63 protein-coding genes and 1 other RNA gene (1 of these 64 only partly in view) are annotated in these 57671 nt (G+C 27.3%); 54 read left to right on the forward strand and 10 right to left on the reverse strand.

Going from position 1 to position 57671, the window contains the following annotated elements:
• The 4 genes from IMK15_RS00320 to IMK15_RS00335 all read right to left on the reverse strand — a co-directional run.
• Positions 1-581: MFS transporter (locus tag IMK15_RS00320; RefSeq protein WP_192941473.1), on the reverse strand; the 581-nt coding region annotated here is incomplete at its 3' end.
• Between the two features lie 11 nt (positions 582-592).
• Entirely contained in the window at positions 593-1846 is a 1254-nt protein-coding gene (gene rho, locus IMK15_RS00325) for a transcription termination factor Rho (protein WP_192941474.1), read from the reverse strand.
• The gene (locus IMK15_RS00330) at positions 1843-2448 is read right to left on the reverse strand and encodes a ribonuclease H family protein (RefSeq protein ID WP_192941475.1); all 606 of its coding nucleotides are present in this window, start codon (positions 2446-2448) and stop codon (positions 1843-1845) included. The genes rho and IMK15_RS00330 overlap by 4 nt, the downstream gene beginning before the upstream one ends.
• Before the next feature lie 9 nt (positions 2449-2457).
• Complete coding sequence (locus IMK15_RS00335) at positions 2458-2670, reverse strand: heavy-metal-associated domain-containing protein (protein WP_192941476.1); 213 nt, start codon at positions 2668-2670, stop codon at positions 2458-2460.
• Positions 2671-2806: 136 nt separating this feature from the next.
• Between IMK15_RS00335 and IMK15_RS00340 the strand changes: the two genes are divergently transcribed.
• From IMK15_RS00340 to IMK15_RS00520, 37 genes are all read left to right on the forward strand, one after another.
• Positions 2807-3454, forward strand: coding sequence for a JAB domain-containing protein (locus IMK15_RS00340; protein WP_192941477.1), 648 nt, complete (start codon positions 2807-2809; stop codon positions 3452-3454).
• Positions 3451-3963, forward strand: coding sequence for a PSP1 family protein (ricT, locus tag IMK15_RS00345; RefSeq protein ID WP_046328734.1), 513 nt, complete (start codon positions 3451-3453; stop codon positions 3961-3963). The genes IMK15_RS00340 and ricT overlap by 4 nt, the downstream gene beginning before the upstream one ends.
• A complete protein-coding gene (locus IMK15_RS00350; RefSeq protein WP_192941478.1) occupies positions 3964-4542 on the forward strand; it encodes a methyltransferase in 579 nt (192 codons plus the stop codon).
• Between the two features lie 181 nt (positions 4543-4723).
• On the forward strand, positions 4724-6847 hold the full coding sequence (locus IMK15_RS00355) for a transcriptional regulator (RefSeq protein ID WP_192941479.1): 2124 nt from the start codon (positions 4724-4726) through the stop codon (positions 6845-6847).
• A gap of 20 nt (positions 6848-6867) precedes the next feature.
• The gene (locus IMK15_RS00360; protein WP_046328732.1) at positions 6868-7287 is read left to right on the forward strand and encodes a hypothetical protein; all 420 of its coding nucleotides are present in this window, start codon (positions 6868-6870) and stop codon (positions 7285-7287) included.
• Positions 7277-8065 (forward strand): hypothetical protein, encoded by a 789-nt coding sequence (locus IMK15_RS00365; RefSeq protein WP_192941480.1) that lies wholly within the window; start codon positions 7277-7279, stop codon positions 8063-8065. The genes IMK15_RS00360 and IMK15_RS00365 overlap by 11 nt, the downstream gene beginning before the upstream one ends.
• Positions 8066-8297: 232 nt before the next feature.
• The gene (locus tag IMK15_RS00370; RefSeq protein WP_192941481.1) at positions 8298-8702 is read left to right on the forward strand and encodes an FHA domain-containing protein; all 405 of its coding nucleotides are present in this window, start codon (positions 8298-8300) and stop codon (positions 8700-8702) included.
• A 12-nt stretch (positions 8703-8714) separates the two neighbouring features.
• On the forward strand, positions 8715-9200 hold the full coding sequence (locus IMK15_RS00375) for an FHA domain-containing protein (protein ID WP_052727692.1): 486 nt from the start codon (positions 8715-8717) through the stop codon (positions 9198-9200).
• A complete protein-coding gene (locus IMK15_RS00380; RefSeq protein WP_192941482.1) occupies positions 9188-10966 on the forward strand; it encodes a hypothetical protein in 1779 nt (592 codons plus the stop codon). Before IMK15_RS00375 ends, IMK15_RS00380 begins: the two co-directional genes overlap by 13 nt.
• Positions 10957-11550: an RIO1 family regulatory kinase/ATPase gene (locus tag IMK15_RS00385; RefSeq protein ID WP_192941483.1), complete on the forward strand. Its 594-nt coding sequence runs from the start codon at positions 10957-10959 to the stop codon at positions 11548-11550. Before IMK15_RS00380 ends, IMK15_RS00385 begins: the two co-directional genes overlap by 10 nt.
• On the forward strand, positions 11507-13696 hold the full coding sequence (locus tag IMK15_RS00390) for a hypothetical protein (protein WP_192941484.1): 2190 nt from the start codon (positions 11507-11509) through the stop codon (positions 13694-13696). The genes IMK15_RS00385 and IMK15_RS00390 overlap by 44 nt, the downstream gene beginning before the upstream one ends.
• A 29-nt stretch (positions 13697-13725) precedes the next feature.
• On the forward strand, positions 13726-14253 hold the full coding sequence (locus tag IMK15_RS00395; RefSeq protein ID WP_052727691.1) for a septal ring lytic transglycosylase RlpA family protein: 528 nt from the start codon (positions 13726-13728) through the stop codon (positions 14251-14253).
• 183 nt (positions 14254-14436) lie between these two features.
• A complete protein-coding gene (locus tag IMK15_RS00400; protein WP_192941485.1) occupies positions 14437-16896 on the forward strand; it encodes an AMP-binding protein in 2460 nt (819 codons plus the stop codon).
• Positions 16896-17066 (forward strand): hypothetical protein, encoded by a 171-nt coding sequence (locus tag IMK15_RS00405; protein ID WP_158500360.1) that lies wholly within the window; start codon positions 16896-16898, stop codon positions 17064-17066. The genes IMK15_RS00400 and IMK15_RS00405 overlap by 1 nt, the downstream gene beginning before the upstream one ends.
• Positions 17053-17202: a hypothetical protein gene (locus IMK15_RS00410; protein ID WP_158500359.1), complete on the forward strand. Its 150-nt coding sequence runs from the start codon at positions 17053-17055 to the stop codon at positions 17200-17202. Before IMK15_RS00405 ends, IMK15_RS00410 begins: the two co-directional genes overlap by 14 nt.
• Before the next feature lie 78 nt (positions 17203-17280).
• Entirely contained in the window at positions 17281-17721 is a 441-nt protein-coding gene (gene rimP, locus IMK15_RS00415; protein WP_226869142.1) for a ribosome maturation factor RimP, read from the forward strand.
• Positions 17722-17724: 3 nt separating this feature from the next.
• Entirely contained in the window at positions 17725-18810 is a 1086-nt protein-coding gene (gene nusA / locus IMK15_RS00420; RefSeq protein ID WP_192941486.1) for a transcription termination factor NusA, read from the forward strand.
• Position 18811: 1 nt separating this feature from the next.
• Positions 18812-19060, forward strand: coding sequence for a DUF448 domain-containing protein (locus tag IMK15_RS00425; RefSeq protein ID WP_046328723.1), 249 nt, complete (start codon positions 18812-18814; stop codon positions 19058-19060).
• The gene (infB, locus tag IMK15_RS00430) at positions 19053-21515 is read left to right on the forward strand and encodes a translation initiation factor IF-2 (protein WP_192941487.1); all 2463 of its coding nucleotides are present in this window, start codon (positions 19053-19055) and stop codon (positions 21513-21515) included. Before IMK15_RS00425 ends, infB begins: the two co-directional genes overlap by 8 nt.
• 1 nt (position 21516) lies before the next feature.
• On the forward strand, positions 21517-21870 hold the full coding sequence (rbfA, locus tag IMK15_RS00435) for a 30S ribosome-binding factor RbfA (protein WP_046329286.1): 354 nt from the start codon (positions 21517-21519) through the stop codon (positions 21868-21870).
• Positions 21871-21906: 36 nt separating this feature from the next.
• Positions 21907-23184 (forward strand): trigger factor, encoded by a 1278-nt coding sequence (gene tig, locus IMK15_RS00440; RefSeq protein WP_192941488.1) that lies wholly within the window; start codon positions 21907-21909, stop codon positions 23182-23184.
• 13 nt (positions 23185-23197) lie between these two features.
• Positions 23198-23770, forward strand: coding sequence for an ATP-dependent Clp protease proteolytic subunit (locus tag IMK15_RS00445; protein ID WP_046328720.1), 573 nt, complete (start codon positions 23198-23200; stop codon positions 23768-23770).
• Between the two features lie 13 nt (positions 23771-23783).
• Positions 23784-25025: an ATP-dependent Clp protease ATP-binding subunit ClpX gene (clpX, locus tag IMK15_RS00450; protein ID WP_046328719.1), complete on the forward strand. Its 1242-nt coding sequence runs from the start codon at positions 23784-23786 to the stop codon at positions 25023-25025.
• On the forward strand, positions 25022-27349 hold the full coding sequence (gene lon, locus IMK15_RS00455; protein ID WP_046328718.1) for an endopeptidase La: 2328 nt from the start codon (positions 25022-25024) through the stop codon (positions 27347-27349). Before clpX ends, lon begins: the two co-directional genes overlap by 4 nt.
• A complete protein-coding gene (yajC, locus tag IMK15_RS00460; RefSeq protein ID WP_046328717.1) occupies positions 27346-27603 on the forward strand; it encodes a preprotein translocase subunit YajC in 258 nt (85 codons plus the stop codon). Before lon ends, yajC begins: the two co-directional genes overlap by 4 nt.
• 4 nt (positions 27604-27607) lie before the next feature.
• Complete coding sequence (locus tag IMK15_RS00465) at positions 27608-28633, forward strand: N-acetylmuramoyl-L-alanine amidase family protein (protein WP_192941489.1); 1026 nt, start codon at positions 27608-27610, stop codon at positions 28631-28633.
• Between the two features lie 8 nt (positions 28634-28641).
• Entirely contained in the window at positions 28642-29094 is a 453-nt protein-coding gene (locus tag IMK15_RS00470) for a hypothetical protein (protein ID WP_046328716.1), read from the forward strand.
• A 44-nt stretch (positions 29095-29138) separates the two neighbouring features.
• The gene (gene yqeK / locus IMK15_RS00475) at positions 29139-29684 is read left to right on the forward strand and encodes a bis(5'-nucleosyl)-tetraphosphatase (symmetrical) YqeK (protein ID WP_192941490.1); all 546 of its coding nucleotides are present in this window, start codon (positions 29139-29141) and stop codon (positions 29682-29684) included.
• Positions 29681-31480, forward strand: a complete 1800-nt coding sequence (locus IMK15_RS00480; protein ID WP_192941491.1) for a ribonuclease R family protein — start codon at positions 29681-29683, stop codon at positions 31478-31480. Before yqeK ends, IMK15_RS00480 begins: the two co-directional genes overlap by 4 nt.
• Positions 31461-31895: an SsrA-binding protein SmpB gene (gene smpB / locus IMK15_RS00485; protein ID WP_046328714.1), complete on the forward strand. Its 435-nt coding sequence runs from the start codon at positions 31461-31463 to the stop codon at positions 31893-31895. Before IMK15_RS00480 ends, smpB begins: the two co-directional genes overlap by 20 nt.
• 16 nt (positions 31896-31911) lie before the next feature.
• Positions 31912-32240: a transfer-messenger RNA gene (gene ssrA / locus IMK15_RS00490) on the forward strand.
• Between the two features lie 67 nt (positions 32241-32307).
• Positions 32308-33735 carry a nicotinate phosphoribosyltransferase gene (locus tag IMK15_RS00495; protein ID WP_192941492.1) on the forward strand — a complete coding sequence of 476 codons (1428 nt, stop codon included), beginning with the start codon at positions 32308-32310 and terminating at the stop codon, positions 33733-33735.
• Positions 33736-33748: 13 nt separating this feature from the next.
• Complete coding sequence (gene trpS / locus IMK15_RS00500; RefSeq protein ID WP_192941493.1) at positions 33749-34714, forward strand: tryptophan--tRNA ligase; 966 nt, start codon at positions 33749-33751, stop codon at positions 34712-34714.
• Positions 34711-35601, forward strand: a complete 891-nt coding sequence (locus IMK15_RS00505) for a hypothetical protein (RefSeq protein ID WP_192941494.1) — start codon at positions 34711-34713, stop codon at positions 35599-35601. Before trpS ends, IMK15_RS00505 begins: the two co-directional genes overlap by 4 nt.
• Positions 35598-35858, forward strand: coding sequence for a cupin domain-containing protein (locus IMK15_RS00510; RefSeq protein ID WP_052727688.1), 261 nt, complete (start codon positions 35598-35600; stop codon positions 35856-35858). The genes IMK15_RS00505 and IMK15_RS00510 overlap by 4 nt, the downstream gene beginning before the upstream one ends.
• Positions 35852-36670, forward strand: coding sequence for a pseudouridylate synthase (locus tag IMK15_RS00515; RefSeq protein ID WP_192941495.1), 819 nt, complete (start codon positions 35852-35854; stop codon positions 36668-36670). Before IMK15_RS00510 ends, IMK15_RS00515 begins: the two co-directional genes overlap by 7 nt.
• The gene (locus IMK15_RS00520) at positions 36660-37337 is read left to right on the forward strand and encodes a putative ABC transporter permease (protein WP_226869143.1); all 678 of its coding nucleotides are present in this window, start codon (positions 36660-36662) and stop codon (positions 37335-37337) included. The genes IMK15_RS00515 and IMK15_RS00520 overlap by 11 nt, the downstream gene beginning before the upstream one ends.
• A 12-nt stretch (positions 37338-37349) precedes the next feature.
• Here the strand turns inward: IMK15_RS00520 and IMK15_RS00525 are convergent, their stop codons facing one another.
• The gene (locus IMK15_RS00525; protein ID WP_046328710.1) at positions 37350-37811 is read right to left on the reverse strand and encodes a C40 family peptidase; all 462 of its coding nucleotides are present in this window, start codon (positions 37809-37811) and stop codon (positions 37350-37352) included.
• A gap of 142 nt (positions 37812-37953) precedes the next feature.
• On the opposite strand from IMK15_RS00525, the gene rph reads away from it, so the two are divergent.
• The 9 genes from rph (at position 37954) to thyA (ending at position 45672) form a co-directional block, all read left to right on the forward strand.
• Entirely contained in the window at positions 37954-38649 is a 696-nt protein-coding gene (gene rph, locus IMK15_RS00530) for a ribonuclease PH (protein WP_046328709.1), read from the forward strand.
• A 13-nt stretch (positions 38650-38662) separates the two neighbouring features.
• On the forward strand, positions 38663-39724 hold the full coding sequence (gene rlmN / locus IMK15_RS00535) for a 23S rRNA (adenine(2503)-C(2))-methyltransferase RlmN (RefSeq protein ID WP_192941497.1): 1062 nt from the start codon (positions 38663-38665) through the stop codon (positions 39722-39724).
• Positions 39708-41696 carry a transglycosylase domain-containing protein gene (locus IMK15_RS00540; protein ID WP_192941498.1) on the forward strand — a complete coding sequence of 663 codons (1989 nt, stop codon included), beginning with the start codon at positions 39708-39710 and terminating at the stop codon, positions 41694-41696. Before rlmN ends, IMK15_RS00540 begins: the two co-directional genes overlap by 17 nt.
• Before the next feature lie 9 nt (positions 41697-41705).
• A complete protein-coding gene (gene era / locus IMK15_RS00545) occupies positions 41706-42590 on the forward strand; it encodes a GTPase Era (RefSeq protein WP_046328706.1) in 885 nt (294 codons plus the stop codon).
• Positions 42591-42785: 195 nt separating this feature from the next.
• Positions 42786-43319, forward strand: a complete 534-nt coding sequence (gene infC / locus IMK15_RS00550; protein WP_046328705.1) for a translation initiation factor IF-3 — start codon at positions 42786-42788, stop codon at positions 43317-43319.
• A 13-nt stretch (positions 43320-43332) separates the two neighbouring features.
• Entirely contained in the window at positions 43333-43539 is a 207-nt protein-coding gene (gene rpmI, locus IMK15_RS00555; RefSeq protein ID WP_046328704.1) for a 50S ribosomal protein L35, read from the forward strand.
• A gap of 14 nt (positions 43540-43553) precedes the next feature.
• Positions 43554-43904 carry a 50S ribosomal protein L20 gene (gene rplT / locus IMK15_RS00560; RefSeq protein ID WP_046328703.1) on the forward strand — a complete coding sequence of 117 codons (351 nt, stop codon included), beginning with the start codon at positions 43554-43556 and terminating at the stop codon, positions 43902-43904.
• A gap of 50 nt (positions 43905-43954) precedes the next feature.
• Positions 43955-44806, forward strand: coding sequence for a bifunctional 5,10-methylenetetrahydrofolate dehydrogenase/5,10-methenyltetrahydrofolate cyclohydrolase (locus tag IMK15_RS00565; protein ID WP_192941499.1), 852 nt, complete (start codon positions 43955-43957; stop codon positions 44804-44806).
• Positions 44803-45672 (forward strand): thymidylate synthase, encoded by an 870-nt coding sequence (gene thyA, locus IMK15_RS00570; protein WP_046328701.1) that lies wholly within the window; start codon positions 44803-44805, stop codon positions 45670-45672. The genes IMK15_RS00565 and thyA overlap by 4 nt, the downstream gene beginning before the upstream one ends.
• A gap of 19 nt (positions 45673-45691) precedes the next feature.
• Here thyA and IMK15_RS00575 read toward each other — a convergent pair whose 3' ends face one another.
• The 4 genes from IMK15_RS00575 to rplU are packed head-to-tail and all read right to left on the reverse strand — an operon-like array spanning position 45692 to position 47247.
• Positions 45692-46300, reverse strand: a complete 609-nt coding sequence (locus IMK15_RS00575; protein WP_192941500.1) for an endonuclease III domain-containing protein — start codon at positions 46298-46300, stop codon at positions 45692-45694.
• 39 nt (positions 46301-46339) lie between these two features.
• Positions 46340-46624 carry a 50S ribosomal protein L27 gene (rpmA, locus tag IMK15_RS00580; protein WP_046328699.1) on the reverse strand — a complete coding sequence of 95 codons (285 nt, stop codon included), beginning with the start codon at positions 46622-46624 and terminating at the stop codon, positions 46340-46342.
• A 3-nt stretch (positions 46625-46627) separates the two neighbouring features.
• A complete protein-coding gene (locus IMK15_RS00585) occupies positions 46628-46945 on the reverse strand; it encodes a ribosomal-processing cysteine protease Prp (RefSeq protein WP_192941501.1) in 318 nt (105 codons plus the stop codon).
• Positions 46946-46950: 5 nt separating this feature from the next.
• Positions 46951-47247 (reverse strand): 50S ribosomal protein L21, encoded by a 297-nt coding sequence (gene rplU / locus IMK15_RS00590; protein WP_046329280.1) that lies wholly within the window; start codon positions 47245-47247, stop codon positions 46951-46953.
• 166 nt (positions 47248-47413) lie between these two features.
• Here rplU and IMK15_RS00595 point away from each other — a divergent pair, with 166 nt between their 5' ends.
• From IMK15_RS00595 to ruvA, 8 genes are read left to right on the forward strand one after another with little or no spacing between them, the layout of a single operon-like run.
• On the forward strand, positions 47414-48508 hold the full coding sequence (locus tag IMK15_RS00595; protein ID WP_192941502.1) for a D-alanyl-D-alanine carboxypeptidase family protein: 1095 nt from the start codon (positions 47414-47416) through the stop codon (positions 48506-48508).
• Positions 48505-50841 carry an endonuclease MutS2 gene (locus IMK15_RS00600; protein ID WP_192941503.1) on the forward strand — a complete coding sequence of 779 codons (2337 nt, stop codon included), beginning with the start codon at positions 48505-48507 and terminating at the stop codon, positions 50839-50841. Before IMK15_RS00595 ends, IMK15_RS00600 begins: the two co-directional genes overlap by 4 nt.
• Before the next feature lie 12 nt (positions 50842-50853).
• Positions 50854-52212, forward strand: a complete 1359-nt coding sequence (gene cysS / locus IMK15_RS00605; protein WP_192941504.1) for a cysteine--tRNA ligase — start codon at positions 50854-50856, stop codon at positions 52210-52212.
• Complete coding sequence (locus tag IMK15_RS00610; RefSeq protein ID WP_192941505.1) at positions 52212-53243, forward strand: rod shape-determining protein; 1032 nt, start codon at positions 52212-52214, stop codon at positions 53241-53243. Before cysS ends, IMK15_RS00610 begins: the two co-directional genes overlap by 1 nt.
• A gap of 3 nt (positions 53244-53246) precedes the next feature.
• The gene (locus IMK15_RS00615) at positions 53247-54059 is read left to right on the forward strand and encodes a hypothetical protein (RefSeq protein ID WP_192941506.1); all 813 of its coding nucleotides are present in this window, start codon (positions 53247-53249) and stop codon (positions 54057-54059) included.
• Positions 54060-54869: a Cof-type HAD-IIB family hydrolase gene (locus tag IMK15_RS00620; protein WP_192941507.1), complete on the forward strand. Its 810-nt coding sequence runs from the start codon at positions 54060-54062 to the stop codon at positions 54867-54869.
• A complete protein-coding gene (murI, locus tag IMK15_RS00625; protein ID WP_192941508.1) occupies positions 54869-55594 on the forward strand; it encodes a glutamate racemase in 726 nt (241 codons plus the stop codon). The genes IMK15_RS00620 and murI overlap by 1 nt, the downstream gene beginning before the upstream one ends.
• Positions 55572-56162, forward strand: a complete 591-nt coding sequence (gene ruvA / locus IMK15_RS00630) for a Holliday junction branch migration protein RuvA (RefSeq protein WP_046328693.1) — start codon at positions 55572-55574, stop codon at positions 56160-56162. The genes murI and ruvA overlap by 23 nt, the downstream gene beginning before the upstream one ends.
• 15 nt (positions 56163-56177) lie before the next feature.
• On the opposite strand, the gene IMK15_RS00635 is transcribed toward ruvA, so the two are convergent.
• A protein-coding gene (locus IMK15_RS00635; protein WP_192941509.1) for a S49 family peptidase crosses the window boundary here: on the reverse strand, positions 56178-57671 show its 3' portion. The gene runs 96 nt beyond the window's last position; 1494 of the gene's 1590 nt are visible here — the last part of the coding sequence; its start codon lies beyond the right edge, outside the window; the stop codon is at positions 56178-56180.

Below are 57671 nucleotides of genomic sequence, written 5' to 3' on the forward strand. Positions count from 1 at the left end.
CTTACATCAGGCAGATGTTCTTCATGCTTTTTAATTTTACCAAGTGGTTCAAATGTTAGTATCATAAGGATAACTAGAATTGTTAACACTAGAAAATACATGGGTAAAAAGTTAAGTGAGTATTTTGCACTTAATGTTCCTAGTGTATATGAGGCTATGGCGTATGATATTGAGCCCATACCTCTAGCGAAACCAAAATTAACTTTGTAGCCTCTATTCATATATTCAAATATGAAGGGATACATAAAAGTTTGTACATTTAAAAAACCACATAAAGCTATTGTATAGCTAGTGTATAGTATTAGTGGATTATCACTTATTATCATTAAAATTATTGCAAATACTGGAACAATTAGTGATAGCAAAATTGAACTTCTAACTGTAAAGAATTCATACGTGTCTATCAGTTTAGCTAAGTAAGGTTGTATTATTACTGATAGTATAGAAGCTATTGCTAAAATCGTTCCTATTGTTGAAACTGGGACGCCCTTAGAGCTAAGGTACGGATTTGCAAATGAGAATATTGCACAAAAACATGCCCAATAGAACATTTGCATTAATAAATATTTAAAAGTTTTCATTTATTACCTCTTTACATTAAATCGTATTTAATATTATCTATTAATTCTTTATTTGTAGGATATTTCTTGATTAAATCAAGCATGTATTTAAGGGCTTCAGCTTCATTACACTTCATTAATTTTTTTCTTAAAGACCATATAGCTTCAAGTTCTGATTTAGAGTATAGTAATTCCTCTTTTCTTGTTCCACTTTTTAAGATGTCTATTGCAGGGAATAGTCTTAGTTGTTGTAGGGTTCTATCTAAGATTATTTCCATATTTCCTGTACCTTTAAATTCTTCAAAGATAACTTCATCCATACGGCTACCAGTTTCTATTAGAGCGGTTGCAATTATTGTTAAACTACCACCATTTCTAATATTTCTTGCAGCACCAAGGAATTTTTTAGGCATGTATAGGGCTTTTGGATCTATACCACCACTAATTATTTTCCCGCTAGAAGGGATTACTACATTGTATGATCTTGCAAGTCTTGTTAAGCTATCCATTAGTATTAGGATATTTTTACCTTTTTCAACTTCAATCTTGGCAGCTTCTAAAACTTTTTCCGTAACTTTTATATGTATACTAGGGTCTTCATCAAAAGTTGCAGAATAAACTTCAGCTTCTTTAACAGTTTCTTTAATGTCTGTAACTTCTTCTGGACGTTCGTCTATAAGGAGTATCCAAACATCTATATCTTTATTGTATTTAATAATATCGTTTGCAAGGGTTGTAAGTAGGACAGTTTTACCACCTTTTGGTGGAGCAACAATTAGACCTCTTTGTCCCTTACCTATTGGAGAAATTAAATCTATTAGTCTAGAAGAAACTTCACCTTCACCAAGATTAATACGTTCATTAGGATATGATGGAATTAATTCATCAAATATTGGTCTATTTAAAGCTTTATCTATTGTATCACTATTTATGAATTCAATTTTAATAAGACCATAATTTTTTTCTGTACCTATAGGTACTCTAATTTCACCACAGATAATATCACCTTGTCTTAGGGCAATTTTTCTAATTTGTGAAATAGAGACATAAACATCTGCATCAAGTCCAGTATTTCTTAAAAATCCGTAACCGTCATTTAATATATCTAAGGTACCAAAGGCATAAAGTTTACCTTGTTCTTCAGCAAGTTTAACACAAAGGTTATTTATTAAATCTTCCCTAATCATCGATTTATAGTTTGGGATATTATGTTTTTTAGCTAATTCTCTTAATTTTGTTGTTTTATAGCTCAATAGTTCATTCAAAATTTTTACCTCGACTTTCATTTATGAAATCCCAAATCAGCTGGATTAATATCACCAGAAATTCTTTTTAAAACACCATTTCTGCTTACAAATTCATTATACAGCTTATTGGTACGTTGTATTAAATTGATGGTATCACCATCAATATTGTTTTTGTTATATATACAATGGACCCAGTAGTCTATAACAAGTTTACTATCGCCTAAAATATTTTTAATATCATATTTTAAGGCATATTTTAAGGCAAAAAAAAGACCAGTTAGCTCACCAAAATTATTTGTTCTTGTAGGGCCAACTTGATAATTTCCAAATTTGTTTATTAAATTATCAGGTAACACATAATGGAGTAGAGAATTTTTGTTTACATCAGTAACTCTAACTTCAACTCCTATACCACGTCCAGTTCCTGCATCGAAATAGATAGCATCTTTATTTAGACTTGAGTAGTCAATTTCTTTTTTTTCATAAGTACAACCATTTTTTATCCATTCATTTGCAAGTTCTAGTGTATTGAATTTTTTGTATCTAGAATTCTTTTTTGAGATAATTATTTTACACTTATCCCAGCTGTCAACAATTCCAGTTTTTCTTTCATCTATTAAATAATATGCATAAAAAGCCATTGTTCTCCTTTATTTTATATCAATTAAATTATAGTTTCCAGCAGATTTTATTACTGATTTTAGAGTATCTGTAGATATGGCAGAATTTAATTCAAGTTCGATTGTATTATTTTCTAAATCTATTATTGCATCTTCGACTTCAGGAAGACTAAATAAATTTTTTGATATTTTTTGTGCACAGTCATCACAAGTCATACCAGTAACTGATAATATTTTTTTCATTGTACACCTCCTTTATACAGGGAATTATACCATACTTATATCAAATTAAAAAGTGATATAGTAAAAATTACTAAAATATGTTAGAATGAATGTATGAAACACCCCATATTTGCTTTAAGTTTAAGGGGTTGGGTAAATGAATATAACGGAAAAATTTTTGAAATATGGTAGTACAAGTTTAGAACAGAGCGAATTACTAGAAGTCCTTCTATATCTTGCAGGAGTTAAAAATGCACAGACTAAATCTAAAAAATTATTAGAAAAATATGCTGATATATACAATATACTTGCAGTGGATAATAACTTTATTGAAAATGAAAAAGGAATAAATGTTAAATTTTTAATTTTAAAGAAATTAATAAATGATTTTTGTAGCGAAATACAGTATTATAACCTGAAAAGTAAGGGTGAAGTCTTAAACAAGGTAGATAAAGTTATAGAATTTTTTAAAAAGAAAAGTACATATATGAATAACGAATATTTTAATATACTTTTTTTAAATATTAATTATGAGATAATTTGTTATGAAACGGTATCTAAGGGAACTATAGATAGAAGTATAGTTTTTATGCGTACTTTAATATCAAAAACGATATATTGTAATGCTAAAAATATAATAATAACTCATAATCATCCATCTGGTAATATTAGACCATCACAAGAAGATATTAAGATAACGCATAAAATACTAGAAGGACTTAAGTTATTTGATATAAATTTAATTGACCATATTATTGTAGGAAAAAATGATTATTTTAGTTTTGTAGAAGGAGGTTTATTGTGAAGGTCTTGAATATACGTTTTAGAAAGACAAAGAAAGTATATCCCTTTATTGTACAAGATGAAGGTAAGTATTCTAAGGGAGATTACGTAATTGTTGAAACAATAAGAGGAGATCAAATAGGAACTGTTATTAGTAAATCTGAAATACAAGCAGGAACTGATGAAGTTTCTGATGATATAAAGATAAGGGAAGTAAAAAGAAAATTAAGTGAAAAAGAAATTAAAACATTAGATGAATTAGATAAAAAAGCAGATGAAGCCTATTTTAAATGCAAGAAAATTGTAAAAAAGATTCTACCAGAAATGAATCTTGTTATAGGTGAATACACATTTGGAGAAGAAAAACTAATTTTTTACTTTACAGCTGAAGAAAGACTAGATTTTAGAGAATTAGTAAGAGAAGTTAATAAGGCATTTAATAGAAGAGTAGAATTTTATCAAATTAAACAAAATGATGAAGGAAGAATACTTAATGCATTTGGTAGATATGGTAAGGAGCTATATTGGTAAATGATAGAAAAAATTGATGAATATGAAATTGACTTAGATAGAAGCAACTTTAATATTACAAATGATGCTATTACACTATTTAACTTTATGATAGAAGATGATATAAGTCGTGGTAGCATTTTAGAAATAGGTCCAGGAAGTGGATATATTTGCCTTAAATTGTATAAGTATAATAAGGATATTACGGCTATTGAAATACAAAAAGAAGTCTTTGAAGTATTAGAAAAAAATATAAGGAAAAATAGTTTGGATATTATTTGTTTAAATGAAGATGTGTTAAAACACGATAAAAAATATGACCTCATTGTTACAAATCCACCGTATTACAAGATAAATAGTGGTAAATATCCTAAAAGTGATATAATGAAATTTTCTAAATTTGAATTTTTGCTATCCCAAGAAGCACTGGTAAGCAAGATAAAATCATTATTAAAAGATGAAAATTCAAGGTTTTATATGGTATATCCTATAGAAAGAAAAAATGAATTAGTAGCTAATTTAGATAAAAATGGATTAATTATTAAAAAAGAACTAGAAAAATCTCGACTATACTTTATATCTGGTTCACTTAAAAAGTAAGTTTTTAAAACTTACTTTTTTTTGATTAAAAAAATTAAAATGCTTTTGTAATAGAAAATATTATTACTAGAAAAAATATAAAAATTTTTTTTAAAAAAGTAATGAAAAAAAATCAAAAAAAAGTTATGAAAAAAATTTTTTTTGAATATAATAATATCAAGAAGCAAATATGGGAGGGATTATGGAAAAAATATCGCAGACAAATAGAACAATATTGTTCGAACAAATTAATCCTGATAAGCTAAATTTATTAACTATAATCGGGGAAACAGAACTTCAAAATAGCTTAAGTGACGACATGATAGAAGAGATTAACAAAGAACTATTAGTAGAAAGCTTTGATGATTTCTTAATTAAATTTGAGCCTACTATATATAGTTATTTTGATGCAAATAAAAATAAGGTATGTTATACACTAGAAAAAGATGTAAATATACCTAGTGAATGTGTGACAGAGATAAGGCTTGGAAAGGATAATGCATTTTTTAGAATGCTATTAGCCTTATTAGATGCACGTAATAATAATAAAGTTAAAAATGTTAACTTTAATTATACAGATATATTAGAGTTGTTATCACCTAAGAAAATAATAGAGAATCTAAAGCAATCACGAAAAGAAATAAATTATCTTTACGATAAGTATGAGAATTTAGATGATAAGAATCCTGAAAAAAAGGAAATTGGTGATAAGTTAAATTATGCGTTTTTAGAGGCATCTAAAAACTATAACAATGTACTTTCTATGTTACCACTAGCAATAGAGGATATAGAGGTTAGATTATCACTAGATAAGTCTAATAATCCATTAAATAAGCTTGATAGGATAAAGCCTGGGCTATTAACAATAGCTGAAAATGGTAGCCTTGAAATTACAGAAATTAATACAACTTCTAATCTTTTACAAATTGAGTCAAATCAAAAAAACACAGAAAATTTAGCTCAACTCTTTATAGACGACTATAACGAAACTGTCGAGTATAAGAGTGCATATGTAGCTAATTTAATATCAAGATCTTATGTTCCAAATAGTGTTACATTAAATGAATTAGATATTGAAAAAGAAATTACAAATTACAATTCATACCTTGAGATATATAAGCAATCACAAGATGACTTTATAACCATATCAAAAGAATTAGTAAAAAAGGTATTAGGTATTAAAATTTTCTTTGATCAATACAACACGAAGTATAAGCAAATGAAACCTAAACTATTAATTACAAACTTTAAAGTAGATTTACTGATGAATCCTAAAAGCAAAAAGGCATTGGCAATATATTTAAATACTGTAAATAATAAGAATGATTTTACAAATACTATATGGTTTGGAATATTACCTAATGTTAATTATGACGTAAGTATAGAAAATCAAAAAATAAAGAAAAAGTTTATGGGTAGCGATACGGAAGAAATTTTAGAAAAGAATAAGTTTAATGATATTTTAAATATTGCAGACTTATTAGAAAAATACAAGATACAACTATTTTTCAACTTCCAAGCAAGCGATAAAACAGATTTCAAAACTTTTTCAATAAATGGTGTTGAAGAGTACAAGAAAAAAACTATGGTTTTAGAAGATAAAACATATTCTGAATACCTTATACCAGTATTTCCAAACTTTACAATAATACCTAAGAATAAGTCTAAAGTAACTATAGGAATGACTAAGGGTGATGAGAATAAAGAGCTATTCTATTACATTAATGGACTATACATAGATGCAAGCTATGCAGCAGCTGGATTAATATCAGCTTATCAATGTCCAGGATACCTAAAAGATAGGTTTAAAAATGTAAATCCTAGCATACCAGGAGTTAGAATAAATATTGAATCTAGCGAGAATAGTTTTGAGATAAAAACAACCTTACCTAAGGAAATTTCGGGATATACAGTTGATATTAAAAATAGTATAAATGAGGCTAATTATGGTTTTGTATTTGCAAGTGAGAATGCAATATATAACGGGAATGTTGTTGATAATGTAACTGTGTATAAGGCTAGAAGTATGAATAAATCTGGAGGATATAACTATGAACCTATATACAAAACATTGACGTGTACGTATATAGAAAGGATTATGAGATACGAAACAACAGATTTTAAAGAAGATAGGCTTAATTTCTTCTTTAGCTCAAGTCCTAATAGTACTAAAAGTTTATGGTCAAAAAATTCAATGTATGTAAATGCAATATTAAGAGCTGAAGATGATATGACATATTCAATAGACTCTAATACATGCAGTTTAAATTTAAGCTTTGCAGGTGATGTGAAGCACTTGAATCTTATGATAAATTCTAAAGAATAAATTGAAAGGGGGTGATAATAATGGGGTTTAAAGTAGTGATAAAAGGTAATAACGATGAAATAGTATTAGAAAAAGATAGAGTATTGGATGTAAGGTATATATCTGATACACCTAATGACTCTAATGCTAGGGCAACTGACCTAAATGTTAGTCTTGAAATAAGCGGTAAGGTAACTAATGAAAAGGATGATATGACCAAAAAGCTGTGTTCGTGGTCATTGGTTCCATCAGAGTCACAAGATGCATATAAGGATTTAACATTTGAAGTAGTTTCAGCAGGGACAGTTATCAGAAAAGTAAATTTACCTAATATATTCATAGTTGATTATGAAGAAAGTTTCAATGTAAAAAATGGTACAGGAGTATTTAGAATTTTATTGAGACAGAAAAAAGAAAAAATTAGTTCTATAGCTGTAGAAGGTGGTTATAGTGCAAACTAGTTTTTCAACAAAAATACCCAAATTTGAACATTATGGGTTAATTACAAGTGATAGTTTAAATTTAATAAGCTTTAATCTAATAGACTACATAAATGCTAAGTACACTTCTTCAAGTGATGGTGTAGTATCTGGGTTTGAAATTAAATATATAGGAGATGAAAATACTTTTTTAATTAAAAAGGGTCTTATAAAAATAAATAAAAAGATATTTTGGCTAAATTCAGACTTAAAGATAGATTTACCAACGGATGAAGGTAGATATAAGTGTATAGTTGATGTCAAATGCAATAATACAGAACTATACTTTTCAAATGTGATAAGTTTAACTCTAGTTAAAAGTGATGAACAAGTAGAAAATGAATTCTTGTTATTTGAAGTAATTTTAAGACATGGTGCACAAATACGTGATGAAACAAACTATTTTGAAGAATTTAGAGATGAATTTAATGCAATAAGTTTAATTAATCAAAAGTATAGTGCGAGTAATAGTGAATTTTCAACACTATCACCCATAATCTTAAAAAAATGGGCATATACTGCAAGTCAAAAGCTTAGATTAGAAAATATTGATTTAAATTTTATCTTTCTATGTTTAAACAGCATAGTTAAGAAAGAGCTATTAATTGCATACTTAGAAAATAAGCTAGGGATTTCTATTAATATTAACGAAATTACAAACAGTGAGATAATAAAAAAATTAGCAAGTATATTAAAGGGTAATATGAAAAAGGAAAAGAAGGAAAAAGAGGATTATGAGGAATCTTTTTATCTTGAATAGAGTTTTTAGGTATATATTTAAAAATGTAAAGTCTAAAGACATAAAAAAAATCACTATTAGGAAAAATTTTTTAAAACCTGAGTATACAGTAGTAATATTGATGATTATTATTGTAATAATATACGGCTTAATTTCACAAAAACCTAAAAATACGTTCTTGTTACTTCTAACATTTTTCACAATGTATAATAGCGTTTATGTGTTATTTATAAATAAGGTTATTTCCAAAAAAATGGAAAAAGAGATTTATGAATTTGATAAACGCGAAAAAGATAAAAAAAGAGAGTTAATTAGAAAGAAATATAATATTAATGAAATAATAGTCTTAGATGATTACGGCGATGATAAGCATATATATAAGGTATTGAAGAATGAATACGTTATAGGTAAAAATTCAAAAAGTGCCATTGTGGATATAGACCTTACAGATCAAATAAATAGTGATTTTGTAAGTAGGAGACACGCAAGAATCTATAAACAAGACAATAAGTTCTATGTTGTGGATGAGGGTTCTAAAAATGGTACGGATATAATAAAAACAAATAATAGGAAAATTAATTTAATAGCATTTAAAGGTGAAAATATATTGGTAGGAGATATTATACATATTCATGGTATAAAAATACTCCTAAATTAAAAGGGTATAATTATGAAATTAGAAAGATGTAAAAAAGGTCATTTTTATGACAGTACAAGTATAAAGTTTTGTCCTTATTGTGAAAATACAGTTAATAAAACACAAGACTTATTGGAAACAGATGAAGAAAGAGGAACGGTTGCATACATTCCTATAAAAATAGTTCCAGTTGTAGGTTGGCTTATCTGTATTGAAGGAATAGAAAAGGGTAAAGACTATAGATTAGTTGATAAAAGGAACTTTATAGGTAGTACTGAAGATATGGACGTATGTATATTAGACAAAAAAATAGAAAAAACTGATAACTTCATTATCACATACAATGAAAAACAAAGAGTTTTTGTAATTTCTCCAGGTCAAGCAGGTAATATTGTATACTTAAATAAGAAGGCAGTATATGAAACAACACAACTTGAGAACTATAGTTTAATAGAAATAGGCGATACAAAACTTGTTTTTGTTAAATTTTGCGGAGAACATTTCGTATGGAACATGTAGTTTTAGAATGTCTAAATACAGAGTTTATTGAAAATGAAAGTTCATATTTTGGTTATCTTGAAAAAGATGGAATAGTAGTATATATTTATTCGAAGGTAAAAGAAAATGAGGAAGTAGATAAAATATCAAAACAAATAGTGGACAACATTGCTAGTAAGTGTATAGAAGAAGATTTAGAGTATAACCCCAAATTTATGATGTACATAGTAGAGAGTTTAAATATGGATTACAAGAATCTTGAGGTTCTAACTATTATTCAAACAAACGCTAATACATTTAATGCTGTTATTCTAGGAGATATCACATTAAAGTTATTTAGAAATGATGTAGTAGAATTTGAAGCTATTAATCAAGGGGGGACTAAACAACTTGATGGATATATAGTAGAAGAAAAAGCACTTGAAAGTGGAGATGTACTAAAATTATTCTCAAAAGAACTAGCATGTCTTACTATTAATATCAAAAAAACAAGGCAAATAGATAATGCCACAAAAAATAATAAAAAATGGTTTAAAATCTTAACAATCAGTTTCATTTTTCTTTTCTTTATTATCTACATAATCTTTAATTACTGGACGATAAAAAGATATGAAAACAAAATAGATAATATTAATAATGACCTTAAAATATATATAAAAAACAATGAAGTTCAAAATATAAGTATAGAGTTAAAAAACTTAGAAAAAGTATATAAAAATTTAGACAAAAAACTATTTCTAATTATACCACGCAAAAAAGAGGTAAAGTTCATTGATGATAAGAATAAAATTAAAACTTTAAGATCAGATGTTGAAGTTTTAAAAGATGTAAAAGATAAGATGGACTTAGCTAAAAAATGTGTAGAAAAATATAAATTCCCTAATGCTCGTGAGTTATTTGAAAATATTTCTCGTAGTCATACAGAAATACTAAATATTGATAACTTAAAAAAAGAAGCCGTGCTTAATATATCAATGTTGAATGATTTAGATAACATAGATAAAAAAATTGATGAAGCTACTGAATTATTTAACAAGTTTAAGTTTAAAAAGTCTAAGACTATTTTTGAAAGCGTAGAAACGATATGCTTAAAGTATAAGATAAGTATAAGTCTTAAGGACAAAATACAAGAGTGCGATGAAAAGATAAATGAGATATTAGAAGAGATAGAAGCACTTAATTTAAAAGCAGAAGAAAACAAGGAAAAAAATGTAAATTTAACTTTGAATAGTTACTTTGAAATGCTAAAACGTTATGATATGTTGGACGACGAATTGAATAGTATGAAGATTAAGGAAAAAATCAAAAAACTTGAAGAGGTCAAGGAGTTTGATAGGAGACATGCTATTGAATTAAGAGCCGAAGCAATTAATTTGAATGATAACTATAAATGCAGAGAAGCTCTAGAAGCAATGTTAGAGTCAAATCTAATATTTAAAAAACACGGTTTATTAGAAGAGCTTTTAATAAATAGTGATCATATCAAAAAAATAAAGAAAACAATGAGAGACGAATTGGAAAAAAGTCAAAATAATAATAATAAAAAAGAAAGAAAGGTAAGTAATAATCGGGAACAAATCATACGTAGCATTAATTCATGTATACAAAAAGGCGATAGTTGTATAAAAGAAGATAATATAGATGATGCAATAATAGAATATCAAAGAGCTATACAATACTGTGAAAAAATAAATTACACTGGTGATAAAGTAGATAAATTAAAGAAAAAACTAGCGTATGCAATAAAAAAATCAAAAGGAAGCAAATGGTGGCAAATATGGAAATAGGAGTTAGCGACACGTATGTAAAAATATCAAATGTTTTTATCTTTGACGATCATGTTATAAAAGAATACTATCACAGATATGATTTTGTAGACCATATAGTCAAAAATGAAACTGATATAAATATGAGGTTATTAAACTTAGGTATTTCATTCGTACCTAAACTATTATCAGTTGAGAAAAATATGCAAAAAACTAAATTAGCATTTAAAAAAATTGATGGTAGAACTCTTGCATCTTTAAAATTCTCATATATGGAGTTTGAAGAAAAATTTAAAATTTTCATGAAGATTCTGAATATGGTTAAAGTTTTACATATTAATAATTTGATTCATAATGATTTAAGTTTAGCAAATTTAATGCTAAATCATGATAAAGAGGTGTATATGATAGACTTTGCTCTATCCACCTCTTTTAACAAAAAAGACAGTATAAATGACTTAAATTCATTAACGTATATAGGTTATAAGATATTTAATGTTAAATTTGATGTTAAAGCAGATGATATACATAATTATATAAGGAAAATAGGTGAAATAAAATATGAGTTACTATACAATAGAGGATTTAAAGTTAAAGACCTATGATAAATTATATAAAATAGCTATAAATGAAAAATTAATTAATATATTTGCAAGTGATAAAACCAAAAGTGAGCTTATAGACCTAATACTTCTATATAGACAAGATAATACAGAAAAAAAGATTTTGACTCTTGATTATGAAGGATTTTTTAGACTTCAAGAACTATTTGACAAGAAGTTAAGAGAACTACCTATTGAAGCAACAGATATTCAAGTACCATATAATATAAAGATATTTGAAAATGCAGATTTTAGTGAGGATGACAATTACTATGTATTAGTTTCTAAAAATTTACATATTTCAACTAGTATTTGTATGATAACAGCTGACAATGGCTATGTTTACTGTATATTAAGTTTAGTAGAAGATACTAAATATGAAGATAAGGTGTATAGAAAGTATAAAATAAATAGTGAATATGTTGAAAGATTAAACTTTGATTGTGAATACTACAAAAACCCAAAAATGTACTTTTTTGAAAATACTATGGGGGATATTATTAGAAATATATATTTCAATAAAAGAGTAGATGTAATACCAGAAAAGATACCCTGCTATAGCATAAAGTTGTTTGAGCTTAAAGCAGAAAAGTTAAAGGAAGTTAAAAGTCCTTTTCCCATTCTATTTATTGATAATAAGGTGTACTGTAAGTATTTTACTAAAGATTTTTTAATGTATATTCATAAAATACAAAATAACAATTTTTTAATAGACTATTTTGAAAATGCAAAAGATAGGGTGCTGGCAAAAGAATTAAATTTTTATGCTAGTTGTTTTCAAGATATGTCTACATTTTTTTTAGATATAAATTCTAATATAGAAGTGTATGATGACTATTTGCAAAGTAAAATAGTATCAAAAAAGCAACTTGTTAATCAGTTTATAGAATATTTGATAAAAAAAATATGTGCATACTCTAAATGTAGGTATACCAAAATATATAGCATAGGACTAAATATACAAGATGATAGATTTGTATATATTGATTTACCATTTGTATTGTCATATTCTAAGATAAAAAGGCTTAATAAGACGTACAAAAGTGAGAAGTTTTTAGCGATTGTTTCTGAGTTTGATAATTTAAATATATCAGAAAATCAATTTAATATATTTGAAAAAGATATAAACTACGATATTACAGTTAATACTAATATTAATACCGTAAACTATAACCTAAACTTTAATACTTTAATAAAAGAAATAATCTATTTATTAAAATTAAAGTTATTAAAAATTGATATATCCATATGCTCTATAAACGATTTAATAAAAAAAATTGATAGTATAGGCTATAGGGCAGTAAAGGATGATTTATTTAAAGATTATGATGATATAGAAGCTAAATTTAGTACGGATTGTTTTAAGTATCAAAATCTAGTATCAGAAAAATATCATGAAATAAAGAAAAATTATTATACACTATTAAATGAGGCATATGATGAATTAAATAATTATCTAAATTGTAAGAGTACAAATTTAGAAAAAAATATGATAGAGTATGTTTTATGCCTTGAGTTATATAACTTTTTAAATAATTTTTTTAAAAAGTTTACTGTAATTGAGTTATTGAAGAGATATAAGGGTGTTTGTTTAATGGGTAAGATAATTAAATCAGAACTTTTCTACAACCTTTTAAAAGAATTTATACCAGGTAAGATAATAAAATACACTGATGTAAATAATGATAACTATGAATACATACTAGAGTTAATATATGAGTACATAGAAGATGAAGAGTTGGCTAAGATAAAGCTATTAAATAACATTACTTATGATGTAAGGGCGTATATAATAGAGGCAACTAACTTTAAAGATGTATATGAGGTAGTATTAGATACAACAAAAACAGATATAGGGTATATAGACAAATTAGATACTGTTACTAAACTTGATATAAAAATAAAAGACAGTGAAATGGATATTGTATATAGTCTTAATTTGGATTTAAAAAAAGAGTTTTATGAAAGAGATGAACTTGATACAAGACTTAATCAAGAATTTTTAGATAATATAGACAATGCGATTATTCGTATATTTTTTATATCTAAAGAGATGAAAATCTTCTATAAATGTGCAACGAGGTACGATGATCAGGTGTTTGTAACGGATGAGTATATGCTGAAATTTGACACGGATTTGAAATCGTGATATACTTTAACCACAATAAGGAGGTGTAAATGAAGAAATTACTTACTATTTTCTTTGTTTTATCCATATTTTCTACAGCAAGTTTTGCAAAAGGATCAAAGCATAGAAATAAGGAAAGTAGTCAATCATCAAACATTAAAGCCGATATAATTAAAGAAATTATTAAAAAGACTTATATCGACGATGGTGTTTTTAAATCCTTAGAGGAATTAAAAAATGACCAACCTGCAAATGTTGATACTGATGTTTCAAGAAGTTTTACTCACTATCAAGCGGGAACTGCATCATTTTATGGTGAAAAATGGAACGGAAGAAGAACATCGAATGGGGAAGTATTTAACACACGTTTATTAACAGCTGCACATAGAACATTACCATTTGGTACTTTAGTAAGAGTTACTAATCAAGCAAACGGTAAGTCAGTGGTTGTAAGAATCAATGATAGAGGACCTTTTAAACAAGGTAGAGTTATTGACCTTACAAGAGCAGCATTTGAAGCAATAGAAAGCGTACAAAGAGGTCTAACTAGAGTCAAGTTAGAAATTATAAAAAGATAATTGGTTGGTAAAACTGTTTGTACTTGTATAAGCAGTTTTAAATGAATTGACTATTAAAAAGGGCGTAGTATTACGCCTATTTTTATACCACCTCATATAACGCTTGTTATATTTCATTGTTAATTTAAAAAAAATATAGTATAATATGTTTAACTACCAAATGAAAATTGAAAGGAAGTATGTATGTTTTTAAATAAATCAGACAAATTAGCAATAGTTGAGCCAAATGGTAATAAGATAAACTATACACAAATGGTTGGCTATGTTAAATATATGTCAAACAATGTTTTCAAAGATGTAAAAGAATCGAAACATATTTTAATAATTTCAGAAAACAGAAAAGAATGGGTATTTAGTTTTTTTGCAATATGGGATAGAAAAGCTATACCAGTTGCACTAGATGCAATGAGTAATGATAAAGAAATTATGTATTTCATAAATGATTGTAATCCTGATGCTGTTGTTGTATCTAACGGTACAAAAGATATGGTTAATAAGGCATTAAATAACTTAAATCTTAGTGATATAAAGGTATATAACCTAGATGACTATACTCTTAGTGTTGTTGAAGATGAAAGAGTATTAAATACTCCTGAAATGGATGATGTAGCTGTTATGATATATACATCAGGTACAACAGGTAATGCAAAGGGTATAATGCTTACATATGCGAATATTATTGGTGAAATAAAGGCATTAAATTCTATAGATGTAGTAGAACCATCTGATCAAATGTTATCAATTTTACCTTATCACCATATATTGCCACTAATGGCAACTTGTCTATATGAATATTACTATGAAAATATGAATAGTGTTGTTATAGTAGATAAACTAAATAGTCAAGAAATATTAAAAGCATTAGCTGATAATAATGTAACAATATTTGTTGCTGTTCCAAGAGTGTATAAGCTTTTCTACAAGACAATTAAAGATAAGATAAATAGTAGTATGATAGCTAGATTCATGTTCTTTATTGCTAAAAAAGTTAATAACAAGAAGTTTTCAAAAATAGTATTTAAAAAAGTTCATGATATTTTTGGTGGACATATGAGAACCTTTATAGCTGGTGGTGCAAGATCAGATACTGAGATGATAGAGTTCTTTGAAATCTTAGGTTTAAACTACTATGAAGGGTATGGATTATCAGAAACAGCACCAGTTGTAGCTGGTAGTGTTAGACCTAATTTTAGAATAGGTACTGTAGGAAAACCTCTACCAAGTGTTGATATACGTATAATAGATGGTGAACTTTGCTTAAAAGGACCTATGGTTATGAAGGGATACTATAACAAGCCTGAAAAAACAAAAGAAGTCTTTACAGAAGATGGGTGGTTTAGAACTGGAGACTTAGCATTAATAAGTGATGATGGTTTCATTACTATTATCGGACGTGCTAATGCAATGATAGTTCTATCAAATGGTAAGAATATAGATCCTGAAAAGATAGAAAATAAGATTTTAGAAATGTCTAATGAAAAAATAGCTGAAATTGGTGTATTTGGTAAGAATGATAAGTTGTCAGCTGTAATAGTTCCTGCAAAGCATATTGCTAATATTACAACCTATGTTCGTGATATTATACAAATATATAACAAGAATGCACATAATTATGAAAAAATATTAGAGTATAAATTAGTTGAAGAAGAATTACCTAAGACAAGGGTAGGTAAATTAAGAAGATTTATGTTACCAGAAATATTTGGTGGAAAAAGTAATGAGAAAAAAGAAATGATAAATGAACCAGATACAATGGAGTATAAGGTACTTAAGGGATATATTGGTAAGTTAAAAAATACTGAAGTGGGACCAGATGAAAATTTTGAAATAGAAATTGGACTTGACTCATTAGATCAAATGGAGCTATTATCATTTATAGAAAACAGTTTTGGTGTAAAAATGGATGAACAACTTTTATCTAAATACCATAATTTAAGATTGTTATCTAAATATATTTCTGAGTTATCAACAAGTTTTAATGAAAGTACAATAGACTTAAGTGATATAATTAAAAATGCACCATTTAAGAAATTAAAAGACAGTGTTGGACCATTAATTGCTAAACCTGTATTGTGGCTTTTATTTAAAATATATTTCAGAATGAGTATAAGAGGTAGCGAAAAGATAAAAGATGTTCCTACAATATTTATTGCAAATCATGAAAGCTTTGTAGATGCACCAGGAATTATCCAAGCATTACCTAATGCAATACTTAAAAAGACATATTTTTATGCATTAGAAAAATACTTTAATTCTCCAATTATGAAAGCTATTTCAAATCATGCGAATATAATAAAGGTAAATATTGATAAAGATATTAAAGACAGTGTTGAACAAATGTCTAATGTGTTGAAACAAAATAAGAATATATTCATATTCCCAGAAGGTTCAAGAACAAAAGATGGAAATGTTGCAGAATTTAAAAAGATATTTGCAATAATAGCTAAAGAATTAAATGTTAATATACAATGTATAGGAATAAATGGGGCATATGAAGCGTTTTCAAGATTTAGTAAATTTCCTAAACCTAAGAAAATATCTGTTGATGTTTTAGATTCAGTTAGTGTTGAGAATAAGACATATGATGAAATTGTGGACGAATGTCGTCAAATCTTTATTAACTACAAGAAAGGTAAAAAGTAATGAAGAAAAAGCACTTTATACTATCATTAATTGAAATCTTGTTTGTAATATTTGCAATATTTTTTATCTACAACAAGATTATGTATATAGTTAATGTTTCAAGAGTTGAAACAGAAAATGTATGTTCAAAATTTAAAATAAGGGATAAGAAGTTTTATGAAAATAAGTGAAGAAGAATTAGAAAAAATGATTTTAGACGCATATAAAAAGGAAAAAGGTATTATGTGTGGCTGTGAAGAAATATCATATGACGAATATAGAAAGTACAAAAGAGCAGAAATATTAAAAAAGCTTGAAAAATGTTAGGCGTTTGTGATATAATTGAAATAACAACTGAGGGAGTGGACATTATGTCCACTCTTTAATTTAGTAAGAGGTGAAATTTTGGAGGAATTAGAACTTAAGTTACAAGAGATATTATCCAAGAATAATATTGAACTTGTAGATGTTGAATTTGTAAGAGATGGTTCATACAATTATCTAAGAGTATATATTGAAACTGATAACTTAGATGAGTGTGAAAGAACTAGTAAATTAATTGACAGTACTTGTGATGAGTACATTAAAGAAAAGTATTTTTTAGAAGTATCAACACCTGGAATTGAAAGAAAGTTGAAAAAAGAAAAAGACTTTAATAAATTTAAGGGTTACAAAGTCTTAATTAAGACTAAGAGTAATATCGATGACAAAAAAAGTTTTATAGGAATACTAAATGGTATCAAAGATGGTAATGTTATTGTTGATGATACTGCTATACCTTTATCAAAGATAAAAACAGCTAAAACAGTTTATGAATTTAATAATTTAAAAGAAGTGGAGGAATAAAAAATGAAAGCTAAAGAACAGGGCATATTCTTAGCAGCTTTAGATGAACTTGAAAAAGAAAAGGGCATAGATAAAGAAGAATTATTAGGTGCTGTAGAAACAGCCTTACTTGCAGCATACAAAAAGAATTATAAAGACGCTGAAAATGCTTATGTTGAAATAAATAGAGAAAATGGAGATGTAAAAGTTAAGGCAATTAAAAAGGTAGTTGAAAAAGTTGAAAATCCTGCAACTGAAATTTCACTTGAAAATGCACTATTACATTCAAAACGTGCTAAAGTAGGTAGCGAAATTAAAGTAGATATTAATGCAGAATCATTTAAAAGAAATGCTATACAAAATGCTAAACAAATCGTAATACAAAAAGTAAGAGAACATGAAAAACAAAATGTGTATAATAAGTTTAAATTACTAGAAGATAGTTTAGTTAAAGCATTAGTTAAAAAAATGGATGAACAAAATAACTTGTACATTGAAATAAATGGTACTGAAACAATAATACCTAGTAGAAATTTAAATCCTAATGATCACTTTGTGCAAGGAGACTTAGTATCTGTATATATAGGTAAAGTAGAAGAAGGAACTAAGTTTACAAAAATAGAGTTTTCAAGAAATTCTGAAAAGTTTTTAGAAAAACTATTTGAAAGAGAAGTGCCTGAAATTGCAGCAGGGGATATAGAAATAAAGTCAATTGCAAGAGAAGCAGGTAGTAGAAGTAAGATAGCCCTATACTCACCAGATGTAAATTTAGATGTTAAGGGTGCTTGTATGGGAACAAATAGAATGAGACTAGAAGCAATACTATCAGAATTACAAGGTGAAAAAATAGATCTAATAACTTGGGATGAAGACACAAGAAATTATGTAAGTAGTGCTCTAGCACCAGCTAATGTATTCTCATCAGAAATTGTTCAAGAAGATAATGAAATTATTGCGAGAGTATGTGTAGATAATTCTCAACTATCACTTGCAATAGGTAAGAAAGGACAAAATTCAAGATTAGCATCAAAATTATGTAAAGTTAAAATAGATATTAAAGGTTTAACACAAGAAGAACAAGATGCAATTTTAGCAGGTAATGAGGAATAAAATGGAACCAATTAGAACTTGTGTTTTAACAAAAACAAAGGCAAGTAAAAAAAAGTTAATACGTTTAGTAAAAAATGATAAGGGTAAGTTTGTCATAGATGAAAGACAAATAGTACAAAAAAGAGGAATATACATATTCCCATGTGAGAAAATTTTAAATATCATAACAAAACAAAAAAAGTATGATATAGATGAAAAGTCGATTGAGAAAATAATTGAAATAATAAAGGTAGGTGGAATGGATGAGTAATAGAGTTTATGATTATGCAAAAAAGTTTGCACAAGATACAACAACTTTTATTAAAAACCTGACAAATATGGGTATAAAGAATAAGACAGCGTTGAATAAGTTAGACGAAAAAGAAATAGAACTTATAGAAGAAAATATGCCTAAAATTTTGGAAGAACAAGTAAAGAAAGATTCAAAAACTATTGTTGTACAAGAAAAGAAGATTTTTGCTACTCCTAAAAGAAAAGAAAAAAATAAAAATAATAATGGTGGAAATAGTAGAGAATATCATAAATGGAATACATACAAGGAAAGAAATACTAAAGACTCTAATGATAACAAGAGAGGGGCAAAATTAAATAATAATTTTAATAAGCCTAAATTTAATGATAACAACAATAACAATAATAAAGATGGTAGAGTTAGAAAAGACTTCAATAAAGACTTTAATAAAGACTTTAATAATAACAAACGTAAGCCAGTTGAAAATACTAAATCTGAAGTTGAAATGCCTGAAATAGAAACATTAACAAAAGCATCAAAATCAGGTAAACAAAAGCCAAAATTTGATAAGAAAAAATATGAATATGAAAAGAAGGCTAAAGAAGAAGAAAGAAAATTAAAAGAATTAAGAACAGACTTTAGAAAAGATAATACTAAGAAAAAAATAAAGAAAAAAGAAAAAGTAGTTAAAAGCGAAGTAATAAAATTAGATGATACATCTGGAGTTTTAAAAATAAAGGGTGAATTAACAGTTAAAGAATTAGCTGATAAATTAGGTATTACTTCTGCAAGTATAGTTTCAAAATTCTTTATGCAAGGTAAAGTTTTAACAACTAACGCAATACTATCTATGAGTGAAATTGAAGAAATTGCACTAGATTACAATGTATTAATAGAAGAAGAAACTGAAGTTGAATTACCATATGGTGAAAAATATGAACTAGAAATTGTAGATAAACCTAATGAATTAGTTCCAAGAGCACCAGTAATAACAATAATGGGTCACGTTGACCATGGTAAAACTTCATTATTAGATGCATTAAGACATACAAATGTAATTGCAAATGAAGCAGGTGGTATAACACAAAGTATAGGTGCATATCAAGTTACATGGAAGGGTCAAAAGATAACATTTATTGATACACCAGGGCACGAAGCGTTTACAGAAATGAGAGCAAGAGGTGCAAATATTACTGATATTTCTATACTAATAGTTGCTGCTGATGATGGTGTAAAACCACAAACAATAGAAGCTATATCTCACGCTAAAGAAGCAAATGTCCCAATAATCGTAGCAATTAATAAGATTGATAAGCCAGGGGCTAATCCTATGAGAGTAAAACAAGAACTTATGGAATATGGTCTTGTTACACAAGAATGGGGTGGAGATACAGAATGTGTTGAAATTTCAGCAAAACAAAAAATTAATCTTGATTCACTACTTGAAACAATATTAATTACAGCAGAATTACTAGAACTTAAGGCAAATCCTAAGAAAAGAGCTAAAGCAGTTGTAGTTGAATCTAAACTTGATCCTCAAGTTGGGATAATAGCAGACGTATTAGTTCAAGAAGGAACTTTAAAGATAGGTGACATCTTTGTTGTAGGTGGAACATTTGGTAGAATAAGAAGTATGATAGATGATAAAGGTAACAAGATAACTAAAGCTATCCCTTCTATGCCAGTTGAAATTACAGGATTTAATGATATACCTGAAGCAGGTGGAATGATATATTGTGTTAAAAATGATAAACAAGCTCGTAAGATAGTAGATGACTATAACGCAAATAGAAAATTAAATGATATAGATGCTAAAAAACATATATCACTTGAAAGCTTATCAAAAGAATTAGAAGATGAACAACTAAAAGAATTAAAATGTATAATAAGAGCAGATTCAAGAGGATCTGTTGAAGCATTGAAGGAATCATTAAATAAATTATCTAATGATAAGGTTGCAATAAATATTATCCAAGCTACTGCTGGTGCAATAACTGAGGGAGATATAAAATTAGCTGAAGCATCAAATGCAATAATAATAGGATTCGGTGTTAGACCAACTAATACTGCAAGAAGTGAAGCAGAAAAAACAGGTGTAGAAATTAGAAACTATAATGTAATTTACCATGTTACAGAAGATATAGAAAAAGCTATGAAGGGCATGTTAGATCCTGAATATAGGGAAGTATACCATGGACGTTTAGAAGTTCTTAAAGTATTTAAGATTTCTAATGTAGGTAATATAGCTGGTTGTATGGTAGTAGATGGTAAGATTACAAATCATTCAAAGATTAGAGTATTAAGAAATGGTATAATAATCTTTGATGGAGATATATTAGCATTAAAGAGACATAAAGATGATGCTAAAGAAGTTAATATGGGACAAGAATGTGGTATAAGTCTAAAAGACTTTAATGACATTAAAGAAAATGACATATTAGAAGCATATATTAAAGAGGAAATTGAAAGATAATATGAATGATAGAAGAATAAAAGGTTTAGAAAAAGAAATTGCAAGAATAATAGGAACTGCAATTTTATTAGAAATTAATAATGAAAAGATTAAAAACCTTGTAACAGTATATAAGGTGAGTCTTACAAAAGATGCACGTTATGTAGATGTAACATTTTCATTACTAGACTATAATGAAAATATTAACAGAGAAAAACTCTTAGAAGATTTAAATAAGGTAAAGGGATATTTTAGAAAGAAATTAAGTCAAGAATTAAGTATAAGATATGTACCAGAAATAAGAGTTTTCCTTGATAATAGTGTTGAGCAAGGAATAAAAATTTCAAATTTAATAGATAAAGTTATCAATTCATGATAAAATATAGCTAATGTAAATAATTAAGGAGGAAAGATGTATAATTTAGAATTATTAGAAAAATCAAGTGCAAAGGCAACAATAGAACTTAAAGGTGAAGAATTTAAAAAGGTAAGAGAATCAATCGTAAATGAATTTAAAAATGCAAAGATTGATGGATTTAGAAAAGGTCACGCTCCATTAGATGTTATAGAAAAAACTTTTGGTGATAAGATAAATGAAGAATTATTTAACTATGTATTAAATTCTGAAATCAAAAAAATGGTTGAAGAAAAGGAATTAGAATTATTAGGACAAATTAGTGTTGAAAATCATTCATTAACTAATGATGAATTAAAGGTTGAAATTTCTTTTGAATTAAAACCTAAATTTGAATTACCTAAGTACAAAGAATTAGGAATCAAAGAAGAAACTGAAGAAATAACTGATGAAAAAGTAGAAGAATACTTAAAATCAATAGTTGAAAGAGAAAAGAAATTAGAAAAATCTGATAAGAAAGTTGCAGAAAATAATGATACTGTAAATATTAACTTTGAAGGATTTGTTGATGGAGAAGCTTTTGAAGGTGGAAAGGCTGAAAATTACAACTTAAAATTAGGTTCTCACTCATTTATAGATACATTTGAAGATCAAATAGTAGGACATAGTGTTGATGAAGAATTTGATGTTAATGTAGTATTCCCTGAAGAATATCATGCTGAAAACTTAAAAGGAAAACCTGCATTATTCAAAGTTAAATTAAACTCAATACAAGTTGAAAAATTACCAACTGTTGATGATGAATTTGCTAAATCTAAAGGATATGATACTTTAGCTGATTACAAGAATTCATTAAAAGCTCAATTAGAATTAAATTCTGAAAATCAAGCAAAAGATAAGAAATATCAAGAAATAGCTGATAAATTAGTTGAAACAACTGAAATGGAATTACCAGTAAATATAGTAAAATCTGAAGTTGAAAATCAAAAGAATGCTCTTGCACAACAATTATCTATGCAAGGTCTAGATTTAAAGAAATACTTAGAATTATCTGGTAAAACTGAAGAAGAATTTGAAAGAGATGTAGAAGATAGAGCACAAAAAGTTGTTAAGTACAACTTAATAATAGGTAAGATTGCTGAAATTGAAGGAATTAAAGTTGAAAAAGAAGAAATAGAAAAAGAATTAGAAAAGATGGCAGCAATGTACAAAATGACATTAGACCAATTACGTGAAGAATTACAAAAGGCAAAGATGTTAGAAAATTACATTAACCAAATAGCAGGATCAATATTCATGACTAAGGTTAAAGAATTCTTAGTTAAGAATAATTAAGAAGGGATAAAAAATGATATATCCATTTATACATGAAGAAGAAGGTGGAGTTGAAAGAACATATAATATTTTTTCAAGACTACTTAAAGATAGAATAATATTTTTAATGGGAGAAGTGAACGATGAAATGGCTAATACCATCATCGCTCAGCTTCTTTACTTAAATGCTCAAGATAAGAAAAAGGATATTACAATGTATATTAATAGTCCAGGAGGTTCTGTAACTGCTGGACTTGGTATATATGATACAATAAAGCATATAGATTGTGATGTTTCAACAGTATGTATAGGGCAAGCAGCAAGTATGGGAGCTTTTCTATTAGCAGCTGGTAAAAAAGGTAAAAGATATTCTTTACCTAATTCAAGAATAATGATACACCAAGTTTTAGGTGGTATAGGTTATTCACAAGCTACTGATGTACAAATACATGCAGAAGAAATGTTAAGACTTAAAAATTTACTTAATGAAGAAATGGCAAAAAATACAGGAAAGACATTAAAGCAAATGGAAAAATCTACTGACAGAGATAACTTTATGTCAGCAGAAGAAGCAAAGAACTTTGGTTTAATAGATAATATAATATAGAAAGGAATACAAGATGGCAAAAGCAAAATTAACTTGCTCATTTTGTGGTAATTTCACTGATGATGTTGATTTAATTGAAGGTGAAGATGGAGTATATATTTGTGAAGACTGTGTACTTAGATGTTATGATATGGTTAACTCAAATGTAGAAGATTTAAGTAAAGCTAATATTAAGGAAAATAATAAGATAAATTTAATTAAACCCAAAGAAATTAAACAAAAATTAGATGAATATATTATAGGGCAAGATAGAGCAAAAAAGGTCTTATCTGTTGCAGTGTATAATCATTTTAAAAGATTAATGTTTAAGGACAAGAAAAAATCAAGTGATGACGTTGAAATTCAAAAATCAAATATTCTTTTGATAGGTCCAACTGGAAGTGGTAAAACCTTATTAGCACAAACTTTAGCAAAAATATTAAATGTACCTCTAGCAATTGCTGATGCTACAACAGTAACTGAAGCAGGATATGTTGGAGATGATGTTGAAAATGTATTATTAAAACTAATAAAAGTTGCAGATTATGATATAGATGCTGCAAAACGTGGAATAATATATATAGATGAAATTGATAAGATTGCTAGAAAATCTGAAAATACTTCAATTACAAGAGATGTTTCAGGTGAAGGAGTACAACAAGCCTTACTAAAAATAGTAGAAGGAACAGTTTCTAGCGTTCCTGCAAATGGTGGAAGAAAACACCCAGACCAAGAAATGATAGAAATTGATACAACAGATATATTGTTTATAGTAGGAGGAGCATTCTCTGGACTTGAGAGCAAAATACGTTCAAGATTTAATGTTAAGCAAATTGGATTTGATAAGGCAAATAATGTAGTTAAAGAGTTAGATGAAGAAACAATATTTAAATATGTATTACCTGAAGATCTTAAAAAATTTGGATTAATTCCAGAACTTATAGGAAGATTTCCAGTAATTACAGCTTTAAGTAAGTTAGATATGAAGGCTTTAACTAGAATATTAGTAGAACCTAAAAATGCCTTAGTTAAACAATACAAGAAGATATTTGAACTAGAAGATGTGGATTTAGAATTTACTGATGAAGCATTAGATGAAATTGCAAACTTAGCATTAAAGAGAAATATAGGGGCAAGAGGTTTAAGAAGTATTGTAGAAAATACATTATTAGATCTTATGTATGAAATCCCTAGTGATAAGAAGATAAAGAAAATAACAATTACAAAAGAAATGATAGATGAAAAAAATCAAGAAATGCAAAAGGAGACTAAATGACAGCATTAATTCCAACAAAAGAAGTTGCAGTAATGCCTGGTGTTGAAACTAGTCTATTATTAGGAAGACAATATAGTATTACAGCAGCATATGAGGCTATAAACAGTAATGATAAGAAGATAGTATTGTCATTACAAAAGAATATAGAATCAGATATAGTTGATGAAAAAGGCATTGAAGAATACGGAATTATAGCAGAGGCTATTAAGATATATAAGCTGGATAATGAAACATATCGTTTAGTAGTTAAAGGTAAAAGTCGTGTAAAATTATCAAAAATACAATTTAATGAAGAACAAAAATGTTTTTTCACTGAGTATTCAATGGTAAGAACAAATAAAGACTTAGTTGATAATAGTATAAATAGTGCAGAATCAATACTAAAATCTGCAGGTGTAGTGTTATCGCTAATGAAAGATATGATAAATGAACATCTAATGCTAAATGTGAATTCAATAGAAGAACTTATAGACCTACTAGTCTACAAGATACCATTTGAAACTCATGTTAAGCAATATTATTTATCTTTAAGAAGCTTACAACAAAGAGTAGATACATTCTATGAAGATATTAAGATTGAATCTCAAAAAATGATCATTGAAAATGATATAAATAGTAAGTTAAAGCAAAATCTTGATGAATCACAAAAGAATTACTATTTAAAAGAAAAGATGAAAGTTTTAAAAGAAGAATTAGGTGAAGATACAAGTAATAACGATGTATTAGATAATCTTGAAAAAAGAATAAATGAAAAGGTTATGCCTGATGGACTTCGTGAAAAATTAAAAAAAGAAATAAAGAAATTACGTAGTAATGTAGGATATTCTGCAGACTATAATGTAACATTAAACTATATTGAAGTTGTATTAGATTTACCTTTTGAAGCCTCAAAAGAAGAAGAATATGATATAAAAAAGGTTAAAAAGATTTTAGATCAAGATCATTACGGATTAAAAGAAGTAAAAGATACAATATTGGAATTTTTATCAGTAATGAAATTAAAAGAACAAAAAGAATCTAAAGCTGAAAAGAAAATATCAACTATACTTTGTTTAATTGGACCACCTGGAGTTGGTAAAACTTCATTTGCTACATCAATTGCACGTGCATTGAATAGAAAGTTTGAAAAAATTAGTCTTGGTGGTATAAATGATGAAAGTGAAATTCGTGGACATAGAAAAACTTATGTAGGAGCTATGCCTGGTAGAATAATAGAAGCTATTAAAAGAACAGGGGTTAATAATCCTGTAATATTATTAGATGAAATTGATAAATTAGATTCTAATTTTAGAGGAGACCCTGCATCAGCATTACTTGAAGTTTTAGATCCTGCACAAAATTCAAAATTTGAAGATCACTTTATTGATTATCCATATGATTTATCAAATGTCTTATTTATCTGTACAGCAAATAATTATCAAACTATACCAGAACCTTTATATGATAGAATGGAAGTTATAGAACTTGAATCATATACAGAAATGGAAAAGCTTAATATAGCTAAAAAATATCTTTTACCACAAGTAAAAGAAGAAACTGAAATATCTTTAAAATTATCAGATGAAGTTATACAAAAGATAATTGGTGAGTATACAAGAGAAGCAGGAGTAAGAAATTTAAAAAGAGAATTTCTAAAAATTGCTAGAAAAATAGCGAGAGATATTTTAGAAACAGGTAAAAAGATACACAGAATAACTAAGCAAAATATTAGTAAATATTTAGGACCAGAAAGATTTAAACCTGAAAAACAAATGCAAAAAGAACCTAAAATTGGAACTGTAACAGGTCTTGCATGGACTGCTGTTGGAGGTACAACTTTAGAAGTTCAAGCTGTTAAAATGGAAGGAACAGGTAAGCTATTATTAACTGGTAAATTAGGTGAAGTAATGCAAGAATCTGCACAAGTTGCTTATTCTTATGTTAGATCTGTAAAAGATAAACTTAAAATTACAGAACACTTTGAAAAAGATTATGATATACATCTACATTTTCCAGAAGGAGCTGTTCCAAAAGATGGTCCATCTGCAGGTGTTACAATAACAACAGCAATAATTTCAGTACTACTACAAAAGGGAGTTAGACAAGATTTAGCTATGACTGGTGAAATTACTATAAACGGTGATGTTTTACCAGTAGGTGGTATAAAGGAAAAGGTTATCGCAGCAAATAGAATAGGTATTAGAGAAGTAATACTACCATTTGAAAATAAGGTGGATACTACACTTTTACCTAAGGAAATTTTAAATGAAATGATTTTTCATTTTGTAAAAAATTATAACGAAATATTAAATATTGCTTTTACTAAGGAGGTTAAAAATAAATGAATGTAAAAATAATAATTGTGTATATAGTAATTTTAATTGTATTATTTGGACCAATGATGTACAGTAATTCTAAGAAAAAGAAAAAATATGATGATATGATTTCAAATTTAGCAATAGGGAAGAATATAATAACTGTTGGTGGAATCTATGGAAGTATTGTAAAAATAGAAGATACTTTTGTTGAAATAAAAGTAGATAAAGGAGTAAGTATAAAAATCGCAAAATCAGCTATTTCAAAAGTAATAGAAGGTTAAAAAAATGAGATATAATATTAAGAAGATAATAATTGTACTGTTCACTATTTTTTTACCGCTAATAGTAAGTGCAAATAAATTAAATTCAATAGTATATAAAAACGGTATTTTAACTCTTGAATTTCAAGAAAATGTTGGTCATATTAAACATGAATATGATGAAAGAACACCATCATTAATGATTGATATACCTAATACTTCTGGAATAAGAAGCGATGTTGAAAGAAATATTAAAATTAATGACAGATATGTTACAGATTTAACTAATGATTATTACAACAATAATGTATCAACTGTAATTTATTTACAAACTGGTACAAGATGTAATATTACACAAAATAGAAATAAGGTTCAGATAGCATTTATTGAAGCTAAAACCTTACCTAAAAAGAATTACACAATAGTTCTAGATGCTGGTCATGGTGGACATGATAGTGGAGCTATAGGAAATGGTTATAGGGAAAAAGACTTAGCCCTTGCTGTAACATTAAAGTTATATCAAAATTTAAAAAGGGACTATAACGTAATACTAACAAGAAGTAATGATACATTTATACCTTTAAATGAAAGAGCAGAAATAGGTAATAATCATAATGCCAATTTATTTATAAGTATCCACTTAAATGCTTCTGTAAATAGTGCTGCTCATGGTACAGAAGTATATTATTTTGAAAAAAACCCTTCAGTTTATGCAAGACAAAAAGCACAGTATGAAAATGGTTTTGATTTAGCAGGTGCAAGATCGATAGAATCAAACTTTTTAGTAAACGACATCTTATACGGTTTACTTCAAAAAGAAAGTTCTTCATTTGCAAATACTATATTAAATAATATCGTAAATACGATGTCTATTAAAAGAAGAAAAGTTTTAGGTGCAAACTTTGCAGTATTACGTGGTTCAAGATCTCCTTCAGTCTTAGTCGAATTAGGATTTATAACAAACTATAATGATGTTAGACAATATACTTCAGAAGAAGGTCAAATAAATGTTGCAAATGCAATTGCAAATGCAGTACGTAAACATTTTTGAGGTGAATTATGAAAAAATATATTTTAACAATAATACTAGTATTATTGATAGTTATTAGTATAGCACTTAATATATTTAATAAGGTTAAGCCTATAAGTACTGAACAAACTAGTACAGAAAATACAACTAAAGTAGAAAAAAGTACTATTAATATCAATGTATATGATGCGGTTCATGACAAAATAGAGCCTAAAAGTGTAGTAATAGATAATATTAAAACAGTTGAATATGATGATTACGTACAAGCAATCCTTGATAATTCATCATTTATAAATGAAAATATGTGTTTACTTGCAGTATATAAGTTAGAATCTGGAGATATTTTAATAAAGCTAAGTGAAGAATTTAAAGATTTATCACGTAGTACATTAAAAGGTCTACAAACTTCAATAACAAAGACATTGAAAGAAGCATATCCTGATTTAGGGACTATAACTATTCAAGTAGATTCAAACAATTAACCCTACACACATTTGTAGGGTCTTTTTTAAGGTAAGGAGATAAAATGTATACAGAATATTTAAAAAAATATCTCTCAGATGAAAGATATAATCACTGTGTTAGAACAAAAGAGATGGCACAAAAATTATGTGATAAATACAATATCGATAACATCGCAGTAACTGCCGCATACCTACATGATATTGCAAAAGAACTTAGTTTAGATGAAATGGTAAAACTATTAACTAAGGAAGATATTAAAGATGCATGTGGTATGATGAATAAGAATATATTGCATGGCTTAGCTGGTGCAAGGTTATGTGAAAAGTTAGGAATAAAAGATGAGAGAATCATATCATGTATTAAATATCATACATTTGGTAAAAAAAGTATGTCAGATATTGAAAAGGTTGTATATATTTCAGATGCAATAGAATTAGGAAGAAATTATGAAGGTGTTGAAGAAATACGGGATAGAGTTTTTAAATCTTTAAATGAGGGTATAATATATGAAATAGAACATAAAGTTAAGTATTTGTTTTCTGATAGAAAACAAATACACCCATATACAATAGAGTTCTATAATACATTATTGGAGGAAAATAAATGATAGGTGAGGTTATATTTGTAAATAAACGCTTTAGCTTTATAACTTCAAATGATAATACAAAATATTTTGTGAGATCTAAAAATATGCTAACTGCATGTGATAAAGACATAGTAGACTTTAGTATATTAAAAGGTGATGAAGTAATTGTAAATAGGATAATAACTAGAAATACTGATGAATTTGTTGGTGTAATAGAAAATAGTAAAAACTTTTCATTTGTTGTACTAGATAAGGTATTAAAAGATGTATACATTAAGAAAAAAAATAATTTAAACTCAAAAAACTATGACTTAGTTAAGATAAAAATATATGATTGGGGTAATAAAAATAAGAGTCCTGAAGCAAAGGTTATAAAAAATTATGGAAATACACTTAAAGCAGAAAATGTTGTAAGTTCTAAGATAGAGGCTCTAAATATACCTCATAAATTTAGTAAAGAAATATTATCCGAAGTAGATAATTTAACTATTACAAAAGAAAAAAGAGTAGACTTAACAAATCTATACCATGTAACTATAGATGGTTCAGATACAAAGGATATGGATGATGCAGTATATTTAGAAAAGAAAGATTATGGATACTATTTAGTGGTATCTATAGCAGATGTATCTAGTTATGTGAAAAAAGATAGTTTAATTGATAAAGAAGCATATACTAGATCAAATTCTGTATATTTGTATGATAGAGTAATACCTATGTTACCTCAAAGATTAACTAATGATTTATGTTCACTAAATCCTAATGAAGATAAGTTAACACTTAGTGTAATAATTAAGTATGATGATAATGGTAATGTCATAAGTAGTGATATAGTAAGATCAAAAATACGAAGTCGTCATAAGTTAACTTATGAAGGAGTTAATGAAATTTTAAATAATGACATACGTGATTTTGAATATAGCGATATGCTATTTAATATGCAAGAATTATCTGAAAAGTTGACCATATTATCAAAAAAAAGAGGGACTTTAGAATTTGAAATTCAAGAATTGAAGCTAAAAATTGGTGAGGATAATAGGCTTTGTAAGATTGAGCTAAGAAAAAGAGATAAGGCAGAAATTTTAATTGAAAACTTTATGATAGCTGCAAATGAACAAGTCGCAAACTATATGTTCTATAATGAAATACCTTGTGTTTATAGAATACATGAAAAACCAAGCTTAGAATCAATGCAAGCACTAAATGAACAATTAAAAGATCTGAATTATGAAGTTAAAAATCCTAAAAATTTAATTAAAAAATTACAAAAAATAATAGAGCTTACAAAAGATACAAAATTAGGATATTTTATACATAAAATGATATTAAATTCCATGAAAAAAGCTATTTATTCTAAGGATAATAAGGGGCATTTTGGTTTATCATTAAAAAATTATCTTCACTTTACCTCACCCATAAGACGATATTCAGATTTAATGGTTCATAGAATATTGTTAGAATCAATGGATAAGTATATGAGTGAATTAAAAAAAGAACGAATAAATAAGAAGTTAAATACAATATGTAAAACAATATCTAATAATGAGAGAAGAGCACAAAAAATGGAGTATTTAGCAAGAGATATAAAGTTAACTGAATATATGATGAAAAATTTAGGTAAGAAGTATAAGGCTATGGTTACTTCCATAAATAATGATAGATGTTTTGTAAATCTTGAAAACTATATTGAAGCTGAATTATTAGATGATATTAAAGCACACTTAGGAGAGAATTTAGAAGTTATGGTTGTAGGTACAGATATGTTAAAGGGTAAAATTTATGTAAAGAGGTTGGTAAATGGTAATAGCAAGAAATAAGAAGGCAAATTTTGATTATTTTATACTAGATAAGTTCGAATGTGGTATAGAATTAGTTGGAACAGAAGTTAAATCTATTAGAGAAGGTAAAGTTAGTATAAAAGAATCGTATGTTAAAATATTAAAACAAGAATTATTTATTCTAAATATGCATATAAAGGCTTACGACTTTGGAAATATAAATAATAAATATAGTGAAACAAGAACTAGAAAATTATTAATGCATAGAAAAGAGATAAATAAATTAAAAGAAAAAATACAAGAAAAAGGGCTAACATTAGTACCTTTATCAGTTTATACAAGCAGAAAGTATATAAAGGTTGAAATAGCTCTTGCACGTGGTAAGAAAAACTACGATAAAAGAGAGACATTAAAGCAAAAAGCAATAAAACTTGAATTAAGACAAAAAAATTGATATAATTCACATAGATGGGAGTGTCAGGTTTCGACAGGATAAGAACCATGTTATAAGCAAGTAGTAGTGATACTATAAATCTTTTTTAAAATAATTGGAAACAGTTATAAATTAGCTGCGTAGTAACGCAACCATTTTGCTAGGCTTGCTATAGGCTTAGTATAAATGTTATTTATATAGCTTACTTTATAATTATGGTTATATTTATAAAGGAAATTAATAACCTAGTTTAGAGCCCTTTGGTAATTTAGCATCTCTAAACGAAAAAGTTAAATTGCATAAACTTGTAGAAAGTAGTATGTAGTCTTATTTTGGACACGAGTTCAATTCTCGTCACTTCCACCAAGAATTTAATAATAACTTAGACTAGCTACATTAGTTTGTAGCTTTTTTAAAAATAGGAGGCATTATTATGAGTAGAAATCTTGTTTTAGATTGTGATTCATACAAGGTTACACATCCTAAACAATATCCAGAAGGTATGACATATATGCATAGCTACATTGAAAGTAGAGGTGGCCTTTATGGATATACTAAATTCTTTGGTTTACAATATTATTTGAAGAAGTATCTATCAAAAAAAGTTACTAAAGAAATGGTTGACGAAGCAGAAGAAATATTCAAATTACACGGAGTACCGTTTGATAGAAGCGGTTGGGACTATATTGTAAATGAATTAGATGGACATTTACCTTTAAGAATAAGAGCAGTTCCAGAAGGAGCAATAATTCCTAATCATAATGTATTAGTTACAATAGAATCAACTTGTGAAAAAACACCATGGTTAGTTTCATGGTTAGAACCATTAATTTTAAAAGTATGGTATCCCACAACAGTTGCAACTTATTCATTTAAGACAAAGCAAATAATAAGACATTTTTTAGATATAACATCAGATAATACTGAATCTGAACTACCATTTAAGTTCCATGATTTTGGATATAGAGGTGCTTCTAGTGAAGAAACAGCTGCTATTGGTGGTTTGGCACATTTAACTAATTTTAAGGGAACAGATAATATTAATTCTCTAGAATTAGGAAGAAGATATTATTCATGCCCTATGCCAGGATTTTCAATTCCTGCTGCTGAACATAGTACAGTTACATCATGGGGTAGAGATAAAGAAAAAGATGCAATGAAACATATAATAGAAGCATTCCCAAATAATCCAGTTTCTGTTGTATGTGATTCATACAATTTCTTTAGTGCTGTTGAAAATATTATTTGTAAAGACTTAAAAGATATAATAGAAAAAAGAACATTCCCTGTAATAGTTAGACCAGATAGTGGTGATGCTATTGCTAACGTATTATTTGCATTAGAAAAATTAGACGATGCTTATGGTTCTGTAGTTAATAGTAAAGGATATAAAGTATTGAATCACACAAGAATTATACAAGGTGATAATGTCCATGAAGATACAACATGGGATATACTAAAGAGTGTTTGTGATAGTGGATATGCTATAGATAATATTGCATTAGGTTGTGGTGGTTCACTATTACAAGGAAATGAACACTCAAGCATGAACCGTGATACACACAAGTTCGCTATGAAGTGTAGTTGTGTAAAAGTAAAAGATAAGTATATTGATGTATATAAGAATCCTATAACAGATAGAGGTAAAATAAGCAAGAAAGGTAGACTAGACCTTATAAAAAACAATGATGGTAAATATATTTCTGTAAATATATCAAATTTACCAGAAAATACTTATCATGAATCTAGCTTAATGGAAACTGTATTTGAAAATGGTAAAATATTAAAAGAATACACTCTAGATGAAGTAAGAGAAAATGAAGAAAAATATTATATACCAGAATTAAAAAGAATATTTTAGTTAGGAGCAATAAATGAGAAGTTTATCAGGAATACAACCTAGTGGTATCCTACATATAGGTAACTATTTTGGTGCGTTAAAACAATTTGTAGACTTGCAAGATAAGTATGAAGGTCTATACTTTTTAGCAGACTATCATGCACTTACATCTAATCCAGATCCAGTCAAGTTAAGAGAAAATACAATGAATGTCTTACTTGATTATTTAGCATTGGGACTTGATCCTAAAAAATCAATAGTTTTTTTACAATCTGATGTACCATGCCATACTGAATTGATGTGGATATTAAATAACGTAACACCTGTAGCGTTACTTGAAAGGGGACATGCATATAAAGATAAGATAGCAAAAGGACTAAAACCTAATACTGGTTTATTTACATATCCTGTTTTAATGGCTGCTGATATTTTAATGTATGATACAGACTATGTTCCAGTTGGTAAAGATCAAAAGCAACACGTAGAATTTGCAAGAGATATAGCAATTAAGTTTAATGAACATTATCAAAAAGAAGTATTTAAGTTACCTAATGATTTGATTATGGAAAATGTTGCCGTGGTAACAGGTGTAGATGGTGAAAAAATGAGTAAGTCATATGGAAATATGATTAATATGTTTGTGCCTGAAAAGCAATTAAAAAAGCAAGTAATGTCTATAGTTACAGATAGTAAGACACTAGAAGAATCAAAAGATCCAGATAATAATATTACTAAGATATATAGCCTATTTGCAACAAAAGAAGAGTTAGAAGCAATGAAACAAAAATTCATTAATGGTAACTATGGTTATGGTCATGCTAAAAAAGAATTGTTTGAAAAAATATTAGATTACTTTAGTGAAGCTAGAAAGAAAAGAGAAAAACTAGCTGATAATTTAGACTATATACATGAAATTTTAAATGAGGGTAAGATTAAGGCAAATAAGATAGCCCAAGCAAAAATGGATGTAGTTAGAAAGACTGTAGGATTATATAAATGATTTATTATATTACAGGTATTAATGCAAGATTAATAAAGCTAGATGATTTGAAAAAAGATTTTGATAGTGTAAGAGTGTATGATGCTAATATACAAGATGAATACAATAATTTTCTTGAAGATATATCAAATGTATCAATATTTCCTACAAATGATTTAGTTATACTAAAAAGATGTGAGAAATTAAAGAATATAAAGGATCTTATTGAATATTTGAAATTACATAAGGATGAGAATAAGAGCATAGCTATTGATTACTTTTTTGAATATAAAGGGAAAAATCCATATGTAAAAGAGTTTAAAGCATTAGATGCACAAATATTTAATATAGAGGAAACTAAAGATTTAGTAATAGATTATGTAAAAGAAAATTTAGGCGTATCAAAGGTAGAGGCAAAAAAGATACTTTCATATATAGGAGAAGACTATGTACATGTAAAAAATGAAGTTTTTAAGTATAAGAGTGCTCTTAATGGAAAGTATGATTTTGAAGTTGTAAAAAGCCTTATGCTAGAGAATCAAGAAAAGAAAATAAATGAATATTTGTCTGAAATATATGAGGGTAAATTTAATCTAGATAAAGTTAATAATAAGTATTACATACCACTAATATATGCAATATATAATGATTTTTTGATATTTCATAAGCTAAATATATTAAATTTAAGTAAAAATTATGAGGAATTTAGAAAAACATATGATGAGTTTGAAAAATATTTTAAAGCTAATTATTATGTAATATTTTTGAAAAATAAGGCACTTAAATTTGATAAAAATAAGTGTATGGAAGTCTTAAAAAAGTGTAATGAAATGGAAAATAAGATAAAGCAAGGTCTAATAGATGAAAAATTAGCTTTATGGTTTGTAATTAGTGAGATACAAAAATGAGTGAAGTAGTAAAGACAATATATGATAAGGAAGTAAGAATTGAGAGAATATATTCAAATAATGCTAGCACTGATTGGATGGTACAAGATATTGACGAGTTGGTCTATTTATTGAATGGCTCTGCTATATTAGAATATACAGACAAAGAAATTCCATTAGTTAAGGATAGTTTTGAATATATAAAAAAAGGAGTAAGACATAGAGTTAAATCTACAAGTGAAGACTGTATATGGCTTTGTGTGTTTATAAAATGTTAGATAGACGATTAGAAAAAACAAAATTAAATGCATATATGGTCTATATAAAATATGATGGATCTAATTATGTATGCTTTGATGAATTAAAGGACAAAAAAACTGTAAAAGGATATTTTAAAGACTTATTAAAAAATGAAAATATTGATGTGTACAAGGGAATACAACAAGCAGGTAGAACAGATAAAGGCGTTAGTGCTAATGAAAATATATTGTATTTTATGAGTGAAAAAGAAAATATAGATACATTATTAAAATATGATATGGTAATTAAGATACAAAAGACTATACCATATTTAGAATTTCCAGAATTAATAGCAAAAAGAAAATATATTTTTTCTTATCCCAAAGAATTTATAGTAAATTCAAGAGAAAAGATAGAAAAACTATGTAAAGATCTTAGCGGTAAGAAAGACTACTCAAAATTTACTACAAAAAAAGGTAAGTATTTAAAAAATACAGTAAGAGATATACATATCGAATATATTGATGATAGTTTAATATTTATTGGAGACAGTTTTTTACCTCATCAAGTTAGAATTATGAGTTCATTTATTTTAACAAATACTCTAAAGCCCTTAGATGGTAAATATTTGGTTTTAGATAAAGTATATTTATCAAAAACATTAGAAGACTTAATTTTATATCCTTATAACCTAGATTTAGATACCGTTGTTTACTGCGAAAAATCAGTGAAGTATACAATAATATACACAACAGATTTTTCAAGGATGATAGGTAAAAATGGTAAGAATATTAAAAAATTAAATATGGGTAATAAGGTTATAGTTAGAAGGAAAAAATATGATATATAATTATATTTGGTATTTCTTTATATATTCATTTTTAGGTTGGTGTTTGGAAGTTATATATGCATCATTAGAAAGAGAAGACTTTATAAATAGAGGCTTTCTAAATGGTTCATACTGCCCTATATATGGATTTGGAGCAGTATGTGAGATATTTTTACTAACTAAGTTTGTCAATTATCCCATATGTCTTTATATAATTTCTGTTGTAATAACCACAGTTCTTGAGTTTATAACAGGATACATATTAGAAAAAATATTTAATCTTCAGTGGTGGGATTATACAAATGAGAAATTTAATATTAAAGGCTATATTTGTCTTAAATTTTCACTATTATGGGGTGTAGCTTCCTTAGTATTAATGTATATATTACAGCCAAAAGTAAATATTATTGTTAGTCTTTTAAGACACGTTGATTTTGTTGTCTATTTATTAATATTATTAATGCTATATGATTTTTTAATAAGTATTTTAAAGGTATTAGCACTTAAAAAAGATAGTATGATAATAGAAAAATTAAATGAAGACTTAAAGATATTGTCAAATGAAATGGCAGAAAATATTTCGTATAAGACTAAAAGAATAGAAAAGAAGATTAATAAGAAGTATAGAAGATTATTGAAATCTTATCCTAAATTAAAGAGGATAATAAGTTCTATAAGTAAAAAATGAAGGTCAAAACCTTCATTTTTTCTTATTAACTACACTTACTCCCCATTTAAATGTTTTTTTGTAATATCCTTCTAATTCTGATATTACTACACCTCTTTTTGAAGAAGATGCATGTATAAATTTATTATTACCTATATATATACCAACGTGTGAAATTCTTGCTTTACTAGTAGTTTTAAAGAATAACAAGTCTCCAACTTCTAGGTTAGAAAACTTAGCTGTACCTATTTTTGCTATATCATATGATGATCTAGGTAAGTCTATATTTGCTTTCTTTTTATAAACATAATTCACAAATCCAGAGCAGTCAAATGTACTAGGACCTTTGCTTCCCCATCTATATGGAGTATCAAGATAAGTCATTGCATATTCAGAAATTTGCTTACGTATATCATCAGCAGTCTTGTTATTATTTGCAAATGATATATTAATTGAAAGAATTAATGTTATTATTAATATAAATTTTTTAACCATACTCTACCTCCATCATATACCATAAGTATAACCTATTAGTCTTAGTTTAATCTTTGAATTAATTAAAATTTTTCTTAGTTTTTATATTTGATATTATTTTAAAAACTATGATATAATTAAAATAAAAAAGGACAGGCAGAAAATGAGAGCAGATAATAGAAAGTATAATGAATTGAGACAAATAAAAGTGACACCAAATTATACAATGCATGCTGAAGGTTCAGTTTTAATTGAGTTTGGGAATACAAAAGTAATATGTAATGCAACAGTTGAAGATAAGGTTCCACCATTTTTAAAAGGTAAGAAAATAGGTTGGATAACTGCAGAATATGCAATGTTGCCAAGAGCTACTACTACAAGAAATAAAAGAGAATCACAAACTGGTAAACAAAATGGAAGATCTATAGAAATACAACGTCTAATAGGAAGATCATTAAGATCTGCAATAGACTTAGAAAAACTAGGTGAGAGAACAATTACAATAGATTGTGATGTTATACAAGCTGATGGAGGTACAAGAACAGCTTCAATTACTGGTGGATACTTAGCATTGGAACTTGCAATTACAAAACTATTAAAAGATGGGACATTAACATTTAATCCTATAGTTTCAAAGGTAGCAGCAATTAGTGTAGGTAAAGTTAATGGAGAACTTTTACTAGACCTTGACTATCAAGAAGACTGTAAAGCAGGTGTTGATATGAATATTGTAATGAATAACAAGAATGAGTTTATAGAAATACAAGGAACAGGAGAACATGATACATTCAATTATTCTGAATTATTATCTTTCCTTGATTTAGCTAAACTAGCATTTGATGAGTTATTCTTGCTATAAGGAGAAGTTTTTAATGGAAAAAGTTGATATTTTAAGCTTAGATGTTAAAGATTTACAAGATATACTAAAAGAACACAAAATAAATGGTTTTGTTGCAAGACAAATTTATGATTTTTTACATAATAAGCTAGAATTTAATTTTGATAATTTTAATAATATTAAAAAGGAAACTAGGAGTCTTTTAAAAGATTTATTCTATATCCCAAAGCTAAAAAAAGTAACTTCACTCATCTCAAAAGATAAGCAAAGTGAAAAATACTTATTTTCCTTAAACGATAAACTTTTATTAGAATCTGTACTATTGACCCATGATAATAGAAAGACACTGTGTGTATCATCGCAAATAGGGTGTCCACTAAGATGTGATTTTTGTGCAACAGGTACAATGAAGTTTGAAAAAAATCTAACAGCATCTGAAATTATCATGCAATTTTATCTAATACAAAAAGATTTGAAAAAGAAAAATCAAAAGATAAGTAATATCGTTTATATGGGTATGGGAGAGCCATTTTTAAATTATGATAATGTAATTAAGTCTGTAAATATATTAAATAATCCTAATGGTCAAAATATATCGAAAAGGAATTTTACAATTTCAACTTCAGGTTTAATTAATGAGATAAAAAAATTAGCTGATGATGAAAAACAAGTGCATTTAGCAATATCATTACATTCTGCTATACAAAGTGTGAGAGATAAGCTTATGCCTATAAACAAAAGATATAGCTTGGAAAAACTAGCTGAGTCTTTAAAATATTATCAAGATAAAACAAATAATAGAATAACATTTGAGTATATATTAATAGATGATTTGAATATGGATAAAGATGCGGTTAGTGCGTTAACAAAATTTATCAAACAATTTAATGCTCACGTAAATTTAATACCGTATAATAAGGTTTTTGGTAAACCATATATAACTCCAAGTAAGACAAGACAGCATGCTTTCTATAACGCATTGAAAAATAATAAGATAAATGTTACATTAAGAGATACAAAAGGACAAGATATAGCAGCAGCATGTGGACAATTAAAAATTAAAAAGGAGAAAGAACAAGATGGCAAAAATAATTAAAGTAAGCTTTTTAGCTGTTGTAGCATTTGTTTTTCTTTTTTTAGCATATACAGTATATGAAGTAAAAAAACAATACCCTGTAGAAATGTTAGAAAATTATGAACCCTTAAAACCATCAGTAATTTACGATATTAATGGTAAGCAAATAGATGTACTAGCAATAGAAAATAGAGATCCCATTGCTATTACTGAAGTTCCTAAGGTTGTTCAAAATGCCTTTATAGCTGTTGAAGATAAAAGATTTAGAAAACACCATGGAATAGATTTAATAAGATCTACTAAGGCATTAATCTTAAATGTTACTAAAACTGGACGTCAAGGTGGAAGTACCATAACTCAACAACTAGTAAAAAATGCTTTTTTAACATCTGAGAGAACTTTTAAACGTAAGATAACAGAAGCAATACTTGCAATAGAAATGGAAAGAATTTATACAAAAGATGAAATATTAGAATATTATTTAAATACTATTAACTTTGGACGTGGGGCATATGGTATAAAAAATGGGTCACTAAAATATTTTGGTGTTCTACCTAAGGACTTAACTATTGCACAGGCTGCAATATTAGCAAGTATACCAAAGTCTCCATCTAAGTACTCACAATTAAAAAATGCACTAGATCGTCAAAAGATAGTACTAGAATCAATGTATACAGGTGGCTTTATTACCAAAGATGAATATAATAAGGCATTAAAAGAAAAGATTACTTTCATAACACCTAAAGAAATGGAAAAGAGAAGTGAAACACAAGAAATATCAAATTCTAATGTTTCACCAGAAGTTACAACAGTTGTACTAAATGAAATGAAAAAAATACTTCATATAGATGATGACGATATTAAGTCATTGTTTAATGGATACAAGATATATTCAACAGTTGATATAGATATGCAAAAAGCTGCATATAAAGCCTTTGAAGCAAATGCTAATTTAAAGAAAAGAGCTAATTTACAAGGTGCATTAATATCAATGGATACAACTAATGGTTTTGTTAAAGCAATGGTTGGTGGAAAAAATTATGTTAAAGGTGATTTTAATAGAGCAATATATGCTAAAAGACAACCAGGTTCATCATTTAAACCAGTTGCATATTTAGCAGCACTACAAAAAGGTATACCTATGAACACTGTCTTAGAAGATTCACCAACAATGTTTGGAAAATGGACACCAAAGAATTATGATTTAAAATATAGATCTAATATGACTATGTTAAAGGCACTAGAAGTATCAAATAACGTTGCAGCTGTAAAAGTATTAGATTTAGCAGGTATAGATAATGCTAAAAAAGTTTGGTTAGATTCAGGGGTAACATCTGAACACTTCCCTAATGATTTAACACTAGCATTAGGATCTATAACAACAACACCACTTGATATGTTAAGATTTTACAGTGCATTATCTAATGGTGGGTACAAGGTAGAACCACAGTTCATATACAAGATAGAAAATAGATATGGTGAAGTAATTTATGAAGCTGATACTAAGAAGACTAAAATATATGAACCAGAAGATGTAGCATTAATAACATTTATGTTACAACAAGTAATAGAACATGGAACAGGACAATCAGCTAAATTATACAAGAATGGTAAATTAATACCAGTAGCTGGTAAAACTGGTACAACAAGTGACTATGTATCAGCATGGTTTACAGGATATACACCTACACTTGCAACAGTAGTATATGTAGGAAATGATGATAATAAGACTATGGGTAAAGGAATGTCAGGTTCAGCTGCAGCTATACCTTTATGGAAAAACTATATGCAAGCTGTAATTAATTTACCAAGCTATAACGTAGGTAATTTTGACTATATAATAAATGGAATGTTACAAGGTAAACTTGAGCAATACAATATAGACTTACTAAATGGAATGTTAGATGTGGATGGTGTTAATGTAAGCCCAGCACTATTTAAAGCAGGTAGTGCACCATTAGAGTTTGAAAGTCTAAATAATTTTGAATATTAGGAGATATTAATGAAATCAGGATTTATTTCACTAGTTGGTAGACCTAATGTAGGTAAATCAACTTTAATGAATAAATTAATAAATGAAAAACTATCAATAATTTCTGATAAGTCAGGAACAACAAGAGATAAAATAAGGGGAATTACAAATATAGGGGAGTGTCAATATATTTTTGTTGACACCCCTGGTATACATAAACCTAGACACCTATTAGGTGAGTATATGACAAATACAGCACTTGAATCTTTAGAAGAAGCTGATTTAATACTCTTTATACTAGATGGAACAGAAACCATTAGTACAGGTGATCAATTTGTTAGAGAAAATATTGAAAAAGTAAATACACCTTGTGCTGTGATAATAAATAAGTCTGATAAGATGACTGATCAAGAAATAGAAGAAAAGAAAAAAGAAATAGAGGAAAAACTAGGCAGTGACTTTGTAGATATTATCCCAATAACTGCTGAATATGGTATAGGTATACAAAGAATATTTGATTTATGTAAGAAATATTTATCAAGTAATGTATGGTTTTATCCAGAAGATTACTATACTGATATGCCAGTTAATAAGATAGTAATAGAGGTTATAAGAGAAAAAATACTACAGCTAACACGTGATGAAATACCACATAGTGTAGCAGTAGAGATAATTAATGTTAAAACATTACCTAATATACGCCATTATGATGTCAATATTTATGTAGAAAGAACATCACAAAAGGGAATAATAATAGGTGAAAATGGTAGGTTAATTAAAGAGATAGGAATAAAGTCTAGAAAAGAAATAGAAAACTTAATAGGCATGAAGATTAATCTTAAATTATGGGTTAAGGTTAATAAGAAGTGGAGAAAGAATAAAAAGTTCCTAGAGGAACAAGGATACAAGCTTTAAATAACTGCTTGACAAAAGAAAGAAAATAGTATATCATTAACATAGTATTTGTGAAGAAGAAACATTGATTTCTCACCTTTCCATTTTTTAAATGAGTCTGGTTATTGTTAATTGATATATATTACAAGTAATTTGTAGTATTTTTGATTGTGTGAGAAACAAGGTTTAATATCTTGTTTTTTTTAATTTTAGGAGGTGTTCTGTATTAAAGGAACTAACAAATCTGATGGAATCAGAATTAATGAAGAAATTAGATGTAGAGAAATAAGGGTAATTGGTGAAGATGGTGAATTAATTGGGGTAATGTCACCAAGAGAAGCACTAGAAATTGCAATGGAAAATAATTTAGACTTAGTTGAATTATCTCCAAATGCTGTTCCGCCCGTTTGTAAAATTATGAATTATGGTAAATTCAGATATGAAAAGACAAAAAAGGAAAAAGAAAATAAGAAGAAGCAAAAAAACATCGTTGTTAAAGAGTTGCGTATTAAACCTCATATAGATGAACATGACAAGCAAACTAAGGTTGCACAAATAACAAAATTCTTAGAAAAAGAATATAAGGTTAAAGTTAGTTTAAAATTATCTGGAAGAGAAAGATTACACGTTGATTCATCTATAAAAGTTTTAGACGAATTTGCAGAACAATTTGATGATATAGCAATAGTCGAAAAGAAATATGGTAAAGAACAAATACAAAAATATATAATGTTATCACCTAAAAAATAAGGAGGAAAAAATTATGCCAAAAATGAAAACACATAGAGGTGCAAAAAAAAGAATTAAAATAACAGGAAGCGGAAAATTTGTAATAAGACACTCAGGTAAAAGTCATATTTTAACTAAGAAGACTCATAAGAGAAAGAAAGGTTTAGGACAAGATTACGTAATTTCAGCAGGAGCTGCTAAGAAAGTTTCAAAACTATTAGCAGTAAGCCAAGGAAGATAGGAGGAAGATAAAATATGGCAAGAGTAAGAACAGGAATAGTAAGAAGAAAAAGACATAAGAAAATATTAAAAGAAGCTAAAGGATTTAAAGGAACAAGAAAGACTAATTTCAGAAAAGCTAATGAAGCTGTAAGAAGAGCGATGGCATTCTCTACTGAACATAGAAAATTAAAGAAGAGAACAATGAGAGAACTATGGATAATAAGAATAAATGCTGCATCAAGATTAAATGGAATTTCTTATTCAAAATTCATGAATGGTTTAAAGAAGCTTAACATTTCTCTAGACAGAAAAGTATTAGCTGACTTAGCTGTTAATAATGCAAGTGAATTTGCAAAATTAGTAGAACAAGTAAAAAATATATAGCATATAGATAAGGTTCACATTTTGTGGACCTTTTTTAGTAAAGGAGTTTTATGATAATTGATGGTAAAAAAGTAGCCAATAATCTTTTAATGGCTCTTAAAGAAAAGCATGAGATATTAAAAGCAAAAATTAATAGACCCGCAACATTAACCGTAATACTAGTAGGTGATGATGATGCATCTAAAATATATGTTAGGAATAAGGAAAATGCTTGCAAAAAAGTTGGAATCAAATCTAATACCATAATACTTCCTTCTAATACACAAAAAGAGGAATTAATAGAAGTAATACGAAAGGAAAATAATAACCCAGATGTTGATGCCATACTATTACAACTACCACTTCCTAAGCATTTAGATCAAATTGAAATATCATCATATATAGACTATAGAAAAGATGTTGATGGTTTTACCCCTATAAACCTTGGTAAAATGATGTTAAATAAGAGTGGGATACGTCCATGTACAGCTGTTGGAGTTATTAAATTACTAGAAGAATATGAAGTAAATATAGCTGGTGCAGATGTTGTAATTATCGGACGAAGTAATATAGTTGGTAAGCCTCTTAGTATAATGCTAACGAATTTATCAGCAACAGTTCAAGTTTGTCATTCAAAAACAAAAAATATTGATGAGAAAATTGCTAATGCTGACATATTAATAACAGCAGCAGGTTATCCTAATTTAATAAATAAGCATCATAAATTAAAAAAAGGTGTATGCATAATAGATGTTGGAATAAATAGAGTAAATGGCAAACTTTGTGGTGATGTTAATATTAATGAGATAGATTTAGAATCTGTTTCATATATTACCCCTGTTCCAGGTGGAGTAGGACCAATGACAGTAGCTTGTTTAATGGAAAATGTAATAAATATATTTGAAAGTAGGTTAGATAAATGAGGGTGTATAAGGAACTTGTAAGATATGTATTAGAAAATGGAGTAAGAAAAAAGACAAGAACAGGAGTAGATACATTATCAGTATTTTCATATTCATATAGAGTTAATCTAAATGATGGTTATCCTCTATTAACAACAAAAAAAATGTATTTTAATTCTATGTTACATGAACTTTTTTGGTATTTAAGTGGTGAAGAACATATTAAAGAATTTAGAAAAAAGTCTAAAATATGGGATGCTTGGGCAAATGAAAATGGAGAATTAGAAACAGCTTATGGAAGATTTTGGAGAAGATATCCAGTTCCAGAAGTTAGTTTACCTGGTGAGGTATTTGTAGACGAGACTAATAAGTACACAAAAAGAGAAGAAAATGGTCAATTAGTCTTTGATCAAATTGGGTATATAATAGGGACATTAAAAGAAATGAAAAAAAATCCTGAATTAATGAATGGTAGAAGATTAGTTGTAAGTGCATGGCATCCAGCTAATGCAACCATATCAAAATTACCACCTTGTCACTATACTTTTGCATTTTGTGTATTAGGTAACAAACTTAACTGTCATTTAACACAAAGAAGTGGTGATATTGCACTAGGAATACCTTTTAATTTAGCATGTTATTCACTTTTAACTATGATGATTGCAAAAGAATGTGGATATGAATTAGGTGAATTTTCACATACAATAATTGATGCACATATATATGTAAACCATATTGAAGGGTTAAAGGAACAATTAGAAAGAGAAGAATATCCATTACCTAAAATTGAGATTAATGATAAGCCATTTGACGAATTAACTTTCTCTGATATTAGATTAATAGGGTATAAGTCACATCCAGTAATTAAATTTGATGTTGCAGTATAAGGCACAAAAAAAGAAGATATCATATCTTCTTTTTTAATGCACATATTTCACAATCACTTGTACATTTTTGCCTTCCATGTAGTATAAAGTACTTTGAAAGTAAGCCCCAATATTCTTTTGGAGTAATTTTCATTAAATCTTTTTCTATTATTTCAGGATTCTTACTTTTAGAAAAACCTAATTCATTTGAAAGTCTTTTTACATGAGTATCTACTACAATACCTACTGAAATATCCCATAAATCGTATAAAAGGACATTGGCAGTTTTTCGACCTATACCTGATAGGGATAAAAGATCATCCATATTATGTGGGAGTACACCATTAAATCGTGTAATTAGTTCATGTGCGTTTAGTTTTAAATTTTTTGCTTTGTTGTTGTAGAAACCGCAGGAGAAAATATATTGTTTTAGAGTATTAATATCCATATTTTCCATGTCAAAAGGAGTCTTGATATATTTAAACAATTCTTTTGTAATTATATTCACCCTTTCATCTGTACACTGTGCTGATAGAATTACAGCAACCATTAATTGATACTCAGTAGTATAGTTTAAAAACACCTTTGGGTGACCATATTTTTTCTCCATTAAGGTTAAAATATACTTCATTTTTTCTTTATTATTCATAAATCACCTATAAAAAAACGAGCCTAAGCTCGCTTTATTTTATCTAGTTTCGTATATACTTACTTTCTTTTTACCTTTTCCGTAGTCTTCAAATTTTACATAACCATCTATTAAGGCAAATAAAGTATAGTCTTTACCTAAGCCCATGTTAGTACCTTTGTGGAATTTAGTTCCTCTTTGTCTAACTATGATATTACCAGCTTTTACAAATTCACCATCATATTTTTTAATTCCTAAATATTTAGGATTAGAATCTCTACCATTTCTTGTAGACCCTTGTCCTTTTTTTGAGGCAAATATTTGTAGGTTTAACTTTAATAACATTTTTCATACCTCCATTACTTTAAACTTTATATTTTTAGGATACTCAGTTGCTAGCTCTTCTATAAATACATAATATGACTTTAGAAAATCTTGACATTTATCTACATCAGTATTACTTAAATCACATAGAGTATATCCTTCATCTATTACATATTTAGGGTTTAAATGAAGTATTTCAATAATCCCATTAATAGTCATTAGAGTAGTAGATGAAACAGCAGAACAAACAATATCAGTTCCTAGATTAGATAAGTTAGCATGACCTTTAATTTCAAAAGATAGAATCTTTGAATTAGAAGTCTTAAATAAAACATTTATCATTAGTACTAACCTTGTATTTCTTTTATTTCAATTAAAGTATATTGTTGTCTATGACCTTTTTTTCTGTAGTATGTCTTCTTGTCATATTTAAAGTTGATAACCTTTTTAAGCTTGTCATGAGCTTTAACTGTTGCAATTACTTTAGCACCTTCAACAAATGGAGTTCCTATTTTTCCATCTATCATTAATACTTCATCAAATACAACATCTGAATTAACTTCAGTGGCTAATTTTTCAACTTTTAAAACTGACCCAACTTCAACTTTATATTGTTTTCCACCAGTTTTTATTACTGCAAACATCATGTTCACCTCCGTAATTATTTTCGCTGTCTAGGTATTAGCGACCTATACCATGCGTACAAGATATAATAGCATATCTTATACATACTGTCAATATATAGTTGAATTGAAATAGCATATTATGGTAAAATAATTATAAAGTATAAAGAAAGGGAAAAGTGCTAAAATGTTCAATAAAAAAATATATGCTATGCTTTTTACACTTTGTACATACACTACGTTTTCGTATACTAGTGCATATAGTATAACTGATACAAATTTTGTGTCATATAAATATGATGAGCAGCAACTACGACCTATTGCATCTTTAACTAAGCTTATGAATATTATGGTTACTTTAGATGCCGTAAAAGAAAAAAAGGTTTCATTAGATGATTATGTTAATATATCAAAACCCATGACCTTAATTAAAGAAACAAGCATAAAAATGGATGTAAATGATAAGATAAAACTTGAAGACTTATTAAAAGCAGAAATTGTTCATTCAGCAAATAATGCAGCATATGCAGTTGCAATGTATGTTTCGAATAACAATGTAGATGAGTTCATAAGAAAGATGAATGAAAAAGCAAAACAACTAGGTATGAAAAACACTACCTTTTATACTCCAACAGGTCTTCCAACAAAATATACCCAATTGCCTCTTGATGTATCAACTGCAAAAGATTTAGGTATAATGGGACTTGAAGCTTTAAAGTATAAAGAAATAATAGAATGGGCAAAATTAAAAAAGATAAATATTAATGGATATTTTTACTATAATCGTAATAAATTATTAGGTGAAAATGGTAACTTTGGTCTTAAAACTGGATATCATAAGTTATCTGGTTTTAATATGATAGGTGCATTTAATATCCATGGTGTTAACCTAATAAATGTATCATTAAATGATGATAGTAATAAAGAAAAATTTTCTAGTCAAGAATTTTTAACTAATGAATATTTAAATAAAGTTAAACGTTACTTAGAAAAAGGAAGTACTTATGGTGTAGTAAGAGTTAAATACTCTAAGGAAAAGTATGTAGAAGCTTTAATTGATGAAGACTTCTATTACTACAACACTGACTATGTAATAAAAGAACATATGTACAACTTAAAAGGAAACATAAAGAAAAATCAACGTGTGGGGGAACTTAAAATATATAGTAAGAATAATAAATTAATTACGACGATATATTTAATTTCTAAAACAAGTACAAGAAAACTAAATATATTTGAGAGAATACTAGAATTTTTTAGCTTATTAAAGGGGAAAAAATGAAAACATATGAAGATATACTAGAGTATTATAAAATAAAAAATGAATTAATAGATTATGCTATTTTAAATAGCACAAAAGAAAAGTTTTTAGACCTAACCTTATACACATCTAAAGAAAAATTAGAAGAAGAACTCAGCCTAATGCTAGATATGATAGATTTCTACAAGTACGATGATGGATTTAGCATAGAGGTAATTAAGGATATAGATGCACCATTAAAGTCTCTTGAAATTTTAGGTTCATATCTTGAAACTGTAGATCTTTCTAACATTAGAATGGATATTATTCTTTATCGTAAGTGTAAGAGTCGTGCTAAAAATGTTCGTGATAAGTACAAAAGAATTTATGACTTATTTGTATCTAGTATAGATACAAAAGATTTAGAAACTGTTTTAAATGATATAATAGATGATGATGGAAATATATTAGAAACTGCCTCACCTTTATTAAAAGATGTTAGAAAGCAAAAACATATAATAAACGAAACTATTAAAGATAAACTAGATGGATATATAAATGACCCTAAATTTTCTAATGCAATAGCAGAAAAGTTCATAACAACAAGAAATGATAGATATGTTCTGGCTGTTAAAACAGACTTTAAGGGTTTAATAAAAGGAATAGAACATGATAAATCATCAACAGGAAATACTACTTATCTAGAACCTTTAGGTATAGTATCATTAAATAATAGATTACGTGAGTATGAGGCACGTGAAAGAGAAGAAATAAGAAAAATATTAATTAGAATTACTGAATATATTCGTGGTAAAAAGGAAGAAGTTTTAAGTATAAACGAAACATTAAAAAGATTAGACTTTTTAAATGCTAAAGTTATCTTTTCACATAATCATGACTGCACAGTTCCTAAAATTTTAACTAAGGGTACATTTAAATTAGTAAATGCACGTCATCCCTTTATACCTAAAGATAAGGTAGTTCCTATTAGTTTTAGTATTGATGAAAAAAGTAGTTTAATGTTAATAACAGGACCAAATACTGGTGGTAAGACTGTAACACTAAAAGTTGCAGGTCTACTTTCAATTATGGCATTATCAGGTATACCTATACCTAGTGATGAAAGTTCTCAAATATTAATGTTTGATAGAATATTAGCAGATATAGGGGATGAACAAAGTATAGAGCAAAACTTATCTTCTTTTTCATCACATGTAAGCTCTATAGCTAATATTTTAAAAGACTCTACTAGTAAGTCTTTAATACTTCTAGATGAATTAGGTTCAGGAACAGATCCTATAGAAGGTGCAGCTTTTGCTATGTCTATAATCGACTATTTGAATAATATGGGATGTTATGGAATAATTTCAACACACTATAGTGAAGTTAAGGCTCATGCATACAATAATCAAGGTATAAAGACATCATCAATGGAATTTGATGTTAAAACTTTAGCACCTACATATAGATTAATTGAAGGTATACCAGGTGAAAGTAATGCTTTAATTATTGCTAAAAAGTATGGTATATCTGATGATATTATACAAAATGCTAAAAGCTATATCAGTGAAGATAACAAAAAAGTTGAAAAAATGTTGCAAGCAATAAAGAAGCAAAATGAGGATTTGGAACTTGCAAATGAAAAAGTAAGAGCTTTAACTGAAGAACTTAATGAAAAGAAGGAAGAATATAATAAAAAGATATTTGATTTAGAATATCAAAAAGAAGAAATACTTAATGAAAGTATTAAAAAAGCAGATGAGTATATACGTAATATGCAGGCAAAAGCTAAGGCATTAATTGAAAAAATTAATCAAGAAGATGCAAGTAAACAAAATGTAAAAGATACTCAAAGAAGTATAAATATGCTATATAACTCAATAATTGAAGATAAGAAAAAATCAAGTAAACCAAGTAAGATTAAGATAAAAGATACTGGATTTAGCGTAGGAGAAGAAATTCTAGTTAAGTCTTTAAATAAGACTGCAAAAATAATTAAAATATTAGATACAAAGGCTTCCTTACAAGTTCAAGCGGGTATACTAAAAATGGTCATACCTATAGCTGATGCAATTAAATTAAAACATAAGAATACTAAACCTAAGGGTACAGTAATTTACAAGAGAAGTGATTCAAAGACTGAAATTGATGTACGTGGTATGATAGCATCAGAGGCTATACATGATATAGAAAGTTTTCTAGATAAGGCAGTACTTACTGGATATACACTAGTATATATCGTACATGGTAAAGGAACTATGGTTTTAAGACAAAAAATACGTGAGTATTTAAAAACTTCTCCATATGTAAAAGAATTTAAAGATGCAGAACAAAATGAAGGTGGACATGGTTGTACAGTTGTAACCTTAAAATAGAAAGGAAAATATATGAAAATATACAATACTCTTACAAATTCTATACAAGAATTTATACCATTAAAAGAAAATGAAGTAAAAATGTATGTTTGTGGTCCAACAGTATATAACTATATTCATATAGGTAATACTCGCCCTATAATCGTATTCGATGTATTAGCTAGACTTTTGACATATAAGGGATATAAGGTAACTTATGTACAAAATTTTACAGATATTGATGATAAGATAATTAAAAAAGCTAATGAAGAAAAGAGTTCTTGTCAAGAAATAACAAAAAAATATATAAATGCCTTTATGGAAGATACAAGTAAACTAAATCTTTATCCAGGGATAATAAGACCAACTGTAACAGAAAATTTAGATGAAATTAAAAATTTAATACAAAAGTTAATAGATAAAGGTTATGCATACAAAAAAGATAATGATATTGTATTTTCTATTGATAAATTCAAAGATTATGGTAAATTATCTAAACAAAAACTTGACGAATTAAATCAAGGTGTTAGAATAGAAGTTGATGAAAATAAGAAGAATCCTTTTGACTTTGTTTTATGGAAAGGTAAAAAGGAGAATGAACCATATTTCGAATCAAGCTTTGGAGAAGGTAGACCAGGTTGGCACATTGAATGTAGTGCTTTAATTCATAAATATTTAGGTGATAGAATTGATATACATGCTGGTGGACAAGATTTAATATTCCCTCATCATGAAAATGAAAGAGCACAAAGTATATGTGGTATTACAGGTGGTGCTGAATTTGTTAATTATTGGATGCATAATAGCTATATTACAATAAATTCAGAAAAAATGAGTAAGTCTTTAGGTAATTTCATGCTTTTAAAAGATGTATTAGAAAAATATGAAGGCTATGTAATAAGACACTTCATACTAACTTGTCATTATAGAAAAAATCTAAACTTTTCATATAGTGACCTTGATATATCTAAAAAAACACTAGATAGGCTTACAACTACAATGGAAAAATTTAAATCACATAACAAGGGAGTTAAACCTGAGGTTCTAGATAATTTAATTAAAGAATTTAAATCTAACTTTATTAGCTCATTAGAAGATGATTTAAATACTCCTAAAGCATTATCATACATTTCAATTTTCACAAAGAGTGTAAATAAACTTTTAAATGATGATGTAAATGTCGAAGAAGCATATAATGCACTAGTTGAAATGTTGGATATCTTAGGTATTAACTTACCAATAAAGAAAAAAGACGATAATGATATAGTTGATAATTTAATAACTCTATTAAAAGATGTTCGTAATGAGTTAAGAAATCAAAAAATATATAATCTATCTGATAAAATAAGAGAGGAGTTAGCTAAGCTTGGAATAAATATTAGCGACAAATAATGAGTATAAGAAAATTTTTTAGAATGCTAAGAATTAAAAAAAGTATATCAATAGATCTTGGAACTGCTAATGTATTAATCTATGATAGACAAAGAGAGAAAATAGTTTTAAATGAACCATCAGTAGTTGCACTAGATAAAAAAACTCGTAAAGTTATAGCTGTTGGTCATGATGCAAGAGAAATGTTGGGAAAAACTCCAGACAGTATACTTGCAATTAAACCATTAAAAGATGGTGTAATAGCAGATCTTGATGTTACAAAAGAAATGTTAAACTATTTCATAACTAAAATATATGGACATGCCATATTTAAACCAGAAGTAATGATATGTGTACCATTAGAAGTTACATCAGTTGAAAGAAAAGCACTATTTGATTCTGTAATAGGAGCTAAGAAGATATATATTATAGAAGAAGGTAGAGCAGCTATTATAGGTTCTGGAATAGATATATCTAGACCTTCTGGTCACATGGTTGTCGACATAGGTGGTGGATCAACTGATATTGCTATTTTATCATTAAATGAAGTAATAGCATCAAGATCAATTAGGATTGCTGGTAATACTTTTGATAATGACATAGTTAGATATATAAAGAATAAGTATAGCTTACAAATTGGAGAAAGAGCAGCTGAAAATATTAAAAAGAATTTAGCAACAGCACTACCTAAAGAAAACCCTAAGAAGATGCCTGTTAAAGGTTTAAATATTGACTTAGGTACTCCTGAAAGTCTAGAAATTAGTGAAAATGAAATCTATGAAGCTATGAAAAATTCACTTTATGCAATAGTTAATACAGCAAAAGAAGTTCTTGAAAAATGCCCACCAGAATTAGCAGCCGATTTATTAGAAAATGGTATAGTAATGACAGGTGGAGGAGCATTAATAAAGGGATTTGCTGATTTAATTGCAAGTGAGGTTAGAGTTAAAGTATTTGTTTCAAAATCACCACTTGATGCTGTAGTATTAGGTGGAGGTTATGCGTTTGATAATCAAAAACTAATCAAAACATTGCAAGTAAAGGAAAATTAATATATGATTTCTAGCACATATTTATTACACTCTGATGAAAGAATTAATTTAAAAGATTATGCCCTTGATTTTTCAAAGAAAATTTTCAAAGACCTAAATTTAAATATATTTAGTGAAGATATAGTGTACTATGAAAATATTAAAATTGATAATGTAAGGGATATAATTTCAAATGCAAGTAAGAGTTCTTATTCTGGTATCAAGGTCTTTATACTTAATTTAGAAAATATTAGAAATGAAGCTATAAATGCCTTATTAAAAATAATAGAAGAACCACCTAAGGATACATATTTCTTGCTTTTAATAAAGAAAGTAGAATACTTACCTAAAACTATTGTTTCTCGTTCTATTAATATGTATATAAGACCAAAAAGGTTTGAATGTAGCGAGGATATATATCAATTGTTTGATGGAAATGAAGGATATATAAAAGAGTTTTTATCATCTGATATAAAGGATATATCTATATACAACATAAGTGATAATAATGAGGTAAATTTAAATATTAAAGAATATTTTGATGACAAGACTAATCTTGTTAGTAAAATAAAGTATGAATTAGCAATTAGATATATTGTTTTTAATTTGAAATTTGAAAATGCTATTAATAAACTAGATGTAATACAAGATATTTGTGATATTACACTAGATAGGGCTTATGCAAAAGAATTTTTAAATCGTATACTAATAGTTGCTAGTCAAAATATACAAATAAATAAGTTAATATATCTTACAAATTTAAAAAATAGTTTGAAAAATAATGTGTCAATTAAGCATTGTATATATATTTTTTTGAATGAATTAATAGGAGGTTAAATGTACAAAACAATAATTACAGATTTAGATGGAACACTTTTAAACACTAATCATAAAGTAGATGATTTCACAAAAGAAACATTGGTACAACTATACAATAGAGGTGTTAATATAATATTAGCAACTGGTAGATCGTATTATGATGCGTATCGTGTTAAATTGGATTTGGGACTTGATCTTCCTATGATAACATCAAATGGTGCAACACTATTTGATAGCGATAATAAAGAACTATTTAGATATAATCTTGATAGCAATGTGTGTGAGTATATATTAAATTTAGACTATAAGCAATTTGGAAAAGATATAATATTAAATACAATATGTGAAGAAAAATGGCTTTTACATGATAAAATTGATAAGGGTCATAGATTAAATGAATGGGTTGAAGAAAGTTGGAAGTACATATATTCTGGTAAAAATGATATAAATACAGAAGGTGTATCAAAATTTTTCTTCTTCGGTAATCATGATGAATTAGTTAATCTACAAAAACATTTACAAGAAAAATTTGGAGATAGATTTAATTCAGCATTTACATTACCATTTTGTTATGAAGTTTTTAGCAAAAATGCAAATAAAGGTATCGCTTTAAAGAAAATAGCAGAACTTAAAGGATTTAACTTAGATGAAGCAGTTGCATTTGGTGACGGTTTTAATGATGTTGAAATGTTAAGAGAAGTAAAAAAAGGCTATGTTATGTCTAATGCTAGTGAAGAATTAAAAAAATTCCTAACAGATATAGAAGAAGCTGGATACAATAAAGACAGTGCAGTTGCTAAGAAAATAAAGGAGTTGTTTAAGATATAATGGCAATAGGAATATTTGATTCAGGTCTTGGTGGCTTGAGTGTATTAAAATATGTACTAGAAAAGTATAATGATGAAAGAATAGTATATTTTGCAGATACACTAAACTTTCCATATGGTACAAAGTCTACAGAAGAACTTATAGGCTATGGTAGACAAATATTTGATTTCTTTTTGGAAAATAATGTTACAGAAGTAATAATAGCATGTAATACAGCTAGTGCAACAATGTTACCTACACTAGAAAAAGAATATAGCATCCCTATAATAGGTGTAATTAAACCTATATCTGAGTATATAATTCAAAATAATATAAAGGATATAACACTCATTGCAACACAAGCTACTATAAACTCAAATGCCTATGACGCACTTTTAAAAGATAGAATAAAAAATAAGGTTGCACTACCAGAACTTGTAAAATGTGCTGAAAATATGGACAAAATTGGTGCGAAAAAAGTTTTAGAAGAAAATTTAAAAGGTATTAATATTAACTATATGATATTAGGTTGTACACATTTTCCACTTTTAAAGGATGTAATATTAGAAGTATTCCCTAATGCTAAACTAATTGATCCAGCAAAAAAAGCTGTTGAAAAATTACAAGTAAAAGAAGATAAAGGTGGACTTGTATTGTACACATCATCAGATGCAGATAGTTTCTATAACAAAGCAAAAATAATATTAAAAAGGACTGATTTAGATGTACGATTACATAAGTGGTAATTTAGTAACAAAGGCACTTGACTATGCTTGCATCGATGTTAATGGAGTAGGATATATATTATACATACCTTTTAAGACATATGAAAATTTAAATGAAATTAACTCATTTGAAAAATTATACACATATCTACATGTAAAAGAAGATGACATGAGATTATATGGTTTTAAGACTATAACAGAACGTAGTATATTTAAAAAAGTAATATCTGTTAGTGGTATAGGACCTAAGATTGCACTTGCAATTTTATCTGTATATACTCCAGGTGAAATTTCGAGTATGGTTCTTAGTGATGACTATAAGATGCTGTCAAAAGTTAATGGATTAGGAGTTAAAAAGGCTCAAAAATTAATAATAGAACTAAAAGATAAGCTAGATGATATTGAGGCTAGTGAAACTAATACATTTAAACTTCATATTGTTAAAAATGAAATTAAGCTAGCACTTGAAGCACTAGGCTATGTAAAGTTAAAAATTGAAGACTACATTACAGATGAAGAAATTAATGAAGTTAGAGATAGTGGTAAATTAATGAAAGAGATACTAAAAAAATTATCTAAGAAAAAATAGGGGGCGACCCCTATTTTAATATATAGCTTCATCAAATAGTAGTAAAGGCTTATTTAAATACTCATCATATTTTAAAAGTGGAATACTAGATTTGATATATGTTTTAACATTAAATTTCTTATTAATTTTAACTAGTCTATAATCAGGAAGATTTAAGTATTTTTTCATTTCTTCTATAACTTCACCTATATTTTTTATACCATCAACAAGTCCGTTGTATCTTGCATCTTTTGCAATAAATACACGTCCTCCAGAAATATTTTCTAATCTTCTATCAGACATATGTCTTGCCTTAATTACAACATTTTTAAATTCTCTATATACACCATTCATATGATCATATATTCTATCTATAGTATCAAATGATAAATGTTCATAAAGATTACCATATTCTAGTGTCTTACCTTTTTCTAAACCTGAATAATTAATATCTAATTTTTTAGCTAATTTTGAATATGTTGGATATATACTAACAACACCTATAGATCCTGTTATTGTACTACTATTTGCAAACATTTTTTTAGCAGTTGATGCAATAAAGTATCCACCAGATGCACATACATCTTTCATTGAAACAAATATAGGTACTTGTACATTTTCTTTTATATAGCTATATATCAAACTTGATTCATAAGCAGAACCACCTGGAGAATCAATTTCTATTACTAAGCCTTTTAAATTATCTATTTCATTTATCTTATCAATCTTGTATTCTACTTCTTCTAAAGATAAACCTTTTTTAGAAATTTGACCTTCAAGACTAATTAGTCCTATTACATTTTTTGATTTATTTTTCTTTTCTTTAAAATTGTAATTTGTAATATCTATTAGATAGTCATCATTTAGAAGCTTATTTTTATTCATTCTACCATCTATTAATTTTTCAGAGTAATTAAAGAAATATTCACCTTCTAATAGTTCATTTGATATATCTATACCTCTTCTTTCTTTTACAAAAGATATGAAGTTATTTAATCTCTCATCAAAAATTTTTGTTAAATTTTCTTTTAAATTAGGACTCATAGATTTTCTTGTATAATTTTCACCCATAGCCTTGTAATCACCTATATGTATAGCTTTTACATCTATTCCTACTTTATCTAATAGTCCTTTTAAGTAACTTATCTTTCTATAATATCCTTGTAATAATAGGGTAGAATTAATTGTGTTTTCTAGATATATCTTATTTGCTAATAGAGCTGTATAATAGCTATTATTTGTATACATTGTTGATATAGCAATTACTTCTTTTTCCTTATTTAATTTTTTAAATAGGGGGTAAAGTTCTTCAACTTGAACCATAGAAAGTTTCATTTTATCAATATCAAGAATTATTTTCTCTATTTTCTTATTATCCAATATATCATTTAATTTTGCATAAAGTACATCAAAACTAGAACTTTGTTTTAATGGATTTTTTTCTGTATCATATTTAAAATCTTCTAAAGTAATTAATATGGTTTTTGCCTTTTTAGGTTTACACTTATCTTCTTTTTTGTCATTATGTGA

The sequence above is a fragment of the Sneathia sp. DSM 16631 genome, assembly GCF_014892235.1.
In the GTDB taxonomy this organism is placed as follows: Bacteria; Fusobacteriota; Fusobacteriia; order Fusobacteriales; family Leptotrichiaceae; genus Sneathia; species Sneathia vaginalis.

What these genes read in the sequence shown, in the direction of transcription:
- cysS (WP_192941504.1), top strand. Translation starts at nt 50,854, where the DNA reads ATGAAAATATACAATACTCTTACAAATTCTATACAAGAATTTATACCA.
- IMK15_RS00425 (WP_046328723.1), top strand. Translation starts at nt 18,812, where the DNA reads ATGGAACCAATTAGAACTTGTGTTTTAACAAAAACAAAGGCAAGTAAA.
- IMK15_RS00480 (WP_192941491.1), top strand. Translation starts at nt 29,681, where the DNA reads ATGATAGGTGAGGTTATATTTGTAAATAAACGCTTTAGCTTTATAACT.
- IMK15_RS00360 (WP_046328732.1), top strand. Translation starts at nt 6,868, where the DNA reads ATGGGGTTTAAAGTAGTGATAAAAGGTAATAACGATGAAATAGTATTA.
- trpS (WP_192941493.1), top strand. Translation starts at nt 33,749, where the DNA reads ATGAGAAGTTTATCAGGAATACAACCTAGTGGTATCCTACATATAGGT.
- IMK15_RS00520 (WP_226869143.1), top strand. Translation starts at nt 36,660, where the DNA reads ATGATATATAATTATATTTGGTATTTCTTTATATATTCATTTTTAGGT.
- tig (WP_192941488.1), top strand. Translation starts at nt 21,907, where the DNA reads ATGTATAATTTAGAATTATTAGAAAAATCAAGTGCAAAGGCAACAATA.
- IMK15_RS00615 (WP_192941506.1), top strand. Translation starts at nt 53,247, where the DNA reads ATGATTTCTAGCACATATTTATTACACTCTGATGAAAGAATTAATTTA.
- yqeK (WP_192941490.1), top strand. Translation starts at nt 29,139, where the DNA reads ATGTATACAGAATATTTAAAAAAATATCTCTCAGATGAAAGATATAAT.
- IMK15_RS00340 (WP_192941477.1), top strand. Translation starts at nt 2,807, where the DNA reads ATGAATATAACGGAAAAATTTTTGAAATATGGTAGTACAAGTTTAGAA.
- rpmI (WP_046328704.1), top strand. Translation starts at nt 43,333, where the DNA reads ATGCCAAAAATGAAAACACATAGAGGTGCAAAAAAAAGAATTAAAATA.
- rbfA (WP_046329286.1), top strand. Translation starts at nt 21,517, where the DNA reads ATGAATGATAGAAGAATAAAAGGTTTAGAAAAAGAAATTGCAAGAATA.
- thyA (WP_046328701.1), top strand. Translation starts at nt 44,803, where the DNA reads ATGAGGGTGTATAAGGAACTTGTAAGATATGTATTAGAAAATGGAGTA.
- IMK15_RS00380 (WP_192941482.1), top strand. Translation starts at nt 9,188, where the DNA reads ATGGAACATGTAGTTTTAGAATGTCTAAATACAGAGTTTATTGAAAAT.
- IMK15_RS00515 (WP_192941495.1), top strand. Translation starts at nt 35,852, where the DNA reads ATGTTAGATAGACGATTAGAAAAAACAAAATTAAATGCATATATGGTC.
- lon (WP_046328718.1), top strand. Translation starts at nt 25,022, where the DNA reads ATGACAGCATTAATTCCAACAAAAGAAGTTGCAGTAATGCCTGGTGTT.
- yajC (WP_046328717.1), top strand. Translation starts at nt 27,346, where the DNA reads ATGAATGTAAAAATAATAATTGTGTATATAGTAATTTTAATTGTATTA.
- rlmN (WP_192941497.1), top strand. Translation starts at nt 38,663, where the DNA reads ATGGAAAAAGTTGATATTTTAAGCTTAGATGTTAAAGATTTACAAGAT.
- clpX (WP_046328719.1), top strand. Translation starts at nt 23,784, where the DNA reads ATGGCAAAAGCAAAATTAACTTGCTCATTTTGTGGTAATTTCACTGAT.
- IMK15_RS00385 (WP_192941483.1), top strand. Translation starts at nt 10,957, where the DNA reads ATGGAAATAGGAGTTAGCGACACGTATGTAAAAATATCAAATGTTTTT.
- IMK15_RS00330 (WP_192941475.1), bottom strand. Translation starts at nt 2,448, where the DNA reads ATGGCTTTTTATGCATATTATTTAATAGATGAAAGAAAAACTGGAATT.
- IMK15_RS00575 (WP_192941500.1), bottom strand. Translation starts at nt 46,300, where the DNA reads ATGAATAATAAAGAAAAAATGAAGTATATTTTAACCTTAATGGAGAAA.
- IMK15_RS00610 (WP_192941505.1), top strand. Translation starts at nt 52,212, where the DNA reads ATGAGTATAAGAAAATTTTTTAGAATGCTAAGAATTAAAAAAAGTATA.
- nusA (WP_192941486.1), top strand. Translation starts at nt 17,725, where the DNA reads ATGAAAGCTAAAGAACAGGGCATATTCTTAGCAGCTTTAGATGAACTT.
- IMK15_RS00410 (WP_158500359.1), top strand. Translation starts at nt 17,053, where the DNA reads ATGAAAATAAGTGAAGAAGAATTAGAAAAAATGATTTTAGACGCATAT.
- rplT (WP_046328703.1), top strand. Translation starts at nt 43,554, where the DNA reads ATGGCAAGAGTAAGAACAGGAATAGTAAGAAGAAAAAGACATAAGAAA.
- IMK15_RS00350 (WP_192941478.1), top strand. Translation starts at nt 3,964, where the DNA reads ATGATAGAAAAAATTGATGAATATGAAATTGACTTAGATAGAAGCAAC.
- IMK15_RS00400 (WP_192941485.1), top strand. Translation starts at nt 14,437, where the DNA reads ATGTTTTTAAATAAATCAGACAAATTAGCAATAGTTGAGCCAAATGGT.
- rpmA (WP_046328699.1), bottom strand. Translation starts at nt 46,624, where the DNA reads ATGTTATTAAAGTTAAACCTACAAATATTTGCCTCAAAAAAAGGACAA.
- IMK15_RS00600 (WP_192941503.1), top strand. Translation starts at nt 48,505, where the DNA reads ATGAAAACATATGAAGATATACTAGAGTATTATAAAATAAAAAATGAA.
- rplU (WP_046329280.1), bottom strand. Translation starts at nt 47,247, where the DNA reads ATGTTTGCAGTAATAAAAACTGGTGGAAAACAATATAAAGTTGAAGTT.
- infB (WP_192941487.1), top strand. Translation starts at nt 19,053, where the DNA reads ATGAGTAATAGAGTTTATGATTATGCAAAAAAGTTTGCACAAGATACA.
- IMK15_RS00620 (WP_192941507.1), top strand. Translation starts at nt 54,060, where the DNA reads ATGTACAAAACAATAATTACAGATTTAGATGGAACACTTTTAAACACT.
- IMK15_RS00495 (WP_192941492.1), top strand. Translation starts at nt 32,308, where the DNA reads ATGAGTAGAAATCTTGTTTTAGATTGTGATTCATACAAGGTTACACAT.
- IMK15_RS00355 (WP_192941479.1), top strand. Translation starts at nt 4,724, where the DNA reads ATGGAAAAAATATCGCAGACAAATAGAACAATATTGTTCGAACAAATT.
- ruvA (WP_046328693.1), top strand. Translation starts at nt 55,572, where the DNA reads ATGTACGATTACATAAGTGGTAATTTAGTAACAAAGGCACTTGACTAT.
- rho (WP_192941474.1), bottom strand. Translation starts at nt 1,846, where the DNA reads ATGAAAGTCGAGGTAAAAATTTTGAATGAACTATTGAGCTATAAAACA.
- IMK15_RS00390 (WP_192941484.1), top strand. Translation starts at nt 11,507, where the DNA reads ATGAGTTACTATACAATAGAGGATTTAAAGTTAAAGACCTATGATAAA.
- IMK15_RS00565 (WP_192941499.1), top strand. Translation starts at nt 43,955, where the DNA reads ATGATAATTGATGGTAAAAAAGTAGCCAATAATCTTTTAATGGCTCTT.
- era (WP_046328706.1), top strand. Translation starts at nt 41,706, where the DNA reads ATGAAATCAGGATTTATTTCACTAGTTGGTAGACCTAATGTAGGTAAA.
- IMK15_RS00525 (WP_046328710.1), bottom strand. Translation starts at nt 37,811, where the DNA reads ATGGTTAAAAAATTTATATTAATAATAACATTAATTCTTTCAATTAAT.
- IMK15_RS00510 (WP_052727688.1), top strand. Translation starts at nt 35,598, where the DNA reads ATGAGTGAAGTAGTAAAGACAATATATGATAAGGAAGTAAGAATTGAG.
- smpB (WP_046328714.1), top strand. Translation starts at nt 31,461, where the DNA reads ATGGTAATAGCAAGAAATAAGAAGGCAAATTTTGATTATTTTATACTA.
- IMK15_RS00465 (WP_192941489.1), top strand. Translation starts at nt 27,608, where the DNA reads ATGAGATATAATATTAAGAAGATAATAATTGTACTGTTCACTATTTTT.
- IMK15_RS00470 (WP_046328716.1), top strand. Translation starts at nt 28,642, where the DNA reads ATGAAAAAATATATTTTAACAATAATACTAGTATTATTGATAGTTATT.
- IMK15_RS00585 (WP_192941501.1), bottom strand. Translation starts at nt 46,945, where the DNA reads ATGATAAATGTTTTATTTAAGACTTCTAATTCAAAGATTCTATCTTTT.
- IMK15_RS00375 (WP_052727692.1), top strand. Translation starts at nt 8,715, where the DNA reads ATGAAATTAGAAAGATGTAAAAAAGGTCATTTTTATGACAGTACAAGT.
- IMK15_RS00595 (WP_192941502.1), top strand. Translation starts at nt 47,414, where the DNA reads ATGTTCAATAAAAAAATATATGCTATGCTTTTTACACTTTGTACATAC.
- IMK15_RS00405 (WP_158500360.1), top strand. Translation starts at nt 16,896, where the DNA reads ATGAAGAAAAAGCACTTTATACTATCATTAATTGAAATCTTGTTTGTA.
- rph (WP_046328709.1), top strand. Translation starts at nt 37,954, where the DNA reads ATGAGAGCAGATAATAGAAAGTATAATGAATTGAGACAAATAAAAGTG.
- IMK15_RS00335 (WP_192941476.1), bottom strand. Translation starts at nt 2,670, where the DNA reads ATGAAAAAAATATTATCAGTTACTGGTATGACTTGTGATGACTGTGCA.
- IMK15_RS00445 (WP_046328720.1), top strand. Translation starts at nt 23,198, where the DNA reads ATGATATATCCATTTATACATGAAGAAGAAGGTGGAGTTGAAAGAACA.
- IMK15_RS00395 (WP_052727691.1), top strand. Translation starts at nt 13,726, where the DNA reads ATGAAGAAATTACTTACTATTTTCTTTGTTTTATCCATATTTTCTACA.
- IMK15_RS00505 (WP_192941494.1), top strand. Translation starts at nt 34,711, where the DNA reads ATGATTTATTATATTACAGGTATTAATGCAAGATTAATAAAGCTAGAT.
- IMK15_RS00370 (WP_192941481.1), top strand. Translation starts at nt 8,298, where the DNA reads ATGGAAAAAGAGATTTATGAATTTGATAAACGCGAAAAAGATAAAAAA.
- IMK15_RS00540 (WP_192941498.1), top strand. Translation starts at nt 39,708, where the DNA reads ATGGCAAAAATAATTAAAGTAAGCTTTTTAGCTGTTGTAGCATTTGTT.
- murI (WP_192941508.1), top strand. Translation starts at nt 54,869, where the DNA reads ATGGCAATAGGAATATTTGATTCAGGTCTTGGTGGCTTGAGTGTATTA.